Origin of the sequence: Pseudoxanthomonas sacheonensis (genome assembly GCF_010093305.1) — a bacterium.
In the GTDB taxonomy this organism is placed as follows: Bacteria; Pseudomonadota; Gammaproteobacteria; order Xanthomonadales; family Xanthomonadaceae; genus Pseudoxanthomonas_A; species Pseudoxanthomonas_A sacheonensis.
The window spans coordinates 1-56,871 of the sequence record NZ_PDWS01000013.1 but is presented as its reverse complement, the minus strand read 5'-3'; the positions used below and the strand labels follow the sequence as shown (position 1 = coordinate 56,871).

Sequence of the window (56,871 nt, the reverse complement as noted above, 5' to 3'; positions counted from 1 at the left end):
CCTTCGCCCGACTATCCGTTGTGGTCGGCCGCCACCATCCTCAACGACGGCCGCCCGGTGTATTACCGCTGCGACCCGGAGAACGACTTCCTGCCCGACCCGGTGGAGATCGAGACGCTGGTGTCCTCGCGCACCCGCGCCATCGTGCTGATCAACCCCAACAATCCCACCGGCGCGACTTATCCGCGCGAGCTGCTGGAACGCATCGTCGCCGTGGCGGCCAAGCACAAGCTGCTGTTGCTGGTCGATGAGATCTACGATCAGGTGCTGTACGACGGGGCCAAGTTCCAAGCGGTCGCGCCGCTGGCCGGCGACGTGCCCTGCCTGACGTTCAGCGGCCTGAGCAAGGTGCACCGCGCCTGCGGCTGGCGCGTGGGCTGGGCGGTGCTGTCGGGCGACGGCGAAGCGGTCGGCAACTTCCATCACGCCATGGACCTGCTGGGCGCGCTGCGTCTGTGCGCCAACGTGCCGGGGCAATACGCGGTGGAAGCGGCGGTCAGCGGCCCCGATACGATTTCCGCGCTGTGCGCACCGGGCGGACGCCTGTACGAAACGCGCCGCGCCGTGATCGAAGCCTGCGCGGCCAGCGAGCATCTGGAACTGGTCGCGCCCGCCGGCGCGCTGTACGCGTTTCCGGCCGTGGTCGGCGCCGCGGCCAAGGGTTTCGACGACCATGATTTCGCCCTGGAGCTGATGGAAACCGAAGGCGTGCTGGTGGTGCCGGGTTCCAGCTTCAACGTGCCCTACCGCAACCATTTCCGCGTGACCCTGTTGCCGGAAGCCGAGACGATGCGCGAAGTGTTCGCGCGCATCGACCGGGTGCTGGCGCGGCGTGCGGAAGCGGTCAACAAGGTGGTGCCGATTACGGCGAGCAAGGTGAAGTCGCGGCCTGCAGCGGCGTGATTCCTCCGTCGTCATCCCAGCGAAAGCTGGGATCCATTTTGATTTTGCCGTTGCTTGTCCGCATGGCCGCCAAAAACAAAGTCAAAATGGATCCCAGCCTTCGCTGGGATGACGATGACAATGGCTGAGTTTTTCCGCGCCAAGACCGAAGCCGCCGCCACCGAGCTGCGCTACCTCGCGCTCGGCGATTCCTACACCATCGGCGAAGGCGTGCCGGAATCCGGCCGCTGGCCCGTGCAACTGGCGCACGCGTTGCGCGCCGACGGCCTGCCGATGGCCGACCCGCGCATCATCGCGCAGACCGGCTGGACCACCGACGAACTGGATGCGGCGATCGATGCGGTGCACCCGTTGGCCGAATACGACCTGGTCAGCCTGCTGATAGGCGTCAACAACCAGTACCGTGGGCGCACCGTGGACGAGTACCGCGCGCAATTCACCGGCTTGCTGGAGCGTGCGACAGGTTTTGCGCAATGGCGGCGCGAGCGGGTGCTGGTACTCTCGATTCCCGATTGGGGAATCACCCCGTTCGCGGTCGGCAATGCCCGGGGCGCAACGCTCATCGGCGCGGAGATAGACGCCTTCAACTTTGCCGCGCGCGAGGTGTGCCGAGAACGCGGCATCGCCTTCGTCGACATCACCGCCGCAAGCCGCGAGCGTGGCGCCGAAGCGGCAATGCTGGCCGACGACGGCCTTCATCCTTCGTCGACGATGTACGCGCAATGGACGCGTCTGGCCCTGCCCGTCGCCCGCCAATTGCTGGCCACGCCTTGAACGCTTCCACGCGGCCCTTCGATCGCGCCGCCGCCACGCGAATCGCGCGCGCCTTCCTGCCGCGGCATCCGCTGGGAAATCGCTGGGATTACTACTACACGCGCGCCAAGCTCAGCAGCGACCCGCTGTACCCGGGTGTGCTGCAGGCGCTGCAGGGCAGCGATGCGCCGGTGCTGGATCTGGGCTGCGGTCTGGGACTGCTGGCGCATGCGCTGCGTCTTGACGGCCAGTCCATGGCCTATCGCGGCGTGGACAACGATGCGGCCAAGATCGCCCGTGCCGCCAGGGTCGCGCAGAGGAATGGATTGCGGGAGGTGGCCTTCGACGTGGTCGATCTTGCGCTGGGCCCGCCCGCGCACGCGGGCAGCGTCGCGATCCTGGACGTGCTGCAATACCTCAGCGCCGACGAACAGGCCACGCTGATCGCCGATGCCATCGCCATGCTCACGCCCGGCGCACGCCTGGTGATCCGCACCGCACTGGGCGACGACAGCCATCGCGGCCGCACCAGCCGCTTGACCGACCGCTTGGCCAATCTGATCGGTTGGATGCAGTTCCGGCCGAAGTGCTATCCGGATGCCGATAAGCTGCGCGCGCAACTGGATGCGGCCGGATTGTCGACCACCTTCTCTCCGTTGTACGGCAACACGCCCTTCAACAACTGGCTGATCGTGGCCGTAGGTCGGGGCTACGCCCCCGACGGATTGCCGGTGTCGGGGACGTAGCCCCGACCTACAAATTCTCGGGCAGGATTGCGGTGTAGCCGCGTTCGCGCATCGCCTCCAGCACGCCTTCGATGATCGCCAGGTTGTGGCCGTGCGCGGCGCCTTCATGCAGCAATACGATCGCGCCCGGCTGTAGATCGCCGACGATGCGCGCGACGATCTTGTCGGGTTGGCCCATGACGCCGTCGAATCCTCGCGCGCTCCACGCCACACGCGCCAACCCATTCTTCTTCAACGGCGCCGACACGAACGGATTGGCCATGCCGACCACCGCACGGAACCAGCGCGGCGCCTGTCCGGTGATGTCGTGCAAGGTCGCTTGGGCCTGGTCTATCTCCGCGGCCATGCGGCGCGGTCCCAGCGCCCAGAACCATGCCTGCGGGTGGGAGCGACTGTGGTTACCGATGCCGTGGCCGCGCCGCACGATCTCGCGCGCAAGTTCAGGCCGTGCCGCGGCGCGGTCGGCCACCAGGAAAAAGGTGGCCTTGGCGCCATGGCCATCCAACAGGTCCAGCAAGGCTGGCGTCTCGTGCGACGGCCCGTCGTCCACCGTCAGCCAGACCACCTTTTTCTCCGTCGGCAGGCGGCTCAGGACGGGACCGAAAAGCCGCGATTGCGGACGCATGGTTCCCCACAGGAACAGCATATGGGTCGCGAACAGGCAAGCCAGGCCAAACACCCATCCCCATCGCCACCAGACCAGGGCCGCCCCGAGGTGCAGAGCCAGCGCCAGCCATATCCACGCATGCGGCCGGCGCGGGACGCAGTGCAGTGCGCTATTCAGTGTTTCGGACGTGGTCATGCCGCAATCATGCCATGCAGCGTAAAATCGACGATCCCGAAAGCCGGTATTTTCCCGATGTCCCTCGATCCCGCCCTGCGTTCCCGCATCGAATCCCTGCTGCAGTCCAACCGTGTGGTGCTGTTCATGAAAGGCCAGCCGAACATGCCGCAATGCGGGTTCTCCGCCAAGGCGGTGGGCGCGCTGTCCACGCTGGGCGTCGACTACGCGCACGTCAACGTGCTGGCCGACCAGGACATCCGCGAAGGCATCAAGGCTTACGGCGACTGGCCGACCATCCCGCAGCTGTACATCGACGGCGAGCTGATCGGCGGCAGCGACATCATCGAGCAGATGAGCAACTCGGGCGAACTGGCCTCGCTGCTCGGCGTGGCCGCGCCCGACCGTACGCCGCCGAAGATCACCATCACCCCGGCGGCGGCCGAGATGCTGTCCAACGCGGCCGCCGATGCCGGCCCCGGCGGCGCCCTGGCGCTTTCGATCAATGCGCAGTTCCAGCCAAACTTCCAGCTGGCGCAGTTCGACGCCAACGCCATCGCCGCCGAATCCAACGGCGTGCGCATCCAGTTCGACCTGGCCAGCGCGCGCCGCGCCGAGGGCATCACCATCGACTGGGTGGACGATATCCGCGGCAAAGGCCTGGCCATCGATAATCCGAACGCGCCCAAGCCGGTGCAGACCCTCTCGCCGGCCGAAGCCGATGTGCGCGTGGCTGCCGGCGAAGTACTGCTGGTGGATGTGCGTCCTGCCGAAGAGCGCGCGATCGCGGCGGTGAAGCTGCCGTTCAAGACCTTCGATGGCAACGGCCGCGCCGAACTCGAAGCGCTGCCGAAAGACACCGCCATCGCCTTCCTGTGCCGTAGCGGCGGGCGCAGCCAGCAGGCCGCGGAAGAATTCCGCGCGCTGGGTTTCTCCAACGTCTACAACGTGGCCGGCGGCACCAACGCGTGGGCGGATGAGATGGATTCTGGGCTTTCCAAGTACTGATCGACTTAAGCCCCTCTCCCATCGGGAGAGGGGTTGGGGTGAGGGTACGTAGTATCCGAATCTCTGCGCTCGCGCCGTACCCTCATCCGTCGCTTCGCGCCACCTTCTCCCTGAGGGAGAAGGGAACAACGCCTCAGCCGCTGAACCCACCGCTGGCCAGATACTCGATTTCTTCCGGCGTCGATTCCCGCCCCAGCGCCTTGTTCCGATGCGGAAACCGCCCGAACCGCGCGATCAAGTCGCGGTGCAGCTCCGCGTATTTCATCAGCTCATCGTCGCCAAGCTTGCCGAATAGCCCCATCGCGTAATCCTGGTCGGCCATCGTTTCGGAATGCTCGAACGGCAGGTAGAAGAACATCCGCAAAGCGGAATCCACCTGCAAGTCGAAGCCGACGTCGACGGCGCGCCGCGCATAGCTTCGCGCCAAGCCATCGGTCGCATAGGAATGCGCGCAACCGCGGAAGCAATTGCGCGGAAACTGGTCCAGCAGGATCAGCAACGCCAGCGCGCCTTCGGCGGATGCAAGCCATGACTCATACTCGCCACGCGCCGCGGCCAGGTGCGCACCGTGGAAGCGCCGCTTGAACTCCGCGTCGAACGCGTCGTCGCGCTGGAACCATTTCTCGTAGCCTGCGTTGCGCCAGAACGCGACGATCTCGCTCGCCTGGGTCATGCCGATGCTCCTTGGGCAGGCTTCATTCGTCGAAACGCAGATGCCGCACCGACTTCCCATGCCTGCGGATCAGCTTCAACGCCTCGATGCCGATGGTGATGTGGCGGTCGACGAAATCCGCGCTGACCCGCGCGTCGGAGGCCTCGGTCTTCACGCCTTCGGGAATCATCGGCTGATCGCTCACCAGCAGCAGCGCACCGCACGGAATGCGGTTGGCGAATCCGGCGGCGAAGATGGTGGCCGTTTCCATGTCGATGGCCATGCAGCGCACCTTGCGCAGGTATTCCTTGAACTCGACGTCGTGTTCCCACACCCGGCGGTTGGTGGTGTAGACGGTGCCGGTCCAATAGTCGTGGCCCAGGTCGCGGATCATGGTGGAGACCGCGCGCTGCAGGGCGAAGGCGGGCAGCGCCGGTACTTCCGGCAACAGGTAGTCGTTGCTGGTGCCTTCGCCGCGGATCGCCGCGATCGGCAGCACCAGATCCCCGAGCTGGTTCTTGCGCTTCAACCCACCGCACTTGCCCAGGAACAGCACCGCCTTGGGCATGATCGCCGACAGCAGATCCATCATCGTGGCCGCGTTGGGGCTGCCCATGCCGAAGTTGATCATGGTGATGCCGTCGAAGGTGGCGCTGGCCATCGGCCGGTCCAAGCCGACCACGGGCGCACCGGTCAGCTGCGAGAACGCGTGCAGATAGCCGCCGAAATTGGTCAGCAGGATATGTTCGCCGAACTGGTCCAGGGGCACGCCTGTGTAGCGCGGCAGCCAGTTGTCGACGATCTCGTTCTTGTCTTTCATCGCATGCTCTCTTCTCTTCGGTCGCGCCAATTGTGGCATGGGCCTGCGCCATAGCACTTGGCAAGCATGGGCCGCGCCGGTTAGGTTCCGGTTGCCGGCTTTCCATTCGCCGGCCTTCAACCAGAATCCCCGGGAACCCACCATGCGCTTCGCCCTACTGGCCGTGATCGGCCTTGTTTCCGCATGCGGAAATGCCGCTGCCGCCACTGTCGCCGCCAAATCCCGCTTCACCCAGGATCCCTACCCCAGCACTTACCGCAGCATCGCCTCCGGCCCGGTGCTGATCCAGCACGCCACCGTGCTGACCGGCACCGGCGAACGCCTGGACGATGCCGATGTGCTGCTGGCCGACGGCAAAGTGGTTTCGGTGGGACGCGGACTGACCGCGCCTGCGGATGCGACGCTGGTGGACGGCAACGGCCGCTGGGTCACCCCGGGCATCATCGATGTGCACTCCCATCTGGGTGTTTACCCCAGCCCTGGCATGAGCGCGCACAGCGATGGCAACGAAGCCACCGCGCCGGTCACCGCCAACGTCTGGGCCGAACACTCCGTCTGGCCGCAGGACCCCGGTTTCCAGACCGCGCTGGCCGGCGGCGTCACTTCGCTGCAGATCCTGCCCGGTTCGGCCAATCTGGTCGGCGGACGCGGCGTGACCCTGAAGAACGTGCCCGCCACGACCTACCAGGCGATGAAATTCCCCGACGCGCCCTGGGGCCTGAAAATGGCATGCGGCGAGAACCCCAAGCGCGTCTATGGGCAGAAGGGCGGGCCATCCACGCGCATGGGCAATATCGCCGGCTATCGCGCCGCCTTCATCGACGCCAGCGAATATCTGAAGAAGAACCAGAAAAAGAACGAGACGCCCAAGAAGAAGCGCTGGTGGCAGCGCGCCAGCGGCAACAAGGGCGACACCGACAGCGCCGGCGACAGCGGCGGCAAGCGCGATCTGAAGCTGGACACGCTGGCCGGCGCCATCGAAGGCGATATCCGCGTGCATATCCACTGCTATCGCGCCGACGAGATGGCCACCATGCTGGACCTGGCCAAGGAATTCGGTTTCAAGGTCGCCGCGTTCCATCATGGCGTGGAGGCCTACAAGATCGCCGACCGCCTGGCCGCCGAAGGCGTCTGCGGGGCGCTGTGGGCCGATTGGTGGGGCTTCAAGATGGAAGCCTTCGACGGCATCCAGGAGAACATCGCCCTGGTCGACCGGCCGGCCAACGGTTGCGCCATCGTGCATTCGGATTCGGACGAAGGCATCCAGCGATTGAATCAGGAAGCGGCCAAGGTGATGGCCAACGCGCATCGCGTGGGCATCGACATTCCACCCGAGCGCGCGATCCGCTGGATCACCCGGAACCCGGCCAAGTCCATGGGCATCCTGGACAAGACCGGCACTTTGGAGCCCGGCAAGATGGCCGACGTGGTGGTGTGGAACCAGAACCCCTTCAGCGTGTACGCGCATGCCGAGCAGGTCTACATCGACGGCGCGCGCATCTACGACCGCAACGATCCGGCGCGGCAGCCGGAATCGGATTTCATGCTTGGGCAGAGCGTGCCCTGGACTCGATCCGGGGATGCGGCGATGGGGGGTGGGAAATGATCGCTTTGAAGGATGAATCCTCCACATCGTCATCCCAGCGAACGCTGGGATCCATTTTGACTTTGCGCGCAGAGTCGGACGCAGTGGCAATGGCGACAGCAACGGCAAGATCAAGATGGATGACCAGCCATTCGGCTGTTGAAAAGCGTCTTCCAGCGTTCGCTGGGATGACGACTCGGTTGTTGTCGGTTTCATTCCTTGCCCTGTTTTGCGCAAGTACTGCCTCCGCCCAGGACGTCCTGATCCGCCACGCCACCGTGCACACCGCCAGCGCGCAAGGCACGCTGCAGAACGCCGACGTGCTGGTGCAGGGCGGCGTGATTCGCGCGGTCGGTTCCAACCTGCAGGCGCCGGCTTCGGTCAGCGTGGTCGAAGCCGATGGCAAGCCGTTGACGCCCGCCTTCTTCGGCGGCATCACCGAAATCGGCATCGAGGAAGTGTCGGGCGAGGCCGAGACCGTGGACAGCGCGGTGACCCTGGCCACCGATCAGCCGATGCGGCCCGAGTTCGATGTGACCCTGGCCTACAACCCCGAGTCGGTACTGATTCCCGTCGCGCGCGTGGAAGGTCTGGGCTTCACCCTGTTGGGCGCCAACACGGGCGGCTCCTTCATCGCCGGACAGGGCGGAGTGATGCGCCTGGATGGCGGCGCCGATCCGATCGGGCCGCGCGTGCTGTTCGTGAAACTGGGCAGCGACGTGCTGGGCAAGAGCGGCAGCTCGCGCGCGGCGCAGTGGATGCTGCTGGACCAGATGGTCGGAGAAGCGCGCGGACGCATTCCCGCCGATTCGCCGCATGCCTTGTTGACGCCGGCCGGCCGTGCGGTGCTTGCGCGCTACCTGGCAGGCAATGGGCGCATCGTGGTCAACGTGAACCGCGCCGCCGATATCCGTCAATTGCTGCGTTGGGCGCAACGCGAGAAGCTGCGCATCGCCATCGCCAGCGGCATCGAAGCCTGGAAGCTGGCGCCGGAAATCGCACGTGCGGGCGTACCGGTCTTCGTCGATGCGCTGGCCGACCTGCCGGGCGATTTCGACCAGATCGGAGCGACCCTGCAGAACGCCGCACGCCTGCAGGCGGCCGGAGTGCAAGTGAGCTTCGCGCAGTTCGGCGACGCCTCGCACAACGCACGCAAGATCCGCCAGTACGCGGGCAATGCGGTGGCCAACGGTTTGCCCTGGGAGGCGGGACTGGCAGGCCTGACCCGGGTGCCGGCGCAGGTGCTGGGCGTGGACGACAAGCTGGGCACGATCGCGCCGGGCAAGCTGGCCGATCTGGTGCTGTGGACCGGCGATCCGTTGGACGTGGCCAATGTCGCCAGCCAGTTGTGGCTGGGCGGGCGCGCCATTCCCATGCGTTCGCGCCAGACCGATTTGCGCGACCGTTACCTGCGTGCTGCCGGAGCGTTGCCGCGCGCGTATTCGCCTTGATCTTCAAACTCGACTCTCGATCAGCGACCTGCCCAGTCTGATCCTTGCTCAACACCGCTGTTGCCTCCCCCTTTGAAGTGCTTTTCAACAGCCGAATGGCTGGTCAAAAGGGGGATCGAGGGGGATTTGCTCTTGGCGCCAAAGCAAGATCAAGAGCAAATCCCCCGTAGCCCCCTTTTCCAAAGGGGGCAAAGCATGAAGCAATGCTTTTCCGGCGCCATCACATGCCGACAGGTAACGGGCAAAAGTTCAGACTGCCGCAGCTTCCAGCGTAGCCACACGGTTGCGCCCACCATGCTTGGCGATGTACATCGCCTTGTCGGCCCGTTTGATCAGGGTGGCCACGGTATCGGTGGCGTTGCATTGGGTGACCCCGATGCTCACCGTGACTGCGGCCGGCACGCCTTCCACTTGCTCGCACTGGGCCTGGATCTTGAGGCGCAGGTGTTCGGCCATGGCGATGGCGCGTGCGCTGTCGGCGCCCGGCAGGCCCAGCACGAATTCTTCTCCGCCCAAGCGTCCCAGGTGGTCTCCGTACTGCAGTTCTTCGCTGACCAGACGCACCACCGCGCGCAGGCAGGCATCGCCCAGTGCATGGCCGAAACAATCGTTGACCTGCTTGAAGTTATCCAGGTCCAGGAACAGTAGCGATAGCGGCATGCCTTCGCGACGGGTATTGAGCACCGCCCAATCCAGGCGATGCTCGATACCGCCGCGGTTGAGCACGCCGGTCAGCCAATCGCGTTCGGCGTGCTGCTGGGCGGTATCGCGCTCGCGGCGGAAGGTGAGCATGCGGTCGGCCAGTCCGAGCGCCAGCACCACGGCGGTGAAGGCCAGCACCAGCGGCAGGCCGTATTGCAGCCAGGGTTCGACCGGAATGCCCATGCTGAGCTGGATCGCACGCGCAGTGCTGAAAAAAACCAACGGAACCCACGCGATCAGGATGAAGCCCGCATGTCGCCCTCCCTTGCGCCAGGCCCTGTACAGAGCGGTGATCGCCAGCGCGTTGGTGAGCAGGAACAGGGCGTTGCCCACATTCGGAAACCATTCCTTGCGCGCGGGCCACGGCGCTACCAGCAACAGCAGCACCAGCACAGGAATGTAGATGCCCGCCCAGCGCATGGCCAGGCTCAGGCGCGGCACCCGCGAACGCAGGCCGGCATAGTCCTGCAGCATCCACACCGCGGCCATGGTCGACAGCGTGGCGATGAACCAGATGCCCGGCGCGCCGAACACCGCCAACGCGCGCAAGCCCGGCAACGCGTAGGCCTCTCCATACGAGCACAGCAGGAACAGCATCTGCAGCGCCATGGTCGCGGCGTAGAGCAGGTACACCCGCTCCCGCAGCATCGCCCAGAACAGCAGCACGGTCAGCGATACGCCCACCAGCACGCCCACCGACAGAAGCAGGATGCGCACCTGGGTCAGGTCGTGGGCGATGTGCCGGTTGCGCGGAACCACGGCCACCTGCAAGGGATAGCGCGCGCCTTCCACCGCAATATCCACCGGGCCGTCGCTGAGCAGCGGAAACACCAGCGCGTGCCGCGAGTACTGCGGATCCAGATCGCGATCGAACAGGGTCTGGGTGACCGGTGCGGCCAGGCCTGGACCCCGCGCGCTGACCCGCGCGCTGTAAGGGTGGTAGACGAGCAACAGCGGCTGATCGATTCCGGCCGCCGGCTGCAATCGCCATCGGCCGTTGCCGATGATCGAGGGCTGATCGGGGTCGGCGATGAAATCGCGCTCGGCGAAAATGCCCGCGTGCTGTTCGGCGGCGGAACCGGCGGCGGGCGCGAGGGAATCGATGCGCACGATGCCATCCGCCTGGGCATGGGCGAAGGAAAACATCGCCAGGCACCACGTCCCCACCAGCAGCCAGCGCTTGCTCATCTCGTCCCTTGCTTGCCTGGCGCCAGTGTCGACCTCAAGGACAGCCCTTAACAAGCGTCACTCACACATAAATGTGATATGCATCACATTTTATTCGGGACCAACGTGCCCCCGGCACTCAACACGAAAGGATTGCGGGCACCCAAGAACCACGAAAAATCAGCCCCGCCTGGACCGCCAGAACGCAATAATGTGCATAACAGCACACTTTTTCAGCGCAACGGGTTGCAGATTTGCGCTACGTTGCCGGGCTTATTTGCGATGCATGCCGGGAGGGGCTTCATGCGCATAGGAATAGTGGTGGATTCCGCCTGCGATTTGCCGCAGGATTTCATTCAAAAGAACGACATCGTCCTGCTGCCCATCACCGTGCGCATCGGCGATGCGGTGCTGGAAGACCACCGTGACGAGGAAGCCACCTTGAGCTTCCTGCACGCGCATGTGGCCGAGCGCGGCCACGAAGCCGAAACGACTCCGTTCACGGTCAACCAGATCCGCGACCTGTTCCTGAACCGGCTGGTGATCGACTACGACCACGTCTATTGCATGACCATCACCAAGACGCGCAGCCCGATCCACGAGAACGCGATGCAGGCCAGCTTCGCCATCCTCAACGACTACAAGCCGGTGCGTCAGGCCGCGGGCCACAACTCGCCGTTCGCGCTGCGGGTGATCGATACCCAGACCCTGTTCGCCGCCCAGGGCGTCACCGCGGTGGAAGCGGTGCGCATGCGCGCGGCCGGCGCCAACGTGCAGCACATGCGCACCAAGCTGGAATACCTGGCCGCCAACAGCCACGGCTACATGATCCCGCGCGATCTCTACTATCTGCGCGCGCGTGCGCGGACCAAGGGCGACCGCAGCGTGGGCCTGCTCAGCGTGGCGCTTGGCAGCGCGCTGGACATCAAGCCGGTGCTGCACGGCCATGCCGGCAAGACCGAGCCGGTGGCCAAGATCAAAGGGTTCGAGAATGCGGTGGAGCAGATGTTCAAGTTCGCAGGCAATCGCGTGATTTCCGGTCTGTTGACGCCGACCGTGTGCCTGAGCTACGGCGGCGAACTGGCCGAAATGCGCGCGCTGCCCGGCTATACGCGCTTGCGCGATATCTGCGCCAACAACAACGTGGAAGTGTTCGAAAGCGTGATGAGCCTGACCGGCATGGTCAACGTGGGCAAGGGCGCGGTGGTGGTCGGCTTCGCCGCCGAGCCGCATACCTTCAACGTCTCCTAACGCACGGATAACGCGGCGTCGCTAGGCTGTGTTCCTCTTCAATGGAGTGACCGCATGGCGACCCGCTACTACATCAGTCTCAAGGATCCGAAGAAGGCGCGCGGCAACGATTCGGACTTCAGCTTCAACGCCAATGGAGCCGATGCGTTCGCCTCGCAACTGCAGGAAGCGTTGCGCAGCGACGGCCTGTTCGAGCGCTGGCGCGACGCGCAACCCGATCCCGATGGCGTGGACGCCTCGCTGGGCGCGACCGATCCCGGGGCGACGGTCAAGGGCGAGCAGCACGACCTGCAGATCGATCTGATCGTGGTCACCTCGATTCCCGGCAGCGTGTTCAAACACCGCCTGCGCCTGCTTGCCGGGAGCGCCTGGGAACTGCGCGACGTTTCTGCCGCCTGATCGGATGCCGGCGCCATGACTGTCGAGCCGGTGTTGTTGTCCTGGAGCGGCGGCAAGGATGCGGCCTGGACTTTGCATCGCCTGCGTCAGTCCGGCGTTCCGGTGGCGGGGCTGATAACCACGGTCACCGCGGGCTACGAACGCGTCTCCATGCAGGGAATCCGCAGGGAGGTATTGCATGCGCAGGCCATGGCCGCCGGACTGCCGCTGATCGAGGCGATGATTCCGCCGGCGTGCGACAACGCGGTGTACGAAGCGGCGTTCGCCTCCGCGCTGCGATCGGCGCGCGAGCGCTGGCCGCGGACGCTGTCCATCGCCTTCGGCGATCTGTTCCTGCAGGACATCCGCGACTACCGCGTGGCGATGTGCGCATCGCTGGGCTGGCGGGTGCTGACGCCCTTGTTCGGCAGCGATACCGCATCGCTGGCGCGGGAGATGCAGGCGGGCGGGTTGAAGGCGGCGATCTGTTGCGTGGATACCCGGCAACTATCCGCCGGCTTCTCCGGATGCGATTTCGACGCGGCGTTGCTGGACGCGTTGCCGGCGGACGTGGACCCCTGCGGCGAGAACGGCGAATTCCATACCTGCGTGCATGCCGGGCCGATGTTCGAGCGCCCGATCTCCATCGCGCGTGGCGAAACCCTCCTGCGCGACCAGCGATTCGCCTATACCGATTTCGAGCTGCAAACAGGCCCGGCGGCATAGACCGGCGTAGGAGCGACGTAAGTCGCGAAACCAAGAAAATCGAAGCGAACGATTCGCGACTCACGTCGCTCCTACGGTTTTCAGGCTTTCAGGGCGGCGGCGTGGTGGGCGATGTGCTCGCCAATGAAGCTTTCGATGAAGTAGTAGCTGTGATCGTAGCCGGGTTGCAGGCGGAGCGTCAGCGGATGGCCGACCGCCTGGCAGGCTGCCTCCAGCAGTTCCGGTTTGAGCTGGTTGGCCAGGAATTCATCGGCCCCGCCTTGGTCGACGAGCAGCGGCAGCCTTTCCGATGCGCCGGCCACGAGTGCCGTGGCGTCCCACGCTTTCCAGGCTTCGCGGTCTTCTCCCAGATACGCGGCCAATGCCTTCTCGCCCCACGGCGCCTGCGACGGCGCCACGATCGGCGAGAACGCCGACACGCTGCGGTAGCGGCCGGGATTCTTCAGCGCCGCGATCAGCGCGCCGTGCCCGCCCATCGAATGACCGCTGACGGCGCGCGCGCCGGTAACCGGGAAATTCGCCTCGACCAGCACCGGCAATTCCGACACCACGTAGTCGTACATCCGGTAATGCTTCGACCAAGGCGCCTGAGTGGCGTTGACGTAGAAGCCGGCGCCCTTGCCCAGGTCGTAACCGTCGGCATCGGCCACCTCCTCGCCGCGCGGGCTGGTGTCCGGCGCGACCAGGACCACGCCTTGCTCGGCGGCGTAACGTTGCGCGCCGGCCTTGGTGATGAAGTTCTGTTCGGTGCAGGTCAGGCCGGAGAGCCAGTACAGCACCGGCAACTTCTGCGTCGCGGCCTGCGGCGGCAGGTAGATCGCGAAATTCATTTCGCAATCCAGCGCTTCGGATCGATGCCGGTAGACGTCCTGCCAGCCGCCGAAGCAGGCGCGGTGTTCGATGCGTTCAAGTGTCATGCGTGTTCCTGAGGTTCCTTCCCGACGTCGGGAAGGAACCGGATGGCCGCTTCTGCGAGGTCACGCGGCCAGCACGCCGCGCAATTTTGCTACTTGGGTGGAGATCGCGTCCATGAGCGCCGGCGACAGGCAGTCGTACGGCTCCAGACCCAGTTCGCGCAAGCGCGCACGCACCGCTGCCATCTGCGCCGGGGGAGTCCCGGTTTCGATGATCGACGACACGAACGCGGCGAAACCCGGCGCCGACCAGCCGCTTTGCGGCGACAGTTCGGTGTGGATGAAATCCAGGCCGTGGAACGCATGCTCCTTGTTCTCGATACGGCCGAACATGTGCACGCCGCAGTCGCTGCAGGCATGGCGCTGGATGGTGGCCTTGTCGTCGACGATCTTCAGCTTGTGCGCATTGGCGGTGACGGACAGCTTGTCCCGCGGCACCACCGCGACCACCGAGAACATGGCGCCCGGCGGCTTCCAGCATTTGCTGCAGCCGCAGGCGTGGTTGTGGGCGGTTTGCGCGTCGACCTTGACGGTGACCTGGTCCTGGGCGCAATGGCAGGCCAGCGTGCCGCCTGCGAAATTTTCGTCGCCCGCCTTGATGCCGTTGTCTACCGATGGATGAATCTTGACTGTGCTCATGGTGACCCTCCGGTGCGGAAACCACCGATTCAGCGGATGCGCGGAACGCCCGCGCGACGCCCCTGTAGCAACACGTCAGTAGTGGATCACCGTACGGATCGACTTGCCTTCGTGCATCAGGTCGAAGGCTTCGTTGATCCCATCCAGCGGCAGAGTGTGGGTGACGAAGGGCGCCAGCTGGATATCGCCGCGCATCGCGTCCTCCACCATCCCCGGCAACTGGGTGCGGCCCTTCACGCCGCCGAATGCCGTGCCCATCCACTTGCGTCCGGTAACCAGCTGGAACGGCCGGGTGGAGATTTCCTGCCCGGCGCCGGCCACGCCGATGATCACCGACTGGCCCCAGCCGCGGTGCGCACATTCCAGCGCCGCACGCATCACGTTGACGTTGCCGATGCACTCGAACGAATGGTCCACGCCCCAGCCGGTCATTTCCACGATCACCTGCTGGATCGGCTTGTCGTGGTCCTTCGGATTGACGCAGTCGGTGGCGCCCATCTCCTGCGCCATCGCGAACTTGCCGGGATTGGTGTCGATGGCGATGATGCGGCCGGCCTTGGCCTGGCGCGCGCCCTGGATCACCGCCAGGCCGATGCCGCCCAGGCCGAACACGGCCACCGAATCGCCCGGCTGCACCTTGGCGGTGTTGTGCACGGCCCCTATCCCGGTAGTCACGCCGCAACCCAGCAGGCAGACCTGTTCGTGGTTGGCCTGCGGATTGATCTTGGCCAGCGAGACTTCGGCCACGACCGTGTATTCGCTGAAGGTCGAGCAGCCCATGTAGTGGTAGATCGGCTGGCCGTTGTAGGAGAAGCGCGTGGTGCCGTCGGGCATCACGCCCTTGCCCTGGGTCGCGCGCACCGCTACGCACAGATTGGTCTTGCCGGATTTGCAGAACTCGCACTCGCGGCATTCGGCCGTGTACAACGGAATCACGTGATCGCCCGGGACGACGCTGGTGACGCCTTCGCCAACTTCGACCACCACGCCCGCGCCTTCATGGCCCAGCACCGCCGGGAACAGGCCTTCCGGATCGTCGCCGCTCAGAGTGAACGCATCGGTATGGCAGACGCCGGTATGGGTGATTTTGACCAGCACTTCGCCCTTCTGCGGCGGAGCGACGTCGATCTCGACGATCTGCAAGGGTTCGCCTGCGGCGAAGGCGACGGCGGCACGTGATTTCATCTGCAACTCCTGCGAAGTCTTGCCGGTATCCGCGGGGCGGACGGCAGCGGTTATTTTACCTGCTTGCCGTGCTTGACCACGATGTCCACGCGCTGCAGCAGGGCGACCTGCTTCAGCACGTCGCCCTTGACCGCGATGATGTCGGCGTACTTACCTTCGGTGACGCTGCCGTAGTCCTTGTCGGCCTTCATGGCCACTGCGGGCCAGTAGGTGGCGGCGCGGATGGCGTCGATGGCCGGCACACCCAACTGGTTGACCCACACGTCCAGCTCGTTCCAGGTGCTGCCGCTGTGGAACTTCATCGGAATGCCCGAATCGGTGCCCACCAGCAGCATGGCTCCATTCTCGCGCAGCTGCTGGAACTTGCGCTTGAGCGTGGGCCAGCGCTGCGGGGTCTGCTGGAAGTAGCCGATGCGTTCGGGATGCTCCAGCGACTTGCGGATATCGGCCACGATTTCGGGGGTCAGCCCTTCGTGCCAGGCGTCGCCGTCGATGAACTCGTGGTTCTTGACCGTATACGGGAAGTTGTAGAGGCCCTCGATAGTCGGCGTCCAGAACAGCGGGCCGGCCGACATGTTGGCGGTGCGCTCGCGCAGGGCCTTGATCACGTCCTCCGGATATTCCGGCGCAGCGGCCAGGCCGGTGTGCTCGAAACAATCCACGCCCGCCTTCAGGCCACGGCGGATCTCTTCGGGGCGGTGCGCGTGCGCGACCACCGGCAGGCCGTGCTTGTGCGCCTCATCGACGATGGCGGCGATTTCCGCCTCGCTCATCTGGTCCTGGTCGATCAGCTTGATCGTATCGACGCCCGCCACGGCCAGCCTGCGCACCTTGGCGCGCGCATCGGCGGGAGAATCCACGCCCCAGCGGAACTGCTCGGTGCCCGGATAGGGTTTCTTCTGGATGAAGGGACCCGATACGAAAAGCGTCGGCCCTGGAAGCTTGCCCTGGTTGATCGCATCGCGCACCGCGATGCTTTCCTCCAGCGGTCCGCCCAGATCGCGCGCGCCGGTCACGCCGGCCATCAGCAACTGCTTGGCCGAGGCCGGCATGATCACGCTGCCGAATTGCGGCGGATAGGTCTTGTCCCAATACGCGTAGTCGGAATGCCCGTTGAGCATCAGGTGCACATGCATGTCCCACAAACCGGGCAGCACGGTCATGCCTTCGGTCGAGATCACCTTGGCGTCGGCCGGAACCGGCAGGCTGCCCACCGTGCCGACGGCGACGATGCGCTCGTCCTCGATCAGGATCACGCTGTCGCGGATCGGATCGCTGAGCGTGCCGTCTACCAGGGTGCCGCCGACCAGCGCAGTGCGTTCGACCGCCGGCGCCGCCGGGACGAAGACGAGCAGAAGCGACAGGCAAAACCCGGTGAATCGCATCATCGTTGGACTCCCATGGAAGGAATCCAGATTACAGCAGCAGGATCAGTATGCGAACTCTCGGAACACGTGGTCGATATCGCCGTTCCACGCGCCATGGAAGAGGGCCAGTTTGCGCTCGGCCGGGGTTTCGTTGGCTTCGGCGAATTCGACCAGCGGATCGAGGAAGCCCGATTCGTCGCTGCCCTTGCTGTTGAGCACGGCGCGGCGCTGCAAACCGTGTACTGCGATCTTCAATGCCTCCATGGCCAAGTCGCGCACGCTGCCGCCGCGGAACGGCAGCTTGAGCGCGTGCTTCGGCACGCCATCGCGCAGCGCATTGCGCTCTTCCAGGCTGAAATCCTTGACCAGGTCCCAGGCCGCATCCAGTGCGGTCTGGTCGTAGAGCAGTCCCACCCAGAACGCAGGCAGCGCGCACAGCCTTCCCCACGGACCGCCATCGGCACCGCGCATCTCCAGGAACTTCTTCATGCGCACTTCCGGGAACGCGGTGGTCATGTGGTCGGACCAATCGGTCATGGTGGGCAGCGCGCCCGGCAATGCGGGCAGTTTGCCGGCCATGAAGTCGCGGAAGCTCTGACCCGAGCAGTCGATGTATTCGCCGTTGCGGTAGCTGAAGTACATGGGTACGTCGAGCAGGTAGTCGACGTAGCGTTCGTAGCCGAAACCGTCTTCGAATACGAAGTCGAGCATGCCGGTGCGGTCCGGATCGGTATCGGTCCAGATGTGCGAACGGTAGCTCTGGTAGCCGTTGGGCTTGCCTTCGGTGAACGGCGAGTCGGCGAACAAGGCGGTGGCGATGGGCTGCAAGGCGAGCGAGACGCGGAATTTCTTCACCATGTCCGCTTCGCTGGAGAAATCCAGGTTGACCTGCACGGTGCAGGTGCGCTTCATCATGTCCAGGCCCAGCTTGCCGACCTTGGGCATGTAGTTGCGCATGATCTGGTAGCGGCCCTTGGGCATCCACGGCATCTCGTCGCGCGTCCACTTGGGCTGGAAACCCATGCCCAGGAAACCCAGTTGCAGTTCATCGGCGACCGTCTTCACTTCCTTCAGGTGCGTGCCGACTTCGCTGCAGGTCTGGTGGATGTTCTCCAGCATGCCGCCGGACAATTCCAACTGGCCGGCCGGTTCCAGCGTGACCGAAGCGCCGTCGCGCGACAGGGCGATGACACGGCCATGCTCTTCGATGGGCTGCCAGCCGAAACGGGTCAGGCCTTTCAACAGCGCTTCGATTCCGCGCTCGCCTTCGAAGGTCGGCGGACGCAGGTCGTCGAGCCGGAAACCGAATTTCTCGTGCTCGGTGCCGATGCGCCAGTCGGCCTTCGGTTTTTCGCCGGACGCGATGTAGGCGGCCAATTGGTCGCGGTCGGTGATGGGCGTATCCGCAACATGGCTGGGACTGGACAAGGGCGGATACTCTGCGTCGGAGACTAGGCAATGTTGGGTCGCTGCCCTGACATCGCAAGGCCCGCACTATATCCTGAGCCGATGCGCCCGATCGTTGCCGTCCTGCTGCTTCTGTGTTCCGCCGATGCCTTGGCGCAGGCCGCTCCACCGCCGCTTCAACCGGAGCGCGCTCAACTGGAGCGCGGCAACGGCCCGGAACCCAGCACGCTGGATGCGCACCGTTGCCAGGAAGTGTCGTGCGGCAACGTGCTGCGCGACCTCTACGAAGGGCTGGTAACCGAGGATTCCGCGGGCAGATTGATTCCCGGTATCGCCGAGCGCTGGGAGGTATCGGCCGATGGCCGCACCTGGACCTTCCATTTGCGCGAAGGCCTGCGCTGGTCGAACGGCGAACCGCTGGATGCGCCGCAGGTGGTGGCCAGCTTCCGTCGCGCCTTCGCACCGGAAACGGCCGCGCCGTTCGCCGAACTGTTCGACGCCCTGAGCAACGCGCAGGCCGTGCAGGCGGGCAAGCTTGCTCCCGAAGCCTTGGGCGTCGCGGCGCCGGATGCGCGCCGGGTCGTATTCACCCTCAATCGCAGTGCGGCCCTGCCTGCGCTGCTGACGCTGCCCATCGCGTTTCCCGTCTACCTGCCGGCGGTGGAGCGATTCGGCGCGCAGCACACGCGCCCGGGACGATTGATCGGCAACGGCGCTTATCGGTTGCTGGCGTGGACGCCGCAGGCCAATCTCACTCTGGAACGCAACCCCCGATTCCACGACGCGGCCAACGTATCGATCCAGCGCGTGCGCTTCCAAGTGACCGAAGATGCGGCCGCCGAGCTGCAGCGCTTCGCCGCCGGCGACCTGCACTTCACCGAGACGGTGCCGCCGCAACCGTTGGAGGTGTTGCGGAAACGATTCGGGGACCAGTTGCGCATCTCTCCTTATCTGGGCGCTTTCTGGTTGGGGATGAATCTGGGCAAGCCGCCTTTCAGGAACGACCCCTCACTTCGCGAGGCGTTGTCGCTGGCGGTGGACCGCGACAAGCTCACCCGTTACGTCACCGGCTTGGGCGAGCAACCGGCTTATGGTCTGGTGCCGGGTGGAATCCCCGGCTACACCGGCGCCCGTACGGCCTGGGCCGACGCCACCCAGGCGCAACGGGAAGCGCGCGCCAAGTCGCTGTATCTCGCCGCCGGCTATTCGGCCGAGCGGCCGCTGGTGCTGGAATTGCGCTACAACACCTCCACGCCCCACCGGCGCATGGCCCTGGCCGTGGCGTCGATGTGGCGCGACGTATTGGGAGTGCAGGTGCGGCTGCGCAACGAGGAATGGAAAGTGTTCGTGCAGAACCGCAAGCAACGCGCGATCACCCAGGTGTTCCGCGGCGGCTGGGTCGGCGACGTGGTGGACGCGCGCAATTTTCTGGCCGCGTTCGTCAGCGACGGTCCGCTCAACTGGACCGGCTACGACGATGCGGGTTTCCGCCAACGGTTGGCCAAAGCCGATGCTGCCAAGACCGAAGCCGCGCGCAACGCATGGCTGCATGCGGCGGAACAGAAGCTCTTGAACGATCAGGCGGCGATACCGCTGTACTTCTACACCTCCAAGCACCTGGTCAGACCGGAAGTGCTGGGATTCGAAGCCAATCCGCTCGACCGCCATGCCTCGCGCTGGTTACGCTGGCGCGATTGAAAAGAGGAAGCCCGTATGCGCGCCAGACATCGTGAAGTGCACCGCTCCAACCGCGTCGGCTGGCTGCGTGCGGCGGTATTGGGCGCCAACGACGGCATCGTTTCCGTCGCCGGCCTGGTGGTGGGCGTGGCGGCAAGCGGCGCCAGCCATGCCGTGATCCTGACCAGCGGAGTAGCAGGCCTGGTGGCGGGCGCCATGTCCATGGCGGCGGGCGAATATGTTTCCGTGCAATCGCAGGCCGACACCGAAAAAGCGGACCTGACGCGGGAAAAGCACGAGCTGGCCGATGATCCGCACACCGAACTCGCCGAACTGGCGCATATCTATGTGCGCCGCGGCCTGACTCCCGCGCTTGCGCATCAGGTCGCCGAACAGCTGACCGCGCACGACGCTCTGGGCGCGCATGCGCGCGATGAGCTGGGCATCACCGAAACCTTGCGCGCCCGCCCCGTGCAGGCGGCCATGGCTTCGGCAGCCGCTTTCACCGTGGGCGCACTGGTGCCGCTGGCTGCGGTGTTGCTGGTGCCGACAGAGAATGTCGGCATGGCGACCATCGCGGTCACGCTGGCCAGCCTTTTCGTCTCCGGCGCTTTGGCCGCCTACGCTGGCGGCGCGCCTTTGCTGCGGGGTGCGTGGCGGGTGGGTTTCTGGGGAGCGATGGCGATGGCGGCTTCGCACTTGATCGGCAACTTGTTCGATGTGCGTGTGTAGTGCGATACCGAACGGGCCAAGAATGCATGGCGTATACGCGGCGCCGCACCTCAAGTATCGTCATCCCGGCGAACGCCGGGACCCAACTTTCAGTCGATGCCATTTGCTCGCGGTGGGATCGTTTCAGCGTTGAGTTGGGTCCCGGCATTCGCCGGGATGACGGGATTATTTTGTGAAGCGCCTGCTTTCCCGCCTGCTGGAAGCATTGATAACGTTATGGCTGCTGGCGACGCTCTGCTTCGTGCTGCTGCGCGCCGCGCCCGGCGGCCCGTTCGATACCGAAAAATCCGCACCGCCCGAAGTGCAGGCCGCGCTCGCCGCGCAATACCGGCTGGACCAGCCTCTCATCGCGCAGTACGGCGCATGGCTGGGCGATGTGATGCGCGGCGACCTGGGTCCTTCGTTCCAGTATCCGGACTACACCGTCAACCAGTTGATCGCCCAGGCGCTGCCGGTGTCGGCGCTCAATGGCGGACTCGCGCTGCTGCTGGCGTTGCTGCTGGGAATTCCCCTTGGAGTATTCGCCGCGTTGCGGGCGGGCAAGTGGATCGACCGCAGCCTGATGCTGCTTGCCGGATTGGGTCTGGCGATCCCGAAGTTCGTCGCCGCGCCGCTGCTGGTATTGCTGTTCGCGGTGACTCTGCACTGGCTGCCGGCCGGCGGCTGGGGCCAGTGGAACAACCTGGTGCTGCCGGTGATCGCGCTGGCCCTGCCCAACATCGCCTATTGCGCGCGGCTGACCCGCGTTTCGATGCTGGAAACCCTTTCCGCGGATTACCTGCGTGCCGCACGCGCACGTGGATTTTCGGAGACGCGCCTGTTGTTCTCGCACGCGTTGAAGCCCGCATTGCTGCCGGTGGTGGCGTGGCTGTCGCCTGCATTGATCAACGTGGTGACCGGCTCTGCGGTGGTCGAACAGGTGTTCGGAATTCCCGGCATGGGCCGCTACTTCGTGCAGGGCGCCTTGAACCGCGACTACACCCTGGTGCTGGGCGTGGTGCTGGTGGTGGGCGCGCTGATCGTGGCGATCAACGCCCTGGTGGACGCGCTGCGCGGATGGATGGACCCGCGCCTTGACCAGTAGGTCGGGGCTACGCCCCCGACGCTCGCCGGGCGTGCATCATGAGCGTCGGGGGCGTAGCCCCGACCTACTCCGAGTCCACGTCGGCCAGATCCAGCACCCACTTCGGCACGACGGACTCGCCCGCGTAGAACTCCTTCGGTTTCTTCTCGGCCATCGCCCAGCGGTGCAGCCAACTGGGGCCGTAGCGGCCGTTGTAACCATCGGGACGCGCATAAGCAGGATCACGCATCGCTTCATCCACGGAGATGAAGCGGTAACCGCGACGGCGCGCGGCCGCGATCAGCTCCACGAAGCTGTCGGCATTGAGCTCGTTGGCATGCATCAGCCATATCTGCGGCAGCGCGTAGCCCAGCAGCTGTTGCGATTGCGCTTCGTAGTAATCCAGCTTGTTGAGCATGTAGGGTACGTAGCCCAGCCGCAGACGCAGCAGCAACGCTTCGCGTTCGGGCGTGTCGGCTTGCGCGTTCATCACGTTGGCGTAGGCGAAGGCCCAGACCCATTCGCCGTTGTCCACGGTGACCGGCGCGATGCGGTAACCGTGCCGGGCCAGGAATTCCACCACCCCGGCCCTGTCGGCCGCCGTGCGGCCCGCGCGCAGGTAGGGATGGCGGAACCAGCGCGGCGCCATTCCCCGTTCGGCCAGCAGTGGGCGCAGTTGCCGCTCGCCGTCGAGGATGTCTTTCTCATAAGCCGGTATGCCGACCACGTGCAGATCGACATGCGCGTAGGTGTGGTTGCCCAGCTCGTAACCGGCGTCCAGCCAGTCGCGCAGCATCGCCACGCGACGGGGATCGACTTTGCCGTCGATTTCCAGCTTGTTTTCGTTGACGAAGCCGATGCCGGGCACGCCCGCCTGCTTCAATGCCGCGATCAAACGCTCATGACGCGCCTGCAGATCAGGCGGGGTGATGCCCTCCAGTCGTGCCCACGGCAGATCGTCGATGGTGACGGCGATGCGGCGGTCGGTACTCCCGGCCGCGTGCGCCGTGAACGTGGGCAGCCATGCGCAGAGCCAAAACAAAAAGACCAGTAGCCGCATGCGCAAAGTCCTTAGGGGGGAAGCGGGCCGAAGAGGATAGCCGCGAATCGGAATCCTAGACTTGCGGGAACCCCAGCCACCCGTTCACCACCGCGCGCGCCTCGTCCACGCCTTGCTTGGATTCGCCGGAGAAGGTCTGCACGCTGACGGTTTCGCCGAACAGAGAGAACAGTTCCTTCTTTACCGCCTGCAGCGCGTTGGCCTGCTGGCCGCGGCCCAGCTTGTCGGCCTTGGTGAGCAGCGCATGGGCCGGGATACCGCGCTCCACCGCATAGCTGAGCATGTGCCGGTCGTATTCCTTCAGCGGGTGGCGGATGTCCATCACCACCACCAGGCCCTTGAGGGCATTGCGGGTGCGGAAGTAGCGGTCCAGGAACGCCTGCCAATGGTCCTTCAGCTCATGCGGCACCTTGGCGTAACCGTAGCCGGGCAGGTCGACCAGGTATTTGTCCTGCTCGATTTCGAAGAACACCAGCTGCTGGGTGCGACCGGGGGTCTTGGAGACCCGCGCCAGCGCCTTGTGCCGGGTCAGCGCGTTGAGCGCGGTGGACTTGCCGGCGTTGGAGCGGCCGGCGAAGGCGACTTCATGGCCGATGTCGGCGGGAAGCTGGCTGGGAATGTGCGCCGCCAGCAGGTATTTGGCTTTTTCTAGGGGGTTGGACATGCCACTAGGATGGCATGGCGACGGCCGCACCGGCGTCGCCACGACTGGGGAAAAGCCCGCAAAAAGCCGGCGACGCCCGCTTTCATTGACCCGCAAGGCCTGCCCCGACGATAATTCCCCTGTTTCGCGGCCGCCGCACGACGCCGCTTTTTTCGATATTCCCGGAGCTTTAGCATGCGCCACGCTCGCGTTTTTGGACTTGCCGGACTGGCCATTGCGGCCGTGGGTGCGGTGGCATTCGCCCAGACCACCGTGGCTCCGCTGCCGGACAACGCGCCCGTGGTGACCGCGCCGCTGGAGATCGATCTCAGCAAGACCACCTGGGGCGATGCCAAGGCCGGCCAGACCAAGGCCTCGGCCTGTGCCGCCTGCCATGGCGCCGACGGCAACGGCAGCGATCCGCAATACCCACGCATTGCCGGCCAGAGCGAACGCTATATCGCCCACCAGATCGCCCTGATCGCCAGCGGCCAGCGCACCGGCACGGCGGTGGCCATGGTCCCGTTCGTGAAAGACCTGACCCCGCAGGACATGCGCGACATCGGCGCTTACTTCGCCACTCAGAAAGCCGGCGCAGGCCTGGCCGACGACACCGTGATCGCCGACGGCGCCTACAAGGGCATGAAGTTCTACGAAGTGGGCCAGCAGCTGTATCGCGGCGGCGACGTTGCCCGCGGCATTCCCGCGTGCATGGCCTGCCACGGCCCCAGCGGCGCCGGCAACCCCGGCCCGGCCTACCCGCACCTGGGCGGCCAGCGCCAGGACTACGCGGCGCGGCGCCTGCAGGAATACCGCACCGGCACCACCACCGAAAAGGACCCGGCGCTGTTCAACATCATGGCCCAGGTCGCCAACAAGCTGACCGACCAGGAAATCCAGGCGCTGGGCACCTACCTGCAGGGTCTGCACAACCGCGCCGACGATGCCGCCGCTTCGGCCGGCAAGGCAGCGCCCGCACCGGCAGCGCCCGCGCCCGCCGCTCCGCCCGCACCTGCCGCCGAGCCCGCACCGCAGCAGTCGTGAACCTTTCGCGCCCTGCGCGGTCCGTGGATCACAGCTCTTGTTCATTGCGCCGGCCCGATCATGGCCGGCGTTTCTTTTTGTGCCACGAGGTCGCCCGATGAAACTGCGCTTTGTCTTGCTGCTGCTGGCGTTGCTGCCGCTGTCCGCCTTCGCCGCCGACCCGGTCGCCGGCGTGGACTACGTGGAGATCGCGGACGGCAAGCCCTACGCGCCGCTCAATGGCAAGGTGGAAGTGGTCGAGGTCTTCGGCTACACCTGCATCCATTGCGCGCACTTCCAGCCCGTGGTCGGCGCCTGGCACAAGAAGCAGCCTTCCTGGGTGCGCTTCACCCCGGTGCCCGCCGCGTTCGGCGGCTACTGGACGCCTTACGCCCGCGCCTACTACGCGGCGGCCAAGCTGCGGGTGCTGGCCAAGACCCACGATGCGATGTTCAAGGCGCTGCACGAACAAGGCAGCCTGCCGATCCAGAACGCCTCTTCCAACGAGATCGCCAGCTGGTACGCCAGCAACTACGGCGTCGACCCGCAGGCCTTCGTCGCCGCGATGGAAAGCCCGGCGACGGATCTGCTGCTGGAGCGTTCCAAGGCCTTCGCCCTGGCCACCGGCATCGAAGGCACCCCCACGCTGGTCGTCAACGGCAAGTACCGGGTGACCGCGAACTCCTTCGAGGACACCCTGCGCACCGCCGATTTCCTGATTGCGCGGGAGCGCGCCCGGAAATAATCGCCGTGCTCTGATAAACAGTGCTTCTGTAAAAGATGCAGGCACTCAAGAAACGACCGCCCCTTCTCACCCCTCCTAGGATCCAAGCATGAGAATCCATCACGCTCTGATGTTGTCGCTGCTGCTACCAGTGATGGCGGCCTGCTCGAAGACCGAAACCCCGGCAGAGGCCGCAGCCCCGGCGCCCGCCGATGCAGCGCCCACGATCGCCGCTGCGACCGGTGCCGCGCCGCCCGCCGAAACCGCTGCCCCCGAACCCGACGCACCCAACAACAATCCGGTGGTGGCTCCGCAAGGCGCTGAGCCGGTGGCTGGCACCGATTACCTGGACATCGACGGCGGCCAGCCTTGGCAGCCGGTCGATGGCAAGATCGAAGTGGTCGAGATGTTCAACTACATCTGCCCGGCCTGCTATGCCTTCGATCCCACCCTGCGCAGCTGGAAGGCCAAGCAGCCGGCCGACGTGAATCTGGTCTACGTGCCGGCGCAATTCCGGCCGGACTTCGTTCCCTACGCCAAGGCCTTCTTCGCCGCCGAATCGCTGGGCATCGAAGAAAAGAGCCACCAGGCCGTGTACGAAGCGATCCACCTGAAGCACAGCATTCCGGCCGAAGGCGACAAGCCCGACGAGGCCAAGGTAGCCGCGTTCTACACCCAGTACGGCGTGAGCGCCGAGCAGTTCCTCAACACCATGAAAAGCTTCGCGGTGGCCGGCCGGATCAACAAGGCCAACCAGTTCATGATGCGTAGCAAGGTGGAAGGCACGCCCACCCTGATCGTCAATGGCAAGTACCTGATCAAGGGCCGCAGCTGGGAAGACATGCTGCGCATCGCCGATCATCTGATCGCCAGGGAACGCGCCGCGCAATCGGGTGCGGCGAAGTAATCCGACCGGTCGCCCCCATGACCGCAGCGGACACGCGCCGGCTCAAGCTGCTCAGCGCCAACATCCAGGCGGGTTCCAGCACCCGCCGCTACAGCGACTATGTGACCCGCAGCTGGTCGCACGCGCTGCCGGCAGGCAACAAGCGCGTGAGCCTGGATTCGATAGCCAAGATGGCCGGCGAGCACGACATCGTCGGCCTGCAGGAAGCCGATCCCGGCAGCCTGCGCTCCGGGTTCACCAACCAGACCCACTACCTGGCCGAACAGGGCGGTTTCGATTACTGGAGCCACCAGCCCAACCGCAACGTCGGCCGCGTGGCCTCCAGCGCCAACGGCCTGCTGAGCAAACTGGAACCGGTGGAAGTCAGCGACCATGCCCTGCCCGGCCGCATCGGCGGGCGCGGCGTGCTGATGGCGCGCTTCGGCGACGGCGACGAAGGCCTGGTGGTGGCGGTGGCGCATCTGTCGCTGGGCGCAACCTCGCGCCGCGCGCAACTGGCGTTCATCGCCGAGCTGCTGGCCGACCACCCGCATGCGGTGCTGATGGGCGACTTCAATTGCGTGCCGGACCGGCCGGAAATGGATCTGCTGTACACCCGCACGCACCTGCGTCCGCCGGCCTTCTGCGTGCCCACTTTCCCCAGCTGGCGTCCGCAACGGGCCATCGACCACATCCTGGTCAGCGAGCGCCTGGAGTTCGCCGATGCGCGCGCCATTCCCGCCGCTTTTTCCGACCACCTGGCCCTGGCGATGAGCATCGACGTGCCGCAGGCAGCGCTGCGCTGAGCCGCGCCGGATTGATCGAACCCAGCTCCAGGTTCATACCAGCAAAGTGACTGCAACCGTTACCAGGAACAAGGCGAATACCCGCTTCAAAGCCAACCCGCTGATCCGATGCGCCAGGCGCATGCCGTAAGGCGCCGACAGCACCGACGCCACTGCGACCCCGATGGCGGCCGGCAGATAGACATAGCCCACCGAATATTCGGGCAGCGCACCCGCTGGGGCATGCAGCGCATAGCCCACGGCGCTGGCCAGCCCTATCGCCACTCCGCAGGCGCTGGAAGTGCCGACCGCGCGTACCGGCGCGATCCCGCGCCACACCAGCAAAGGCACGGTCATGCTGCCGCCGCCGATGCCCACCACCGCCGATACCGCGCCGATACCGGCGCCCGCCGCGATCATGGGCAAGCCCGTCGGCGGCGGCGTCATGACGCCATCGGCCCCGACCCGGGTCTTGCCGAACAGCAACTGCGCCGCGGCCAGCAAGCAATAACCCGCCACCACCCAGCGCAACACCTGGTCGTCCAGCTTCACCGCGATGCCGCTGCCCAGCCATCCGCCCAGCAACAAGCCCGGCACCATCCATTTCACCGTGGGCCACAGCACGCTGCCGCGGCCGTGATGCGCATATGCGGACGAAGCGGCGGTCAACACGATGCTGGCCAGCGAACTGGCCAGGGCCGCATGCATCGCCGCTTCTTTGGGGATGCCGTACAAGGGCAGCAACCAGGCCAATGCCCCGACCAGCACCAATCCGCCGCCGACGCCAAGCAATCCCGCCAACACGCCGGCGACCGCGCCGAGCAAGGGGAACATCCAGATTCCTTCGAACACGTTCTCTCCAAACTGATGCGATGCGGCTAATGCGATGCGCAATTCACGCGCCCGTGCGGCGGATCATGCGATTCATCCACCATCCTTTAGTATTTCGGCCATGACAAGATCGAGCCTCGCTATCGTACTCGCTGCCGCCGCCGGCCTCTTGCCGCCCTGCCTCGCGCAGGCGCAAAACCTGGACGCGCAACGTCCGCAGATCCAGGCGGCGCTGCAAGCGGCGGAAAGCGGCCGCTTCGACGTTTCGCAGTATCCCCCGGGCCTCACCGCGCATCCGCTGTACGGTTGGGTGGAATTCGCAGATCTCAAACGCGACATCGACACCTTGCCCACCGCCCGGGCGCAATCGTTCCTCAAACGCTACGAAGGCCAGGCCGTGGCCGACGCTTTCCGCGGCGTGTGGCTGCCGGCCCTTTCCCGGCGGCAGGACTGGCCCACGTTGCGTGCGGCGTGGAAACCGACTTCCAATGTCGGCCTGCAATGCGCCGAACTCAACGCGCGCCAGGCCCTGGGCAAGTCCGATGCGCAATGGACGCTGGATGCGCAGAAAATCTGGACCAGCACCGGCAAGTCGCTGCCGGACAGCTGCGATCCCGTGTTCGCCCTGCTGGGCGCCAGCGGCGGACTGACGCCGGCCCTGCGCTGGGAGCGTATCGACAAGGCCGCCGCCGAACAGCAAACGGCGGTCATGCGCAGCGCAGCGCGCGGATTGCCCCCGGCCGATGCCGCGCTGGCCAACGACTACGCCGCGTTCCTGGACGGCGTGCATGCGCGCGCGCTCGGCTGGCCGAAAACCGAACGCAGCCGCAAGATGGCCATGTACGGCCTGATGCGTCTGGCCAAATCTTCGCCAGCCAGTGCGGAAATGCAGTTGCCGCAGTACGCCGCGGCGCTGGGCATGAGCGAAAGCGAACGCGGCAAGGTTCTGTACGAAGCGGCGCTGTGGACGGTGGCGTCGTACGAACCGGATTCCGCGCGCCGCCTCAATGCCGTGCCCGAAGCGGCCTACGACGAAAAGTTGCACGAATGGCGCGTGCGCGAAGCCATGGCCCGCGGCGACTGGCGCGCGGCGCTGGCCGCGATACGCAAGATGCCCAAAACGCAGCGCGAGGATTCGCGCTGGCGCTATTTCGAAGCACGGCTGGCGGAAAAGACCGGCGACAACGCAGAGGCCCAGCGCCTGTTCCGCGAAGCGGCCAAGTCGCCCACCTTCCACGGCTTCCTGGCGGCCGACCGTGTCGATCAGGGCTACGCGCTGTGCGCCTGGATCCCCAACGACAGCGCGCAGGCCCGCGCCGCGATCGCCAAGGATCCGGCGATCGTCCGTGCGATGGAGTTGTGGAAACTGGAACGCCCCGGCTGGGCCACCAGCGAATGGAACAGCGCCCTGGCCCGCTTCGACGACACCCAGCGCCGCCTGGCGGTGGAAGTGGCGCGCGACAACGGCTGGTTCGACCGCGCGGTGTTTTCGCTGGGCAAGAATCCGGAGGAACAACGCCTCTACGAACTGCGCTTCCCGCTGCACCATGGCGAGACCATCAAGCGCGAGGCGGCCAGAAACGCCATCGACCCGGCCTGGGTCGCGGCCGAAATACGCGCCGAAAGCATCTTCAACCCCAAGGCGCGCTCGGGCGCCAACGCCATGGGCCTGATGCAGGTCCTGCCCAGCACCGGGGCGGCCACCGCCAGAAGCCTGGGCGTGCCCTGGGGCGGCGCCAACAGCCTCTACGATTCGGACACCAACATCATGCTGGGCACCGCTTATCTGCGGCAGATGGAAAACAAATACGGCACGCCGTACGTGGCCATCGCCGCCTACAACGCCGGCCCGGCGCCCACCGCGCGCTGGCAGTCGCAACGTCCCAACTACGACCCGGATTTCTGGATCGAAACCATCAGCTACAAGGAAACCCGCGAGTACGTGGCGCGCGTGCTGGCCTTCAGCGTGATCTACGATTGGCGCTTGAACGGCAAGGCCTTGCCGGTGACAGACCGCATGCTCGGCCGCGTGGATGCGAAGCGCAAATCCTTCAGCTGCCCGACGGCGCAGTTGCCGAAGAGCTGAGCTTTGGATTTCCTTCTCCCACCGGGAGAAGGTGCCCGAAGAGCCTGCCCCGTACTTGATACGGGGGCGGATGAGGGAATGGACCGTCCGCTTGTTGTGAAAGTTGGATGGCAAGTCACTCCCACTCCCTCATCCGTCGCTACGCGCCACCTTCTCCCGGTGGGAGAAGGAAAAACTAAGGCATCATCCCCCCATGAAAACCTACCTCGTCGGCGGCGCCATACGCGACAAGTTGCTGGGCCTTGAGCCCGGCGACCGCGATCATGTCGTGGTCGGCACTACGCCCGAGCAAATGCTGGCACAGGGCTTCAAGCCGGTCGGGCGCGATTTCCCCGTGTTCCTGCACCCGCGCACGGGCGAGGAATACGCGCTGGCCCGTACCGAACGCAAGAGCGGGCGCGGCTATCGCGGCTTCGTGGTGGACAGCGATCCGTCGGTGACGCTGGAAGAGGATCTGGCCCGGCGCGACTTCACCGTCAACGCTATCGCGCAGGACGAACAAGGCAATCTGTTCGATCCGCTGGGCGGAGCGCGCGATGTGCAAGCGCGCATACTGCGGCATGCGGGGCCGGCCTTCGTCGAGGATCCGCTGCGCGTGCTGCGCGCCGCGCGTTTCATGGCGCGCTTCGCGGGGCTCGGTTTCACGGTCGCACCGGAAACGATGGCGTTGATGCGGGAAATGGCCGAAGGCGGAGAGCTGGGCGAACTGGTGCCCGAACGGGTCTGGCAGGAGCTGGCGCGTGCGCTGCGTTCGGCCACGCCCTCGGCCTTCCTTCGTACCTTGCGCGATTGCGGTGCGCTGGCCCAAGTGCTGCCTGAAGTGGATGCGTTGTACGGCGTGCCGCAGCGCGCCGAGTTCCATCCGGAAGTAGACACCGGCCTGCACCAGGAAATGGTCAACGACATGGCCGCGCGGCTGGCCCCCGGCGATGACACGATCGGCTTCGCCGCGCTGACCCACGACCTGGGCAAGGCGCTGACGCCGCAAAATATGCTGCCAAAGCATATCGGCCACGAGCAAGCCGGTATCGCGCCGTTGAAGGCGCTGTGCGAACGCCTCAAGGTACCGGCCGCGCATCGCGAGCTGGCGGTCATGGCCTGCCGCGAGCATCTCAACGTGCACCGGCTGAATGAACTGCGCGACGCCACGGTGCTGGAGCTGCTGACGCGTTGCGACGCGTTCCGCAAACCGGAGCGCATCGCTCAACTCGCCCTGGTCTGCGAAACCGACAAGCGCGGCCGCTTGGGCAGCGAAGACGCCGACTATCCGCAGGGACGCGAACTGCAGCGCCTGCATGCCGCCGCGCTGGCGGTGAACGCCCGCGACCTGACCGAAACCCCGCTCACCGGCCCCGAAGTCGGACTGGCGCTGAAGAAGGCGCGGCTGCTCGCCATCCAGAAGGCACGGCGCCCGGAAAGCTGAGTCGGCTCCGTCGCACCGGCTCAGCAAGGCAGTGGCCGGTAAAAATGTGACGCAGTTCGCCCTCCGTGACCAATCCCTTGCCCCCTCTGACCCGGCAACCCAACAGGAGAGGGATTCCGTCTCTGGCACGATAATTGCTTTTACTCCAGTGCAGCTACTCCATAAGCACCTGGGCACTGGATATGTACAACCTCGATTCGACCTCGCCGATCGACCCGGCGGACGGCTCTCTTCCCGAATTGACCGGCGAACTCTCGCTCACGCCTGCATTGGCCGCGCGCGGTGGTCTGTACGTGCCGTTGCGGCTCAAATTCGCCCTGGTCCTGACGCTTGCCGCAGCCTGGATGGGTTTCAGCGTGTGGCTGTCGCAGTCCTGGCTGGGCGAGTTGTCGCACGTCACCGGGTTCGCGGTGGCGCTGGTGGTGATCGCTTTCATCGCCTATGTGCCCGGCTTCATGAATGCCTTCCTGATCGGCTCGATCCTCAGCGATCGCCGTCCTTCGAGGCGCGAATTCGCCGCGTATCCGGACCTGTGCGTGCTGGTGGCCTGCTACAACGAAGGCGAGAACATCGAAGACACCTTGCTCAGCCTCTCGCGGCAGGATTACGCCGGCCAGGTCGAGGTGGTGGTGATCGACGACGGTTCCACCGACGACAGCCTGGCCATCGCGCAGGCGGCGGCCGCCCGGCTTTCGCGCCCGGGCATGCGGATCCGGGTGCTGGCGCAGCCGCGCAACCGCGGCAAGTCGGCGGCGTTGAACCGCGGGTTCGCCGAAACCAAGCAGAAGCTCGTGCTGACCGTCGATGGCGACTCCTACCTGCGCACCGACGCGCTGCGCAAGATCGTGCAGCGCTACCTTTCCGACCCCCCCGGCACGGTGGCCGTCGCCGGTGCGGTGCTGGTGCGCAATTCGCGCGACAACTGGCTGACCCGCGCGCAGGAATGGGATTATTTCCACGGCATCGCCGCGGTGAAGCGCATGCAAAGCATGTACCACGGCACGCTGGTGGCGCAGGGCGCGTTCTCTCTGTACGAGCGGCAGGCGCTGGAACAAGTGGGCGGCTGGCCCGAGTGCGTGGGCGAAGACATCGTGGTGTCGTGGGCGCTGCTGGCCACCGGCGCGCGCATCGGCTATTGCGAGGACGCCTGCCTGTTCACCAAGGTTCCCGCCAAGGTCGGGCAATTCTCGCGCCAGCGCCAGCGCTGGTCGCGCGGATTGATGGAAGCCTTCGCACGGCATGGCCGGCTGCTGTTCGCGCCGCGCATGAGCACGCTTTTCATCTGGTGGAACCTGCTGTTCCTGCCGCTGGACCTGGTCTACACGCTGGCGTTCCTGCCCGGCCTGGTGCTGGCGCTGTTCGGCTACTACTGGATCGCAGGATTGATGACGTTGCTGGTGCTGCCTCTGGCCATGCTGTGGAACATCGTCATCTTCGGCGTGCAGACCCGGATGTTCAAACGACAGGATCTGCGGGTGCGGCGCAATCTCAGCGGTTTCCTGTTCTATTCGATCGGCTACACCATGCTGCTGCAACCGGTGTGCGTGCTGGGCTACGCGGCCGAACTGCTGCGCCTGCGCAAGACCTGGGGCACGAAATGAAGCGCGGTCCGCTGGCTTTCGCGCTGTTGATGGCGCTGTCGGGCATGGCGGCCGCCGACGAACAGCCGTCGCCGAAACAGGCGCTCCGGCCGGAGCTGTGGCTGTCCTCGGACGCCGACGGCAACCAGACGCAGAAATACGGACTCGGCTGGGATCTGCGCCGCTACAGCGACGATCGCTGGTTGGGGATGAAAGTGGAACGCGCGCGCTTCGCCGGCGATGGCTGGTCGCAGAGCGAAGAGCGTCTGTATGTCCGCGCCGCGGGCGGTAGCGATCTGTGGCGGTGGAAAGTGGACGCGGGCACCAATGGCGATGCGCTGCTGGGCAGCGCTTCGCTGCATAGCCAGGACACCCGCCGCAAGGAGTTCTTCCTGGAACGCGAAATCCTGGAGACCCGCGAGGGTGCCGAACGCGGCCTGGTGCAGACCTTTGCTGGCGCAGCGGTGGACGTACCGATGGGCGAGCGCTGGACGGCCACTGGGTTGGTCGGCCTGCAGGACTTCGGTTCCGGCAACAATCTGCGCACGCACCTGCGCGGCAACCTGATCTTCGCGGCCTTGCCCGAACAGGGCATCAGCGTGCAATTGCGCAGCCGCTACTTCCGCAACAGCGAAGCGCGCGAAGGGGACTACTACTCCCCGGAATGGTACGGAGAGGTTCTGGGCGTGGTCGCGCTTCGCCGCCACTACGGCGGCTACCAATGGCGTGCGGCCGCGGGCTTCGGCCGCCAGCGCAGCGACAGCGAAGGCTGGAGCAATGCGCGCATGCTGGAGGTCGGCGTGGACACCCCGCACTGGAAGAGAGCCTGGCTGCGCGCCAACGCGGGATACAAGGACACGCCGGTGCTCAACGAGACCGGCTCCGACCGCTACGCCTACCGCTATGTGAGCGTGGAAGCCGTGATCGACCTTTGATCGCGGTGGGTACCGATGCGCGGCTGTCAGATCGGCGTCAACTTCAGCAAGCGTACGTTCGAACCGTCCTCCAGCAGCCAGATCGCGCCATCGGGGCCCTGCTCCACTTCGCGGATGCGCTGGCCCATCGGATAGCGCGACACTTCCCTGCCGGTGTTGCCGTCGAACTGGATGCGGATCAGCGCCGTCGACGCCAACCCGCCGATGAAGCCGTTGCCGCGGAAATAGGGAAACAGATTGCCGTCGTAGATGATGAAGCCGGCCGGCGCGATCACCGGCGTCCACCATGCTTCCGGCGCGTTGAATTCCGGCCGGGTGGAATGGTCGGGAATGTCGCTACCGTCGTAGTTGCTGCCGTTGGAAACGACGGGCCATCCGTAGTTGGAGCCGCGCTCGATCAGGTTGAGTTCGTCGCCGCCCTGCGGGCCCATTTCGTGTTCCCACAGCTGGCCCTGTGCGTTGAAAACCAATCCGTAGACGTTGCGATGGCCCAACGACCATACCTGGGCGGCAACGCCGCCCTGACTGGCGAACGGATTGTCGGCGGGAATCGAACCGTCGGCGTTGAGGCGGATGATTTTGCCCAGGTTGGATTGCAGATCCTGCGCCGGCGTACCCTTCTGGCGTTCGCCCGAACTGATCCACAGTTTGCCGTCGCGGTCGAAGGCGATGCGATGGCTGTAGTGCGCGTCGCCGCTGACCTTGATCTGCCGCCACAGCACCTGCAGGTTGGACAGGCTGCCGTTGTTGCCGCTGGCGTCCAGGTTCAAGGTAGCGCGCGCTACCGCTGCGCCGCGTACGCCGCCGGAACCTTCTTCCGCATAACTGAGATAGACCCAGCGATTGCTGGCGAACTGCGGATGCAGCACCACATCGCCCAAGCCGCCCTGCCCGCCATAGGCCACGGCCGGCACGCCGATGATTTCGCCGATCTGTCTGGTGGCGACATCGATCAGCCGCAACTTGCCCGGCTTCTCGGTGACCAGCAGGCGCCCATCGGGCAGGAAGGTCATCGCCCAGGGCTGGTCGAACCGCGCCACCTCGGTGCTCTTGAAAGCGGGATTGGGAATCTGCCGGGCAGGCAGATTGCCGCCCATAGAAGGGGGTTGCCCCGGCGCGGCCTGGGCGACGGCGCTGGCCTGGACGCCGGCCGGCCGATTCACCGGCATGACGCGTGGGGAAGCCATAAGCCGGGGCGCAGCGCGTTCGGGCGCTTCCTGCGCGGAACGTTTGCTGTCGTCCTCAGCGCCTGGCAGATCGCACGCGGTCAGCAACAGCAAGCAGCAGGCAAGCAGGCACGGAGACGGGCGCATGGCGGCACTCACACCGGGGGATGCCCGCCTTTCTACTCCAATGCGGCGCAGAAAGCTGTGATCGGAAGCAGAAGGATGCGGGAAGCGGTCAGAGCTTGAGGTACCAGCGGCGGCGGTCCATCCAATACACCACGCCCCACCACAATCCCACGAACGCCAAGGCGAAGGCCAGCGACGGCAAGTAGGGCCCGAAACGCGGGCTCATCCATTGGCTGAAGCCGACACGGTAGATCGGTTTCCACCAATCCAGGCCCGCCAACGCATAGACCATAGCCGCCGATCCGACATAGGCGGCGATGGCATTGGCTCCGAAACGGCGGCCCAGCGCAGGCCACTTCCCGACATCGATCAGCGCATGGCACAGGACCAGCGCCAGCATGGCCCAGCCCGCCGTCCACAGCACATAAGAGGACGTCCACAGATTCTTGTTGAACGGGAACCAGTACGACCAGGCGAATCCGGCCGCCAGTGCGATCACCGCGGCCAACAGCAGTCGCTTCGCATCGCCGCCACGCAGCCATTGGCCTGCGCGTACGCCCAGCAGCGTGGTGGCGATGGCGGGCAGCGTACTCAACAGGCCTTCCGGATCATGGCCACGGCCGCTGGCCGCATCGAACTGATAGACCATCGGTCCCAGCAGCGCGGTATCGATGCGGCTGGCCAGATTGTCCAGAGGTGCGAACGAACCGCCCGCCGCCAGCAAGGCCCAATAGCCCAGCAACAGGGTCGCGATGATGGTCCACTGCGCTTTGGCGCGGGTCAGCGTCGCCAGGAGTCCCGCAGCCGCGAAGCACAGGCCGATGCGCTGCAGCACGCCCCACGGCCGGAACCACGGCTTGTCCAACAGCCAGAACGCCAGCAGGTGCAGCAGCAACCCCAGGCCGATGATCTTCGCTGCACGCAGCATCACCGCGCGCCGCAATGAAGCGATGCCGGCGCCCGTCTCCACACGCGGAACGATGCCCAACGCGATCGACACGCCGACGATGAAGAGGAAGAACGGAAACACCAGGTCGGTCGGCGTGCAGCCGTTCCACTCCGAATGCAGCAGCGGCGCGTACACGTGGCCCCAGTCGCCCGGGTTGTTGACCAGCAGCATCGCCGCCACGGTGATGCCGCGCAGCGCATCGACCGAATCGAAGCGCCGCGGTGCGGTCACCGGTTGCCGTCGATCCAGGTGGCGGCGACCTGCAGGTCCGCGTCCAACGCCACCAGATCGGCGTGGTAGCCTGGTGCGATGCGGCCGTAACGGTCGCCGATGCCCAGGAACTCCGCGGGATAGGCCGAGGCCATGCGCGCCGCTTCTGCCAGCGGCAAACCGAGAATGCGCACGCTGTTGCGTACCGCCGTGGCCATGTCCAATGCCGACCCCGCCAACGTGCCCGTCGCATTGCGGACCACGCCATCGCGGGCGGTGATCACTTCGCCATAGAGTTCGTAGCTGGGATCGTCCGCGCCCACCGGGGGCATGGCATCGGTGACCAGGAATACTTTGCCGCGCGCTTTGGCCTTCAACGCCACGCGCAGGCTGGCCGGGTGCACGTGGTGGCCGTCGACGATGACGCCGCACCAGGTGCCGGCATCTTCCATCGCCGCACCGACCGCGCCGGGCTCGCGGCCGGTCAGGGGCGACATGGCATTGAAGAGATGGGTGAAGCCGCGGATGCCCGCGTCTATGCCGGTACGGGTTTCCTCGTAGCTGGCGGCGGTATGGCCGGCGCAGACGATGGCGCCGCGCTGCACCAGCGCACGCACCGTATCGGCGCCCACCCGCTCCGGCGCAAGCGTGATCAGGGTGATGCCGTTGTCCAGCGCGGTGGCCAGTTCGATCTCCTGCGCGTCGGGCACGCGGAACTTGCTGGCGTCGTGGGTGCCCTTGCGCGCTGGCGCCAAGTAAGGGCCTTCCAGATGGATGCCCAGCACGCCGGGCACGCCTTGCGCGATCGCCAGGCGCGTGGCGGCCACGGCTTCCTGCATCCTGCCGGCATCGTCGCTGATCAGGGTGGGCAGGAAACCGGTGGTGCCGAACTGGCGGTGCGCCGCACCTATACGCCGCAGCGATTCGGCGTCCGGCGAATTGTTGAACAGCACTCCGCCGCCGCCGTTGACCTGGCAATCGATGAAACCGGGCAGCAGAGTCGCGCCCTGCAGGTCGTACGCATCGTCGGCGCGCTGCAAAGCCTCGTGTTCGGAAACCACGGCGGCGATACGCCCGGCCTGCACCAGCACCGCGAGACCCTCCTCGATCCCGCGATCGGTGAGGATGCGGCCGTTGGACAGGGCCAGGACGCTGTCGGTCGGATTGCCGTTCATACGGTCTCGGTGACTTTGTTCAGATGCGGCGGCACATCGGGATTGTGCCCGCGGCGCAACGCCAAGGCATTGATGGCGCGATAGAAACTCTGGATGGTCAGCAGCGGTGCGCAGGCCGGATGCGGCGCTTTCACCAATGGAAGATCTCCATGTGCCGACGATACCCAGACCTCCGCGCCGCGCCCCCGGAATTCCTTGGCCAGGGCCAGTGTGCCGGCCTCGGTTTCATCCGGCTGCGCGAAGCAGAGCACCGGGAACCCCGGCCCCACCAGCGCCATCGGCCCGTGCTTCACTTCCGCCGAACTGTAGGCTTCGGCGTGCAGGCCGCAGGTTTCCTTGAACTTGAGCGCGGCTTCCTGCGCGGCGGCGAGGCCGAGACCGCGGCCGAGGACGAACAGGTTGTGTGCATCGACCAGGCCTTCGGTGAGCGGCGACCAGTCGGCCTGCCACGCGGCGCGCAGGCTGTCGGGCAAGGATTTCAGCGCGTCGAGCAACGGCGCCTGGTTTTTCCAGTAGGCGGCCAGTTGCAGGATGGCCGACAGCGACGACAGATAGCTCTTGGTTGCCGCCACGCTGCGTTCGGGACCGGCATGCAGCGGAACCACGGTATGCGCCAGCTGCGCCAGCGGGGAATCCTCCACGTTCACCAAGGCGACCACGCGCGCGCCGGCTTCGCGCGCGGCCTCGGCGTTGCGCAGCAGGTCGGGGCTTTTGCCCGATTGCGAGATGACCAGATACAGCGCGCCTTCCAGCTTCTGCTTCGCCTCGTAGACCGAACCCACGGAAGGCGAAGCCGAAGCGGTGACGATGCCCAGCTGCGTCTCGAACAGGTATTTGGCGTAGGTGGCCGCATGATCGGAGCTGCCGCGCGCGCAGGTCGCCACGAACGGCGGCGGGTTGCGGCGCAGATCTTCGGCCAGTGCGGTGATGACCGCTTCGTTGCGCGCGTACTGCGCGGCGACTACCTCGGCGGTCTGCGCAGCCTCGGCGTACATCAGGGTGTCGTGGGGGGCGGGCAAACGGACGTTGTTGGTTGCTACGGTGTTCATGCGGATGGCTGACTTCAATCGTTGCGCGGGCGTACCGGCGCGGTGGAGCCGCGCACCACCAGTTGCGGCACGAAGCCCTGGTTGTGCAGCGGCGTGGGGTTTTCGTCGTAGGCGTCGTGGCGCAAGCCGGCGATCAGCAGGCGCGCGGCCTGCCGGGCGATGTCTTCGGTGGCTTGCTTGGCGGTGGTCAATGCGGGCCAGGACTGCTTGGAGAACGGGCTGTCCTCGAAGCCAGCGATGGAAAGATCGTAGGGCACGTTCATGCCCGCCGATTTGGCGGCGGCGAGCACGCCGGCGGCGATTTCGTCGTTGGAACCGAAGATCGCGGTCGGCGGTTCGCGCAAAGCGAGCAGACGCCGGGCGCCGCGGAAACCGTCGTCGAAGGTGTAGTCGCCAGGTACGACCAGATGCTTGTCCAGGGTGATGCCGTAATCCTTCAGCGCCTTCTCGTAGCCGTTGTAGCGTTCGATACTGGACCGGTGCGCCAGTCCGCCCCAGAGGAAGCCGATGCGCTGGTGGCCGAGCTGGATCAGGTGCTCGGTGATCTCATAGGCGGCATCGTGGTCGTCCACATACACGCAGGGATAGCCGTCGTTGGGGTCTTCGGTGGCGGCGATGATGCGCACCAGTTTCACTCCGCGCGCCGCCAGCGCCTGCACCAGTTCCATGCTTTCGGACATCGGTGCGGTCAGCACCAGGCCGGCCAGGCGCGAACGCTGCACCAGTTCCGACAGTTCTTCGGCCAGCAGCGGCGAAGTGGAATCGCAGGGATGGATCTGCAGGCCGAAACCGGTTTCCCGGCACGCGGCCAGCACGCCGTTCTGCACGCCGATGATGTGGTACGGGTTGGGGTTGTCGTAGATCAGGCCGACCACGAACGGCGTCCCGCTGCGCAGGTTGCGTGCGGACTGGTCGGGTTCGTAATCCAGTTCGGCGATGGCGTGCAGCACGCGCGCGCGCGTGCCCTGCATGACCGAGGGTTCGTTGTTGATGACGCGCGACACGGTCTTCAGCGATACCTTGGCGCGTTCGGCGACATCCTTGATGGTGGGCCTTCGGGTGTGCGGTTGATTCATATGAAGACTCGCTTGGCGAAGCCAATGCCGGGCAGTAAGGGTCGCACTATTTCATGCCGACACGGTGTCCGCGTCGGGCAAAGAACAGAACATAGGCATAGCACACCACCATCAGCACGGCGAACACCACTTGGAAGTCGAACAGCTCCTTGAAATGCGCAAAAAGCTGAGGGACCACCGCACCGCCTGCGATGCCCATGATCAGCAGCGCCGATCCTTTCTCTGTGAATCTCCCCAGACCCTTGATCGCCAAAGGAAATATGGCTGGCCACATGATGGCGTTGGCGAAGCCAAGCGCTGCAACGAAAGCTACCGAGAGGTAGCCATCCGTGAACATGGCGGCGATCGAGAAAGCGATCCCGAGTATCGCCGAAATGGAAAGATAACGCTCTTGGGAAACGTATTTGGGGATCAACAGCAGGCCGACGACGTAGCCGATCAGCATGCAAGCGAGAGTTCCGATCGTGAAGTACTTGGCATAATCGAGCGAGAGACCGAGGTTCTTACCGTATATGCCAATAGCGTCTCCGGCCATTACTTCAGCGCCCACGTAAACGAATATGCATAGCGCCCCAAGCCAAACGTGCGGGAACGAAAAAATGCTGTTGCGCTGCTCGTCGATCGATTCCGGAGACGAGTTGACATCTTCGGCCTTAAGCTCGGGCAGTGAGGAATACAGGATCGCGATCGCCAGCACGGCTAGCACGCCAGCCATCGCCATGTAGGGCCCGTGGATACGGCCGGCAAATTCGGTCAGGAGTTCCGTTTTTTCCACCGGCAGCGCACTTTCAACTTGCACGGAAATATTTTCCATGCCGTGCAGCACTGCTCGCGCTAGTCCGTATGTCGCTATCGCGCCTGCCACCTTGTTACATATGCCCATGATCGCTATCCGACGTGCGGCGCCTTCGATCGGGCCTAGGATGCTGATGTAAGGGTTTATGGCGGTCTGCAGCAGCGCTAAGCCACCTCCGAGAATGAAGATTCCGCTGACTGCTCCGGCGTAGGAGCGACCGGTGGTGAACTGACCAAAGATAGCCGCGCCGATTGCCATCACCAGCAGGCTCAACGCGATTCCTTTCTTCATGCCTGTCTTCTTCAAGATCACCGACGAGGGCAAGGCCAGGCAGAAATACGAAATGTAGAACGCGCTCGGGATGAGAAAGGCGTAGGCATCGCTTACATCGAAAGCGACCTTTGCGAAAAGGATCAGCGGTCCATTGATCCAGGTGAAGAAGCCGATGATGAAGAACAACAAGCCGATGATGGCGATGGAACCGACATACCGGTTGGCGGCGACGGTGGCATTGGCAGGTACTGCAGTCATGACGATGGACTCCCCAACTGGCGGTGGCCGCACCACCGCCGGCGAACGGCTCTACCGAGGCGGCTTTGCGGCTTTGACTGGGAACAACGTTGTCATACTTTTCTTCCGGAGGCCACTTCGGACGCCCGCGCAGCACTGAAATGCGGTCGATACCGGCTCCTGGATTCTCTTGCACCGCAGCAAGCTGACCGTATGGAGACAGCGGTATCCGCATGAATATGAACAGTAATATCCGAAAATGGGTCGAATTGGTCAAAAATATTACTGGCATCGATACTAATGCAACCATCCTGGTCAGGCCTGCCAGTTTTTCATGACCACCTGTTGACAACGTTGTCAGACCAATCTCACACTCCGGCGCAATGGCCCTGCGGATTACTGCGCCGCGGCTCGCGAAGACATGGGGAGATGTGTGGTCGCAAACGCCAATCCACTGCCGGTCAGCTCCTTGGACGCCCTGCATGAGCGGTTCATCGCCGCCGATGTGGGCGGCACCCACGTACGCATCGCCCTGGTGCAGGGCAGCGACGATCCCGCCCATCCCGTCGCCGTGCTCCAGTACCGCAAATACGTCTGCGCCCAATACCCCGGGCTGGCGGAAATCATCCAGGATTTCATCGGCACGCTGGGCGGCGAGACCATCGGCCGCGGAGTGATCGCCAGCGCCGGATATCCGCTGGAAGACGGCACCGTGATCACCGCCAACCTGCCCTGGCGCCTGTCGCCGCAGGAAATACGCGAACGCCTGGGCTTCCGCGAATTCCGCCTGGTCAACGATTTCGAAGCCGTCGCCCATGCCGCGGCCTATGTGGACGCCAGCGAAGTGCTGCGCCTCGCCGGGCCCGAGACCGCACCGGCCGGTCCTACGCTGGTGCTGGGCCCCGGCACCGGTCTGGGCGCGGCGGTGTGGATTCCCACCGGCAAGCGCGCCGTGGTGCTGGCGACCGAAGCCGGCCATGCCGCACTGACCCCCGGCAACGCCATCGAGATGGCGCTGCTGGCCGAAATGCTGAAGCAGCGCACGCATGTGCCGGTCGAATACGCTTTGTCCGGCCCGGGCCTGATGAATCTGCACAACGCCTTGTGCACCTTGCGCGGATCCAGCAACCGGTACCGGACGCCCGGCGAGATCACCGCCGCCGCGATCTCCGGCGGCGACGCCCTGGCGCGCGAAAGCCTGGAGATTTTCTGCGGCCTGCTGGGCAGCGCGGTCGGCGACATGGCCCTGCTGTACGGCGCGCAGGGCGGCGTCTACCTGGCCGGCGGCATCCTGCCGCAGATCCGCGAATTCCTTTTGAACAGCAGCTTCGTCGAACGGTTCCTCAACAAAGGACCGATGCGCGCGGCGCTGGAACGCATACCCGTGCGGTTGGTCGAGCACGGACAACTCGGCGTCATCGGCGCCGCGAACTGGTACCTCGGCCAATGTGAGGGTGGGTAGGAGAAAAGTCGTCGGAGCGACCACGGGCCACCTGCCTGGGGCAGGCGCGGTTCAGCAGTACAGAAGCTATAGGCACGGCAGCGGTCTTCGTTGTCACAACTCAATCAGCGATGGGGAAGCATCATGAACTGTAAAAAATCAATCCTTTCGGCTGCGATCGTGGCGAGCCTCAGCTTCGCTGCGCAGTTGCACGCGCAGGAAACGACCAGCACCACGTCCACCCAGGAAGCGACGGACCTCGATACGGTCGTCGTCGTGGGTATCCGTGGCAGCATCGAGAAGTCGCTCGATGCCAAGCGCGGCGAGAACTCACGCGTCGAAGTCATCACCTCCGAAGACATCGGCAAGATGCCCGACAAGAATGTCGCCGACTCCCTGGCCCGCGTGCCAGGCGTCAACATCAGCGCCGCCAGCGCCAACGAAGGCGCGTTCGACGAAAACGACCGCGTGTCGATGCGCGGTACCAGCCCCAGCCTCACCCAGACCCTGATCGATGGCCACAACATCGGCACCGGCGACTGGTTCGTGCTCAACCAGACCGGTACCGTCGGCCGCAGCGTCAGCTACTCGCTGCTGCCCGCCGAACTGGTGGACAAGGTAGTGGTGCGCAAATCCTCCGAAGCAAAACTGGTGGAAGGCGGCGCTGTCGGCAGCATCGACATCGTCACCCGCAACCCACTCAACTTCGAGGAAGGATTCAGCATCTTCGGTTCGGTGGGCGCGGTATACGCCGAACTTCCCGGCAAGACCGACCCGCAAATCTCCGTGCTTGGCAATTGGAAGAATACCGATGGTAGCTTCGGCCTATCCGTCCAGGCTTTCAGCGAGGAACGTCATCTGCGCCGCGACGGCCAGGAGCTGCTGGGTTACGACACCATCGGCGCAGGTACCGCGGCCGGCACCGCGCACCCGGACCTGGTGGGCGTGTACTTCCCGACCCTGATCGGCTCGGCCCTGTTCGAACAGGAGCGCAAGCGCACCGGCGGCATGGTCACGATGCAATTCAAGCCCAGCGATTCGGTGGAAATCGAGGCGAACTACTTCCGCTCGGACATGAAGGCGGACAACTACAACCGCAACTACATGCTATGGGGTTCGCGCATCATCAACGGCACCGCCGGCAACAATGGCCAGGTGCCGCTGGCCGGATACGTAGTCCGCAACAACACGCTGGTCGAGGCCGAGTTCGCGCCGACCCCAGGCGCCGACCCGAGCAATGCGTTCGGCATCTACGACCAGATTTCCCGTCCTGGCGCCAAATCCAGCACCGAGTTCTTCAGCGTCGACGGCAAGTGGAGCGTCAGCGACAGCCTTACCTTCTCCGGCCAGGCCGGCACTTCCGAAGGACATGGCGAAAGCCCGGTGCAGGACGTGGCGGAATGGGACGTCGGCCTCAACAGCGGTGCGGGCTGGGCCATGCACGGCGTGGGCGCCGCCGACTGGCATCTCGGCAATACGGTGACCGGCGTTCCGGGCGTGGCCAATGTCGACTATCGCCTCGACTGGATCTTCGGATTCCAGGACATCGACGTGGTGGACAAGGAAGACTGGGCCAAGATCGACGGCGAGTTCCTCTTCGACGGCAACGGCGTGTTGAGCTCGCTGGATTTCGGCGTGCGCAGCGCCAAGCACGAGCGCAACCTCGACCAGGTCACGGCGCAAGGTCCGGCTTGCTTGAACAACGGTGTGGTCGATCCTTCCTGCCCGATCGGTTCGTCGTCCCCCTTCGATCCGGCCAACTGGCCGAGCGGCTACCAGAGCTATCCCGGCGACTTCGGCGACGGTCTGGGCGGCAGCTTTCCGCGTGATATCTGGTACTTCTCGCCGGGACAACTTGCGGCGCTCAACGAATTCACCAATCGCGACAAGGAAGCGCGCTTCTACTTCCCGGGCGCCTACGGCCTGGAAGAGAAAAGCACCGCAGCCTATGCGCAGCTGAATTTCTCCGGCGAAAAGTGGAGCGGCAACGTCGGCCTGCGTTACGTGCGTACCGAGGAAGACGTCAAGAACTACGTCAACGCGGATCCGACCGATCCCGATGCGGTCACCACTTCGCTGTTCGGCGCGTTCAAGACCGTGCGCACCAAGAACACCTACAACGACTGGCTGCCGAGCGCGAACTTCAAGTACAACCTCAACGACGACATGGTGCTTCGTCTGGCCGCTTCGCGGACGCTGACGCGTCCGGACTTCTCGGCGCTGGCGGGCGCGGTTTCGCTTAGCCCGCCTGCGGCCGTGGGCGGCGTGGGCACCGGCTCGGGCGGCAACCCGAACCTGGAGCCGATCCTCTCCACCAACGTAGACGCCACCTTCGAGTGGTACTACAACGAGCGTTCGCTGTTCTCGGTCGGCGTGTTCTACATGAACATCGACAACTACGTGGCACTCGGCACTGACCGCCAGTCCTATTTCACCATCGATTCCAACAATCCCAATGGCGCGTTCATCGACTACGACCTGACCGTGCCGGTCAGCTCCGGCGCCAAGGTGAAGGGCTTCGAACTGGCTTGGGAAGCGCCTATCGGTGAAAACTTCGGTGCGTTCGCCAACTACACCTATGCCGATGGCGACACCGACGACGGTACGGCCATGCTGGGCACCTCGAAGAATACCTATAACGTGGGCGCCTACTTCGAGAACGACGCGTTCAACGCACGGGTGAACTACACCTATCGCTCGGAGTTCTACAGCGGCCTGGATCGTGCTTCGGCGTTCTATCAGGACGAGATCGACAACGTCTCGGCTTCGCTGGGTTACAAGATCAACGAGAATCTGTCCCTAACCCTGGACCTGATGAACCTCAACAACCCGAAGACCAAGTACTACGCCGAGAACCGCGACCGTCCGCGTTCTATCTATGAGAACGGCCGCCAGTACTACCTGAACATGCGTTTCAAGTTCTAAGCGACGGCGCAATACCGATTGATGTGTTTCCCTCACGGGCCTGGACTTGTCCGGGCCCGATTTTTTTGAGGGATGATAAATGCCACCGATCGATCCGACACCAGAGCAGTCGTGGGAGCGGCGTCCCGCCGCGAGCTTTTGCTCCTGCCTTATTCGATAGGGAAAGCAAAAGCAAGAGCTCGCGGCGGGACGCCGCTCCCACGCTGTCGGTTAGGATCGACAATCTTGCGAGGATGAAGCGATGACGATTTCGGATTGCCTGCGGCCTGTTGCATTGGGAGCGTTGATGTTGTTGGCCGTGTGCCCATCCGGCGCAATGGCCGCATCCAACACGGCGGCATCGGAGCCGGCATTGATACCCGCGCCCGCATCGATGCTGTGGAATGAAGGCAGTTTCGTGGTGGATCCGGCCACGCAGGTCGTGGCGCTGGGCCCGCAGGCGCATGCCGCCGCGGAACAGTTCGCCGGCTTTCTCGCCAAGAGCCATGGCTTGAAGCTGAAAGTAGCCGACACGAAAGGTGCCAACAAAGGCGCGATCCAATTCCGCATCGACCCCAAAGCGGCGGGCGAATCGCCGGAAAGCTATACGCTGGAGATAGACCCGCAACGCGCCATCGTATCGGCGCGCGATCCGCGCGGCCTCTTCTACGGTGCGGTAACGCTATGGCAGCTGCTACCGCCCGGCGATGCCGAATCTCTGTCCTTACCGGCCCTGCGCATCGACGACACCCCGCGTTTCGCCTGGCGCGGGCTGATGCTCGACTCGGCGCGCCACTTCCAGAGCGTCGATCAAATCAAGCAGATGCTCGATGCGATGGCGCTGCACAAGCTCAATACCTTCCACTGGCACCTGACCGACGACCAGGGCTGGCGAATCGAGATCAAGCGCTATCCCAAGCTGACCGAGGTCGGCGGCTGCCGCATTCCCGCAGGAGACGGCGGCGTGGATGCCTCGGGCAAGCCGAAACCCTACTGCGGCTACTACACGCAGGAACAGATTCGCGACGTGGTGCGTTACGCGGCCGCGCTGCACATCACCATCGTTCCCGAGATCGACGTGCCCGGCCACGCCACCGCTGCCATCGCCGCCTATCCGCAACTGGGCGTGCTGGATACGCCGCCGGTGGTTTCCAACGAATGGGGCGTCAACACCAATCTGTTCAACGTGGAAGAGAGCACCTTCGTTTTCCTGGAAAACGTGCTGGGCGAAGTGGTCGATCTGTTCCCCGGCGCCTATGTGCATGTGGGCGGCGACGAGGCGGTGAAGGACCAGTGGAAAGCGTCGGCGCGCGTGCAGGAGCGGATCCGCGCACTGGGCGTCAAGGACGAAGCCGGCATGCAGAGCTACCTGATCAAGCGATTGGAGAAGTACCTGGTCGCCAAGCACCGGCGCCTGATCGGCTGGGACGAAATCCTGGAAGGCGGCCTGCCCGAAGAAGCCACGGTGATGTCGTGGCGCGGTATCGAAGGCGGCATCGCCGCCGCCAACCAGGGCCACGACGTGGTCATGGCGCCTTCCTCGGAGCTGTACCTGGACTACCTGCAGACCGATTCGCCGAACGAGCCGCCCGGGCGTCCGGCGACCATACCGCTGAAACAGGTCTATGCGTTCGAACCGGTACCTGCCGCACTGGCCGCGGACAAGCGTTCGCACATCCTTGGCCTGCAGGCCAACGTATGGACCGAACACATGCGCACCTTCGCGCGCGTGCAGCATGCGGTTTTCCCGCGCATCGCCGCGCTGTCGGAAACGGCATGGTCGCCGGCACAGAAAAAAGATTGGGAGGGTTTCGTCGCCCGCCTGCCCGCGCAACTGCAGCGTTACCAGGCGATGGGAATCGGCTACGCGCAGACGCCGTTCGAGGTGCGCAGCGCGCTGGTGGAGGACCGCAAGCGCAACCGCGTGGAAGTCAGCCTGTCGAATTCGCTTGGCTATCCGGATATGCGTTACACCACAGACGGCAGCGAACTTTCCGCCGGCTCGGCAGCCTACAAAGGCCCCTTCTCACTGGCGCTGCCCGCCGAGCTGCGCGCATCGGTATTCGTCGACGGGAAGCCGCTAACCAAAGCCGCCGACCGCAAGCTGAGCGCTGCTTCGCTATTGACCCGCAGCGACGAAGAGCTGGCGATGTGCACCGGCGCGCTGATGCTCCGGCTCGAAGACGATGGCCCCACCGAAGGCGAGCGCGCCATTTTCAATGCGGATATCTTCAATCCCTGCTGGGAATGGAAAGCCGCCGATCTGGACGGCATCGCTTCGATCGAAGTACGCGCCGGCCGCCTGCCGTACTACTTCCAGCTTGCGCACGACGAGCCCTCGCGCAAGTTCAAACCGGCTAAGAGTGCGAACGGCGAGCTCGAGATCCGCGCGGGTTGCGACGGAGAGTTGCTGGCGACGGTACCGCTGCCGGCCGCACCCGACGCCGATGGTTTCGTGACTTTGAAGGCGCCGCTGAAGACAGCCGCCGGCCCGCAGAACCTGTGCATCTTCTTCACCGGCGATACCCGTCCGGCAATGTGGGTGCTGGACCGGGTCACGCTCAATAATGGCGTGCCCTAGCAACATCGGTCAGCCGGAAGGTCCTACGCCAAGGGCTGTAGCGTTATCGGGCCACTCATGCCGCTGCGCTTCTGAGCATGCATAGCGCGATACAGCCGCTCCAGATCGCGAGCGAAGGCTTGCGGCTGGAACAATGCGGACTCCGGCAGGTTGTCGTGCAACTGCTGCCGGAGCGAAGCGAGCCGCGCCGGATCGTTGCCCAGTGCGATGGCCAGTGCCACGTATTCGCCGCGGTCGCGCACGATGCACTGGGGAAGTCCGACGGTGGTCAGCAGACTCGCCGCCATACGGCCTGCGAAGGTCGCACCGGGAAATGCGACCATCGGCACGCCCGAGCGCAACGCATCGCTGCCGTTGGTACCTGAGTTGTACGGATAAGTATCCAGCGCGAGATCGGCGAGCGGCATCCTTGCCAGATGTTCCGCCCGCGGCTGTTGCGTGGCGAATACGATCCGTTCAGGCGCGATACCCCGACGCTCCGTTTCGATACGCAGATTTTCCGCCGCTTGCGGATAGCGAGGCGGCGACAGCCAGAGCACGCTGCCAGCCACGCCTCGCAGGATTTCGCACCAATCGTCCCAGAGCGAAGGGTGCCACTTGTACGCCTGGTTGAAGCTGCAGAATACGAATGCTTCCGCCGGAAGCCCTTGTCCCTGCCGCGAAGCCGCAGAAGCGGCAGGCCGCAGCCTGCCGCTGGGCTGGAAGCAATGCGGCATCAAGGCGAGCGACTCGCTGAACTGGGAAGCCGCATCCAATGGCGTAGCGATAGCGTCGCCGATCACGAAGTCGGCCAGGCGCGGTTCGCCCAACGTACCGATGTATCCCAGCCAGGAAACGACCACTGGCGCGGGCTTCATCGCATTGATACCGAGACGTGCGTTCTTGGTATAGCCGTTAAGATCCACCAGCACGTCGATGCCGTCGTTGAAAATGCGATGGGCAGCAGTGCGGTCGTCCAGGTGGCCCAGCTCCACGAAATGATCCGAGGCCGCGATCGCGTCCTTCCTCCACCCGTCGTCCGTCGCCGCTCCATGCGAATAGAGAAAGACTTCGACCGACCCGCGGTCGTGCGCAGCAATCGCCTCCAGGACCAGGTAGGAAACGGCGTGGTCCCGGAAATCCGAAGACAGGTATCCGATCCGCATCCGCCGGCCATCGATTTCGGCGGCATGCGCGGCCAAGGGAGGATGCGCCAGGATCGCTCCCCATTGGGAGGCCGCGAATTTTTTTGCCGCGTCCTTCTGCGACCCCGCATCGGCTTCGGGCAAAGCCAGCAGCAGCATCGGCGCGAAATCGCTGCGGGGTGCGGCATTGAACGCGGACAGCAAGGTCTCGGGCGTGGGTTCGACGCCCGGCTGCCAGTCCGCCAGGTAACGGCGCAGGAACAGTGCATCGCCGATGCTTTTCAGGTCCAGCGGATCCAGTCGCGCAGCGCGCCGGTAAGAAACCAGCGCCTGCGTCGGATTGCCTAGCGCTTCCTCCAAACCACCCAGTTTCTGCCAGGCAATCGCCAGCGTGGCATCGCGTTGCACGGCCTGGCGATAAGCCTCGCGGGCCAGATCCTGCTGTCCGAGCTTCTGGTGGGCGAAACCCAGGTTGACCAGCGCGCCGGGAGAACCGTCCACCGAGACTGCACGGCGAAAGCATTGAATGGCGGAGTTGGAATCACCCCCCATGTTGTGCACCACGCCGGCCAAGTTCCAGGCGTCGGCATGGTCCGGGGCGATTTTCAGGAGTGCGGCAAGATACGCAAGTGCGTCGTGCAAGCGTCTCTGTCGAAACGCTTCATGGGCCTGGGCATAAAGGCGGGAAGGGTCTGTGCCGTGCATGGAGATCAGTATGGAAAGCCCATCATCGTTTCAACGTTGCAGCAAGGCGGCTAGTCGCTCTTCCATGCGCAACAACAGATCGCGCCACGGCGTCAGCACCGTGGCCGTGCCCAGCAATACGCCCAACGTATTGGCTAGCGCGTCGGCCGGATCCGAAGAACGATAGGCGGTGTAGCCTTGCGCGAACTCGATGCCGATTCCCAGTCCTATCAAGCCCATGGCAACCAGCGACAACGCGCGGCGGCTGCCGAACAACTGCACCGCCGCGGCGGCGAGCAGGAAATAACCCAACAGGTGTTCCACCTTGTCGCTGTTGTCCGGCAATGGCGGCAACGAATCCAGCGGCACCAGGCAGACCACCACCAGCGCCACGATGGCCGCGATCCACAGGCCCAGCCACAACCGTGGCCGGCGCAGCGGCTTCAGCGCCGCGCTCACAGCCGCCACGACAGGTCGCCGGTCAGGAACGCGGCGCCGAATTCCACCTCGCGCGAGAAGCCCATGACCTGGAACCTTTCGCCCATTTCGCTAGGCAAGGTGAGCTGCTTGGCTTCATTGCGCAAGCGCTGCAGCTGCGCTTCGGAGGCGCGCGCTTCGGCTTCCTGCAGCAACTGCGGCAGACCGTTGCCCAACAGGAAACTGGCCTGCGTGCAGTAGCCGGCCAGATCGAAACCGGCGTGCGTGCCCGCTTCGGCCAGCGCGGTGAAATCGACCGATGCGGTGAGGTCCTGCAAGCCGGGCCATGCGTATACGTCGTTGTGCGTCTGGTGGCGGTAGAAAGCGCGCAGCGTGCCCTGGTGGCGTTGCGGCTGGTAGAACTCGCGCCGTGGATAGCCGTAGTCGACGAACAGCATCGCGCCCGCCTGCAGTCCGCCCATGACCGCTTGTACCCAGTAAGGAAGCTGGGGCAGCAGTTCGGAACGGTAGCCGTCGGGAAAAGACGCGCCCACGGTGCGTTCCAGATGGCGCACCGCCGCCGCCAGCAGCGCATCGGCGGGCCGGTCGCTGCGCACGAATCGCCCGTCTTCCCGCAGCGCCACGCCTTCCTCGAACACTTCGCCATCGCGCAGGGTGAAGCGCGGGGTCGGCAAGGCGTCGATCACCTCGTTGGCGAACAGCACGCCGTTCCAGGATTGTTCCGGCGGGCCGTCCAGCCATTCCACCAGCTCGAACACCGGCGGGATCAGGCCGCGCCCCAGGCGTTCGCGCTGGCGCTGGCGCAGGTCCGCGCTCGGTTCCAGGATCGCATAGCGCGCAGGCAGAGCATCCATCGCCAACAGGCGCTTGAGCATGACTTCGGCGAATGCGCCGCTGCCGCCGCCGATTTCCAGGAACTCCGCTTCCGGTCCCAGTTGCTGCAGTACCGGGGCCACGGCGGTGGCCATGCAGCCGGCGAACAGCGGGCCAAGCTCGGGGGCGGTGACGAAATCCCCGGCGGCGCCGAACTTGGTGCTGCCCGCGCTGTAGTAACCCAGTCCGGGCGCATACAGGCACAGCTCCATGAAACGCGAAAACGGGATGCTACCGCCGGATCCGGCGATTTCGCCGCGGATCATCGCCGCCAGCCCCTCGCTGTGATGGGCGGCATCGGAGTCGGGCGTGGGAAGGTCTGGCATGGGGAGGATCATGAGAAGCGTCCGTTACATCTTACGCGGCCGGCCACTGCGCTAGCCAAGCGCCGATGGCGCGCATAGAATCGTTGGTGCACAGCACAACGGCAGCACAAACGGCCACATGACCTATTGCGTCGGCATAGAAACGGACGAAGGCCTGGTCTTCGCGGCGGATACGCGCACCAGCGCCTCGTTCGACGACGTACGCGTGTACCGCAAGATGCACGTGTTCGAATACCCGGGCGATCGCGTGTTCGTGATCATGTCGGCGGGCAACCTGGCGACCACGCAACTGACCATTTCCCGGCTGATGCACGACGCCGAAGACCCCAACGCCAAACGCAGCCTGCGCAGTTTCACCCACTTGTACGAAGTGGCCGAATACGTCGGCGACGTGCTGGTGGCCAGCCAGGCCAAGATGAGGGACGAAGCGCAGCAGAGCGGCGTCAGCGTGCAGTCCACCCTGATCCTGGGCGGCCAGATCGCCGGCGAACGCCCCGGCCTGTACATGATCTATCCGCTGGGCAACTGCATCGCCACTTCGCCGGAAACGCCGTACCTGCAGATCGGCGAATCGAAATACGGCAAGCCCATCCTGGACCGCATCCTGCGTCCGCAGACCACTCTGGAAGACGCCGCGCGCTGCGCGCTGGTGTCGCTGGATTCCACCATCCGCTCCAACCTGTCGGTGGGCCTGCCCATCGATATCGCCCTGATCCGCGCCGGCGACCTGAAGATCACCCAGAAGATGCGCATGGAGGGCGATACGCCGCTGTATGCGGAAATCCACGAAACCTGGTCGCGCAAACTGGAAGCCGCGGTGCACAGCCTGCCGCGTTTCCCGTGGGAACCGGCGCGCGAACCCGAAGAGCAGACTTCTTCGTTGCCGCCGCTGCCGCCGCGCCGCGTGGCGCCGCGTCCCGATCCGGGCGACGCGTCCGGACAGCAGCAGTAGGGTCGCATTTTTGTAGGAGCGGGCCCTGCCCGCGACGCTTTCTCTCGACGAACACATAAAGAGCGGTCGCGGGCAGGGCCCGCTCCTACAGCGCTTCAGCCGCGGAAATAACCTTCCGCCAGCGCCGCATGGAAGGTGCCCAGGTGCACCTGGATCTCGTCCATGAACTCCGCCGGATTCTTCGCCGCCAACGACACCGGATCCGCATTGCGTATCAATCCGACCACCCTGTTCAAACCGCGGTCGACGCCCGGCCGCGCCGGCATGGCCGGCAGCACGCTGTGCGCGCGAGCCAGGCAAAACTGCACGCTGCGCGGAAATTCGCTGTTCTGCAGCAGGAACCGCAGTGCGTGTTCGGCGGTGACGCGCTGGCGCACATGGCGCCGGTACATTTGATAGGCGGCCAGCGATCGCAGCACCGCCATCCACTGCATGTTCTGGAAAGCCTCGCGGTCGTCTTCGTTGCGCGGCGTCACCAGTCCCGACGCACCGGCATCGATGATGCGCGTGGTCATGTCGGCCTGTTCGATGGCCGTGCCCAGACGCAGGAACTGGAAGCCGATGTCGCGGCTCACGTTGGCGGTCAGCAAGCCGGAAACCTTGAGGCAGCCGTCGGCGATGCGGGCGATGAACTCCATGCGGTAGCGCCGGCTCATGCCGCGCTCGCCATTGGCTTCGATGTACAGGTACAGGTCGTTGATGGCTTCCCATACTTCCTGCGGCAGGGTGTCGCGGATGCCGCGCAGGATCTCGCGCGCGTTGTCGACCGAACTGCGCAGCGAAGACGCATTGCGTTCGTCCAGCAGCAGGAAGCGCACCACCTCGGCATCGCTGGCGTCGTCGCCGGTGCTGGGGAACAGTTCGGCGAAGGCATCGCCGGCTCCCACCGTATCCACCATGGGCCGCCAGGCGAAACGCACCGAGCGCGGCAGATCGAGCTGCAGCAGGCTGCCGACGCCGACCAGCCGCGCGGTGTTCTCCGCGCGGCGTACATATCGGCTGAACCAGTAGAGGTTGTCGGCTACGCGGGAGAGCATCAGCGCAGCTCGCAACAAGGAATAACGAAATCGCTTTCCTCGCAAAGACCAGGTAGGTCGGGGCTACGCCCCCGACGTACGTGGAAGCAAGGTTTCCCTGTGTCGGGGGCGTAGCCCCGACCTACGCCGCCTTTGCGGGAAGGATGAGTTGGAGCAAAGCGCTCAACCACTCGCATCAATCCGCCTCCTCGTCCAGATCCACTACCCATGTGTCCTTCGCGCCGCCGCCCTGCGAAGAATTCACCACCAGCGAACCCTTCTCCATCGCCACCCGGGTAAGCCCGCCGGTGGTGACGTAGATATCCTCACGGGACAGCACGAAAGGCCGCAGGTCCAGATGCCGCGGCGAGGGGCCGTCGTCGGTAACGATGGGCGCGCTGGACAGCGACAACGTGGGTTGGGCCATGTAGTTGCGCGGATCGGCCTCGATCAGCTTCTTGAACTTGTCGCGCTGGCGCTTGGTGGAACGCGGTCCGATCAGCATGCCGTAGCCGCCCGATTCGTTGGCCGGCTTCACCACCAGCTTGTCGATGTTCTCCACCACGTACCTGCGCTCCTTGGCGTTGTGGCAGAGGTAGCTGGGCACGTTGGGCAGGATAGGATCCTCGTCCAGGTAGTACTTGATCATCTTCGGCACATAGGCGAACACTACCTTGTCGTCGGCCACGCCCGCTCCCGGCGCGTTGGCCAGCGCCACCTTGCCCGCACGCCAGCTGCGCATCAGGCCCGGCGCGCCCAGCACCGATTCGGGATGGAACACTTCCGGATCGATGAACAGATCGTCCACGCGCCGGTAGATCACATCCACCCGCTGCGCGCCATACACCGTGCGCATGTAGGTGCAATCGTCGTCGGCCACGAACAGGTCGTTGCCTTCCACCAGTTCGATGCCCATCGCCTGGGCCAGATAGGCATGTTCGAAATACGCGCTGTTGAACACGCCCGGGGTGAGCAGGGCGATGGTCGGTGTGTCGCCCGGGCGCGGCGAAAGCGCGGCCAGCGTGTCGTAGAGCTGCGAAGGATATTCGTCCACCGGCAGGATGGAACTGGTCTCGAATAGCTCCGGAAACACGCGCTTGGCCACCATGCGGTTCTCCAGCATGTAGGACACGCCGCTGGGAATGCGCAAATTGTCTTCCAACGCGTACAAGGTGCCGTCGCCGTCGCGCACCAGATCCGAACCGCAAATGTGCGCCCACACGCCGAGCGGCGGCTTGATGCCCACGCACTGCGGACGGAAATTGACCGAGTCCTTCAGCAGCATCGCCGGGAACACCTTGTCCTTGACGATCTGCTGCTTGCCGTAGATGTCGCCGATGAACAGGTTCAGCGCGCGCATGCGCTGCTTCAGGCCGGCTTCGGTGCGCTGCCATTCGGTGCGCGGGATGACACGGGGAATCAGGTCGAACGGCAGCGTGCGGTCCACGTTGCGGCCGTCGGAATACACGGTGAAGGTGATGCCCATGACCCGGGCGATGACGTCGGCGGCAAGCTGGCGCTCGGCGAGTTCGCGGCCGGACAGGCCGCCCAGGTATTCGACCAGACGGCGCGCTGCCGGTCGCGGCTGGCCGTCAGCCTGGATCAGCTCGTCGAAAGTGGTAGTGCGGTACTTCGCCCAGTCCATTCGCTCCGTTCCGTTGTCCTGCGTCGGCGCGTGCGTCCTGACAGGTGATGCATTGCAACATGCCCGGAACCGCGATGGCCGTCAAGCATTCGCCCGACGCACGGGATTGGAGACACAATGGAGCTGGCCTTCGATACCAGGAATTCCATGTCTTCCCCGCCCTCCGTCGCCCTGATCACCGGCAGCGCCCGCCGTATCGGTGCGGCCATCGCCCGACGCCTGCATGCGCAGGGATACGACCTGGCGCTGCACTACCGCGGTTCGGCGGAGGAAATGCGGGCGCTGGCGGCCGAACTGGAAGCGGCGCGCGCCGGCAGCGTGCTCACCCTGCAAGCGGATCTGTCCGAATTCGACCGCCTGCCCGAACTGGTGGCCAGGACGGTCGGCCGCTTCGGAAGGCTCGATGCGCTGGTCAACAATGCTTCCACGTTCCAGCCGACCGCCGTGGGCGGCACCACGCCGCAACAATGGGACGCGCTGTTCGCCTCGAACGCGCGCGCACCGTTCTTCCTCGCCCAGGCTGCCGCGCCGCACCTGAAAGCATCGCGCGGCGCCATCGTCAATCTGGCCGATATCTATGCCGAGCGCCCGCTGGCCGGGCACACGGTCTACTGCATGGCCAAGGCCGCACTGTTGATGGCGACCCGATCGCTGGCGCTGGAACTGGCGCCGGAAGTGCGCGTCAACGCCGTCGCGCCCGGGGCGATCCTGTGGCCTGAGCAGGACCATAGCGACGCTGCGAAGCAGGCCATGCTCGGGCGCACGCCGTTGGCCCGCACCGGCACGCCGGAGGAAATCGCCGAAGCGGTGCGCTGGTTGCTGCAGGATGCGACCTATACGACCGGCCAAGTAGTTCGCGTGGATGGTGGCCGCACGCTGGCGGGATGACTGGTGGGAGCGGCGTCCCGCCGCGAGCTTTTGCTTTTGCTTTGTTGTTCCTGCAAGAGCTAAAGCTCGCGGCGGGGCGCCGCTCCCACGACTTCCAGGGACGTCTCGCGCTCCGGTGAATGGGCCCACAGCGCAGCCAATGTCCGGCCCGACTTCGGATCCACGAAATCAGGCGCGATGTCAGCCAGCGGCTTCAGCACGAAAGCGTGCCTCAACTCCGGGCGCGGAATACGCAAACTCCCCGCCCCTTCCATCACCAGATCGTCGTAGAACACGATGTCGATATCCAACGGACGGTCGCCGAAACGCGGGCCGCTGCGGTCGCGGCCATGCGCGTCTTCCAGGGCGTGCAGCCAGTCGTTGAGCGCATGCACGTCCAGGTCGGATTCGATGATCGCAGCTGCGTTGAGGAAGTCGGCGCCCGCGAAGCCGACTGCTGCGGTACGGTAGACCGGCGACAGGACCAGCGCGCCGAAGCGCGCCCGCAATGCGGACGCTGCGGATGCGAGGTTCTTTTCCGCCTCCATGTTGCTGCCGAGGCTGAGATAAGCTTTGCCCATGCTTATTGCGATCCCGAGCAAATAAACTTCGTCATCCCGAGCGCAGCGAGGGATCTGCTTTGCGTTTCTGGCGCCGCGCGCATGCAAGCAGATCCCTCGCTGCGCTCGGGATGACAAAGGGTTGGGAATTCATTCGCGCGAACGCTCGATAACCACGCCCACCGCCACCGCGCCGCGCACCGCGCCGGGCTTGCTGAGTTTCAACCGCAGCCAGGACACGCCGAATTCCGCCAGCACGATTTCCGCGCAGCGCTCGGCCAGCGTTTCCACCAGGCCGTAGTCCGACTGGGAGACGAATTCGATCAGCCGTTTGCTGACCGCCTTGTAGTTGAGCGTATCGGCGATGTCGTCGCTGGCCGCGGGCTTGCGGTTGTCGAAACCCATTTCCAGGTCGAAGCGAAGCGTCTGGCGGATGCGCCGTTCCCAATCGTAGATGCCGATGAGGGCGTCTATTTCGAGACCTTCTATGAAGACTTTATCCATTGGATGGGGAATGGGG

General features: G+C 65.0%; 50 protein-coding genes (1 of these 50 only partly in view). 25 read left to right on the top strand and 25 right to left on the bottom strand.

The annotated features are described in order from the left end of the window. From CSC73_RS12035 to CSC73_RS12025, 3 genes are all read left to right on the top strand, one after another. Positions 1-903 carry the 3' portion of a pyridoxal phosphate-dependent aminotransferase gene (locus CSC73_RS12035; protein WP_163840672.1) on the top strand. 387 nt of this gene lie to the left of the window's left edge, so the window shows 903 of its 1,290 coding nt (coding positions 388-1,290); its start codon lies off the left edge, out of view; it ends in the stop codon at positions 901-903. Between the two features lie 120 nt (positions 904-1,023). After that, a complete protein-coding gene (locus CSC73_RS12030; protein WP_163840671.1) occupies positions 1,024-1,677 on the top strand; it encodes an SGNH/GDSL hydrolase family protein in 654 nt (217 codons plus the stop codon). Then, entirely contained in the window at positions 1,674-2,402 is a 729-nt protein-coding gene (locus tag CSC73_RS12025) for a methyltransferase domain-containing protein (protein ID WP_246197507.1), read from the top strand. The genes CSC73_RS12030 and CSC73_RS12025 overlap by 4 nt, the downstream gene beginning before the upstream one ends. 7 nt (positions 2,403-2,409) lie before the next feature. On the opposite strand, the gene CSC73_RS12020 is transcribed toward CSC73_RS12025, so the two are convergent. Continuing rightward, complete coding sequence (locus tag CSC73_RS12020) at positions 2,410-3,204, bottom strand: polysaccharide deacetylase family protein (protein ID WP_163840669.1); 795 nt, start codon at positions 3,202-3,204, stop codon at positions 2,410-2,412. Between the two features lie 57 nt (positions 3,205-3,261). Here CSC73_RS12020 and grxD point away from each other — a divergent pair, with 57 nt between their 5' ends. After that, positions 3,262-4,191, top strand: a complete 930-nt coding sequence (grxD, locus tag CSC73_RS12015; protein ID WP_163840668.1) for a Grx4 family monothiol glutaredoxin — start codon at positions 3,262-3,264, stop codon at positions 4,189-4,191. Between the two features lie 133 nt (positions 4,192-4,324). Here the strand turns inward: grxD and CSC73_RS12010 are convergent, their stop codons facing one another. Beyond that, a complete protein-coding gene (locus CSC73_RS12010; RefSeq protein ID WP_163840667.1) occupies positions 4,325-4,864 on the bottom strand; it encodes a DUF924 family protein in 540 nt (179 codons plus the stop codon). A gap of 22 nt (positions 4,865-4,886) precedes the next feature. Continuing rightward, complete coding sequence (locus tag CSC73_RS12005) at positions 4,887-5,663, bottom strand: AMP nucleosidase (protein WP_163840666.1); 777 nt, start codon at positions 5,661-5,663, stop codon at positions 4,887-4,889. 142 nt (positions 5,664-5,805) lie between these two features. Between CSC73_RS12005 and CSC73_RS12000 the strand changes: the two genes are divergently transcribed. Then, entirely contained in the window at positions 5,806-7,269 is a 1,464-nt protein-coding gene (locus tag CSC73_RS12000) for an amidohydrolase (RefSeq protein ID WP_163840665.1), read from the top strand. Between the two features lie 167 nt (positions 7,270-7,436). Then, positions 7,437-8,699, top strand: coding sequence for an amidohydrolase family protein (locus CSC73_RS11995; protein ID WP_163840664.1), 1,263 nt, complete (start codon positions 7,437-7,439; stop codon positions 8,697-8,699). Positions 8,700-8,948: 249 nt separating this feature from the next. Here the strand turns inward: CSC73_RS11995 and CSC73_RS11990 are convergent, their stop codons facing one another. After that, on the bottom strand, positions 8,949-10,589 hold the full coding sequence (locus CSC73_RS11990; RefSeq protein WP_163840663.1) for a sensor domain-containing diguanylate cyclase: 1,641 nt from the start codon (positions 10,587-10,589) through the stop codon (positions 8,949-8,951). Positions 10,590-10,871: 282 nt separating this feature from the next. Here CSC73_RS11990 and CSC73_RS11985 point away from each other — a divergent pair, with 282 nt between their 5' ends. The 3 genes from CSC73_RS11985 to CSC73_RS11975 are packed head-to-tail and all read left to right on the top strand — an operon-like array spanning position 10,872 to position 12,923. After that, positions 10,872-11,819, top strand: a complete 948-nt coding sequence (locus tag CSC73_RS11985; protein WP_163840662.1) for a DegV family protein — start codon at positions 10,872-10,874, stop codon at positions 11,817-11,819. Between the two features lie 54 nt (positions 11,820-11,873). Beyond that, the gene (locus tag CSC73_RS11980; RefSeq protein WP_163840661.1) at positions 11,874-12,218 is read left to right on the top strand and encodes a hypothetical protein; all 345 of its coding nucleotides are present in this window, start codon (positions 11,874-11,876) and stop codon (positions 12,216-12,218) included. A 15-nt stretch (positions 12,219-12,233) separates the two neighbouring features. Next, on the top strand, positions 12,234-12,923 hold the full coding sequence (locus CSC73_RS11975) for a Dph6-related ATP pyrophosphatase (RefSeq protein ID WP_163840660.1): 690 nt from the start codon (positions 12,234-12,236) through the stop codon (positions 12,921-12,923). Positions 12,924-13,003: 80 nt separating this feature from the next. Here CSC73_RS11975 and fghA read toward each other — a convergent pair whose 3' ends face one another. The 5 genes from fghA to CSC73_RS11950 form a co-directional block, all read right to left on the bottom strand. After that, the gene (gene fghA / locus CSC73_RS11970; RefSeq protein ID WP_163840659.1) at positions 13,004-13,840 is read right to left on the bottom strand and encodes an S-formylglutathione hydrolase; all 837 of its coding nucleotides are present in this window, start codon (positions 13,838-13,840) and stop codon (positions 13,004-13,006) included. Between the two features lie 60 nt (positions 13,841-13,900). Further along, positions 13,901-14,476: an S-(hydroxymethyl)glutathione synthase gene (gfa, locus tag CSC73_RS11965; protein WP_163840658.1), complete on the bottom strand. Its 576-nt coding sequence runs from the start codon at positions 14,474-14,476 to the stop codon at positions 13,901-13,903. Positions 14,477-14,551: 75 nt separating this feature from the next. Further along, positions 14,552-15,661, bottom strand: a complete 1,110-nt coding sequence (locus CSC73_RS11960; RefSeq protein ID WP_163840657.1) for an S-(hydroxymethyl)glutathione dehydrogenase/class III alcohol dehydrogenase — start codon at positions 15,659-15,661, stop codon at positions 14,552-14,554. A gap of 50 nt (positions 15,662-15,711) precedes the next feature. Continuing rightward, positions 15,712-17,049 carry an amidohydrolase family protein gene (locus CSC73_RS11955; protein WP_163840656.1) on the bottom strand — a complete coding sequence of 446 codons (1,338 nt, stop codon included), beginning with the start codon at positions 17,047-17,049 and terminating at the stop codon, positions 15,712-15,714. A gap of 42 nt (positions 17,050-17,091) precedes the next feature. Further along, the gene (locus CSC73_RS11950; protein ID WP_163840655.1) at positions 17,092-18,456 is read right to left on the bottom strand and encodes a glutamate--cysteine ligase; all 1,365 of its coding nucleotides are present in this window, start codon (positions 18,454-18,456) and stop codon (positions 17,092-17,094) included. A gap of 81 nt (positions 18,457-18,537) precedes the next feature. Between CSC73_RS11950 and CSC73_RS11945 the strand changes: the two genes are divergently transcribed. The 3 genes from CSC73_RS11945 to CSC73_RS11935 all read left to right on the top strand — a co-directional run bounded on the left by CSC73_RS11945 (position 18,538) and on the right by CSC73_RS11935 (position 21,928). Then, positions 18,538-20,133, top strand: coding sequence for a peptide ABC transporter substrate-binding protein (locus CSC73_RS11945; RefSeq protein ID WP_163840654.1), 1,596 nt, complete (start codon positions 18,538-18,540; stop codon positions 20,131-20,133). A gap of 15 nt (positions 20,134-20,148) precedes the next feature. Continuing rightward, entirely contained in the window at positions 20,149-20,844 is a 696-nt protein-coding gene (locus CSC73_RS11940; RefSeq protein ID WP_163840653.1) for a VIT1/CCC1 transporter family protein, read from the top strand. 172 nt (positions 20,845-21,016) lie between these two features. After that, positions 21,017-21,928 (top strand): ABC transporter permease subunit, encoded by a 912-nt coding sequence (locus CSC73_RS11935; protein WP_163840652.1) that lies wholly within the window; start codon positions 21,017-21,019, stop codon positions 21,926-21,928. A gap of 64 nt (positions 21,929-21,992) precedes the next feature. On the opposite strand, the gene CSC73_RS11930 is transcribed toward CSC73_RS11935, so the two are convergent. Together CSC73_RS11930 and yihA are read right to left on the bottom strand one after the other, a co-directional pair. Continuing rightward, a complete protein-coding gene (locus tag CSC73_RS11930) occupies positions 21,993-22,967 on the bottom strand; it encodes a polysaccharide deacetylase family protein (RefSeq protein ID WP_163840651.1) in 975 nt (324 codons plus the stop codon). 55 nt (positions 22,968-23,022) lie between these two features. Continuing rightward, on the bottom strand, positions 23,023-23,631 hold the full coding sequence (gene yihA, locus CSC73_RS11925) for a ribosome biogenesis GTP-binding protein YihA/YsxC (protein WP_163840650.1): 609 nt from the start codon (positions 23,629-23,631) through the stop codon (positions 23,023-23,025). A gap of 174 nt (positions 23,632-23,805) precedes the next feature. On the opposite strand from yihA, the gene CSC73_RS11920 reads away from it, so the two are divergent. The 4 genes from CSC73_RS11920 (at position 23,806) to CSC73_RS11905 (ending at position 27,049) form a co-directional block, all read left to right on the top strand. Continuing rightward, the gene (locus CSC73_RS11920) at positions 23,806-24,654 is read left to right on the top strand and encodes a c-type cytochrome (RefSeq protein WP_163840649.1); all 849 of its coding nucleotides are present in this window, start codon (positions 23,806-23,808) and stop codon (positions 24,652-24,654) included. Positions 24,655-24,751: 97 nt separating this feature from the next. Next, a complete protein-coding gene (locus CSC73_RS11915; RefSeq protein ID WP_163840648.1) occupies positions 24,752-25,378 on the top strand; it encodes a thiol:disulfide interchange protein DsbA/DsbL in 627 nt (208 codons plus the stop codon). A gap of 88 nt (positions 25,379-25,466) precedes the next feature. Further along, a complete protein-coding gene (locus tag CSC73_RS11910; RefSeq protein ID WP_163840647.1) occupies positions 25,467-26,264 on the top strand; it encodes a thiol:disulfide interchange protein DsbA/DsbL in 798 nt (265 codons plus the stop codon). A 17-nt stretch (positions 26,265-26,281) separates the two neighbouring features. Beyond that, a complete protein-coding gene (locus tag CSC73_RS11905; protein WP_163840646.1) occupies positions 26,282-27,049 on the top strand; it encodes an endonuclease/exonuclease/phosphatase family protein in 768 nt (255 codons plus the stop codon). 33 nt (positions 27,050-27,082) lie between these two features. Here CSC73_RS11905 and CSC73_RS11900 read toward each other — a convergent pair whose 3' ends face one another. Then, complete coding sequence (locus CSC73_RS11900; protein ID WP_246197506.1) at positions 27,083-27,880, bottom strand: sulfite exporter TauE/SafE family protein; 798 nt, start codon at positions 27,878-27,880, stop codon at positions 27,083-27,085. Positions 27,881-27,980: 100 nt separating this feature from the next. Here CSC73_RS11900 and CSC73_RS11895 point away from each other — a divergent pair, with 100 nt between their 5' ends. The 4 genes from CSC73_RS11895 (at position 27,981) to CSC73_RS11880 (ending at position 33,883) form a co-directional block, all read left to right on the top strand. Continuing rightward, entirely contained in the window at positions 27,981-29,945 is a 1,965-nt protein-coding gene (locus CSC73_RS11895) for a transglycosylase SLT domain-containing protein (protein WP_163840645.1), read from the top strand. Between the two features lie 193 nt (positions 29,946-30,138). Then, entirely contained in the window at positions 30,139-31,368 is a 1,230-nt protein-coding gene (locus CSC73_RS11890; protein ID WP_163840644.1) for a multifunctional CCA addition/repair protein, read from the top strand. 182 nt (positions 31,369-31,550) lie between these two features. After that, on the top strand, positions 31,551-32,969 hold the full coding sequence (locus CSC73_RS11885) for a glycosyltransferase family 2 protein (RefSeq protein WP_211840874.1): 1,419 nt from the start codon (positions 31,551-31,553) through the stop codon (positions 32,967-32,969). Then, complete coding sequence (locus CSC73_RS11880; protein ID WP_163840643.1) at positions 32,966-33,883, top strand: hypothetical protein; 918 nt, start codon at positions 32,966-32,968, stop codon at positions 33,881-33,883. Before CSC73_RS11885 ends, CSC73_RS11880 begins: the two co-directional genes overlap by 4 nt. A gap of 26 nt (positions 33,884-33,909) precedes the next feature. Here CSC73_RS11880 and CSC73_RS11875 read toward each other — a convergent pair whose 3' ends face one another. The 6 genes from CSC73_RS11875 to CSC73_RS11850 all read right to left on the bottom strand — a co-directional run bounded on the left by CSC73_RS11875 (position 33,910) and on the right by CSC73_RS11850 (position 40,961). Continuing rightward, positions 33,910-35,070, bottom strand: coding sequence for a PQQ-dependent sugar dehydrogenase (locus CSC73_RS11875; RefSeq protein WP_163840723.1), 1,161 nt, complete (start codon positions 35,068-35,070; stop codon positions 33,910-33,912). 214 nt (positions 35,071-35,284) lie between these two features. Continuing rightward, positions 35,285-36,355 carry an acyltransferase family protein gene (locus CSC73_RS11870; RefSeq protein ID WP_281352895.1) on the bottom strand — a complete coding sequence of 357 codons (1,071 nt, stop codon included), beginning with the start codon at positions 36,353-36,355 and terminating at the stop codon, positions 35,285-35,287. After that, complete coding sequence (gene nagA, locus CSC73_RS11865; RefSeq protein ID WP_163840642.1) at positions 36,352-37,509, bottom strand: N-acetylglucosamine-6-phosphate deacetylase; 1,158 nt, start codon at positions 37,507-37,509, stop codon at positions 36,352-36,354. The genes CSC73_RS11870 and nagA overlap by 4 nt, the downstream gene beginning before the upstream one ends. Next, on the bottom strand, positions 37,506-38,558 hold the full coding sequence (locus CSC73_RS11860) for an SIS domain-containing protein (RefSeq protein ID WP_163840641.1): 1,053 nt from the start codon (positions 38,556-38,558) through the stop codon (positions 37,506-37,508). Before CSC73_RS11860 ends, nagA begins: the two co-directional genes overlap by 4 nt. A 14-nt stretch (positions 38,559-38,572) precedes the next feature. Beyond that, entirely contained in the window at positions 38,573-39,634 is a 1,062-nt protein-coding gene (locus CSC73_RS11855) for a LacI family DNA-binding transcriptional regulator (protein ID WP_163840640.1), read from the bottom strand. Positions 39,635-39,680: 46 nt separating this feature from the next. Further along, positions 39,681-40,961 (bottom strand): sugar MFS transporter, encoded by a 1,281-nt coding sequence (locus tag CSC73_RS11850; protein ID WP_163840639.1) that lies wholly within the window; start codon positions 40,959-40,961, stop codon positions 39,681-39,683. A 400-nt stretch (positions 40,962-41,361) separates the two neighbouring features. Here CSC73_RS11850 and CSC73_RS11845 point away from each other — a divergent pair, with 400 nt between their 5' ends. The 3 genes from CSC73_RS11845 (at position 41,362) to CSC73_RS11835 (ending at position 47,866) form a co-directional block, all read left to right on the top strand. Then, positions 41,362-42,402: a glucokinase family protein gene (locus tag CSC73_RS11845; RefSeq protein ID WP_163840638.1), complete on the top strand. Its 1,041-nt coding sequence runs from the start codon at positions 41,362-41,364 to the stop codon at positions 42,400-42,402. Positions 42,403-42,525: 123 nt separating this feature from the next. Beyond that, a complete protein-coding gene (locus tag CSC73_RS11840; protein WP_163840637.1) occupies positions 42,526-45,306 on the top strand; it encodes a TonB-dependent receptor in 2,781 nt (926 codons plus the stop codon). Between the two features lie 241 nt (positions 45,307-45,547). Then, positions 45,548-47,866, top strand: a complete 2,319-nt coding sequence (locus CSC73_RS11835) for a family 20 glycosylhydrolase (protein WP_163840636.1) — start codon at positions 45,548-45,550, stop codon at positions 47,864-47,866. Between the two features lie 23 nt (positions 47,867-47,889). Here CSC73_RS11835 and CSC73_RS11830 read toward each other — a convergent pair whose 3' ends face one another. The 3 genes from CSC73_RS11830 to CSC73_RS11820 are packed head-to-tail and all read right to left on the bottom strand — an operon-like array spanning position 47,890 to position 51,311. Next, positions 47,890-49,695 (bottom strand): O-linked N-acetylglucosamine transferase, SPINDLY family protein, encoded by a 1,806-nt coding sequence (locus tag CSC73_RS11830; protein WP_281352894.1) that lies wholly within the window; start codon positions 49,693-49,695, stop codon positions 47,890-47,892. 30 nt (positions 49,696-49,725) lie between these two features. Next, positions 49,726-50,142: a VanZ family protein gene (locus CSC73_RS11825; protein WP_163840634.1), complete on the bottom strand. Its 417-nt coding sequence runs from the start codon at positions 50,140-50,142 to the stop codon at positions 49,726-49,728. Next, positions 50,130-51,311: a class I SAM-dependent methyltransferase gene (locus tag CSC73_RS11820; RefSeq protein WP_163840633.1), complete on the bottom strand. Its 1,182-nt coding sequence runs from the start codon at positions 51,309-51,311 to the stop codon at positions 50,130-50,132. Before CSC73_RS11820 ends, CSC73_RS11825 begins: the two co-directional genes overlap by 13 nt. Positions 51,312-51,429: 118 nt before the next feature. Here CSC73_RS11820 and CSC73_RS11815 point away from each other — a divergent pair, with 118 nt between their 5' ends. Beyond that, complete coding sequence (locus CSC73_RS11815; RefSeq protein WP_163840632.1) at positions 51,430-52,263, top strand: proteasome-type protease; 834 nt, start codon at positions 51,430-51,432, stop codon at positions 52,261-52,263. A gap of 95 nt (positions 52,264-52,358) precedes the next feature. Here CSC73_RS11815 and CSC73_RS11810 read toward each other — a convergent pair whose 3' ends face one another. Further along, a complete protein-coding gene (locus CSC73_RS11810) occupies positions 52,359-53,300 on the bottom strand; it encodes an alpha-E domain-containing protein (RefSeq protein WP_163840631.1) in 942 nt (313 codons plus the stop codon). 175 nt (positions 53,301-53,475) lie between these two features. After that, positions 53,476-54,924, bottom strand: a complete 1,449-nt coding sequence (locus CSC73_RS11805; RefSeq protein WP_163840630.1) for a circularly permuted type 2 ATP-grasp protein — start codon at positions 54,922-54,924, stop codon at positions 53,476-53,478. Positions 54,925-55,071: 147 nt separating this feature from the next. Here CSC73_RS11805 and CSC73_RS11800 point away from each other — a divergent pair, with 147 nt between their 5' ends. Further along, positions 55,072-55,812, top strand: coding sequence for a pteridine reductase (locus tag CSC73_RS11800; RefSeq protein ID WP_163840629.1), 741 nt, complete (start codon positions 55,072-55,074; stop codon positions 55,810-55,812). A 59-nt stretch (positions 55,813-55,871) separates the two neighbouring features. Here CSC73_RS11800 and folK read toward each other — a convergent pair whose 3' ends face one another. Together folK and folB are read right to left on the bottom strand one after the other, a co-directional pair. Beyond that, complete coding sequence (gene folK / locus CSC73_RS11795; protein WP_163840628.1) at positions 55,872-56,372, bottom strand: 2-amino-4-hydroxy-6-hydroxymethyldihydropteridine diphosphokinase; 501 nt, start codon at positions 56,370-56,372, stop codon at positions 55,872-55,874. A gap of 129 nt (positions 56,373-56,501) precedes the next feature. Next, positions 56,502-56,855: a dihydroneopterin aldolase gene (gene folB, locus CSC73_RS11790; RefSeq protein ID WP_093289821.1), complete on the bottom strand. Its 354-nt coding sequence runs from the start codon at positions 56,853-56,855 to the stop codon at positions 56,502-56,504. Between the last annotated feature and the right edge of the window lie 16 nt (positions 56,856-56,871).

Bases quoted from the DNA above. Each gene is read 5' to 3' on its own strand.
- CSC73_RS11875 (WP_163840723.1), bottom strand. From the start codon at position 35,070: ATGGCTTCCCCACGCGTCATGCCGGTGAATCGGCCGGCCGGCGTCCAG.
- CSC73_RS11810 (WP_163840631.1), bottom strand. From the start codon at position 53,300: ATGCTCTCCCGCGTAGCCGACAACCTCTACTGGTTCAGCCGATATGTA.
- CSC73_RS11845 (WP_163840638.1), top strand. From the start codon at position 41,362: ATGGGGAGATGTGTGGTCGCAAACGCCAATCCACTGCCGGTCAGCTCC.
- CSC73_RS11955 (WP_163840656.1), bottom strand. From the start codon at position 17,049: ATGATGCGATTCACCGGGTTTTGCCTGTCGCTTCTGCTCGTCTTCGTC.
- CSC73_RS11890 (WP_163840644.1), top strand. From the start codon at position 30,139: ATGAAAACCTACCTCGTCGGCGGCGCCATACGCGACAAGTTGCTGGGC.
- CSC73_RS12030 (WP_163840671.1), top strand. From the start codon at position 1,024: ATGGCTGAGTTTTTCCGCGCCAAGACCGAAGCCGCCGCCACCGAGCTG.
- CSC73_RS11835 (WP_163840636.1), top strand. From the start codon at position 45,548: ATGACGATTTCGGATTGCCTGCGGCCTGTTGCATTGGGAGCGTTGATG.
- CSC73_RS11880 (WP_163840643.1), top strand. From the start codon at position 32,966: ATGAAGCGCGGTCCGCTGGCTTTCGCGCTGTTGATGGCGCTGTCGGGC.
- folB (WP_093289821.1), bottom strand. From the start codon at position 56,855: ATGGATAAAGTCTTCATAGAAGGTCTCGAAATAGACGCCCTCATCGGC.
- CSC73_RS11815 (WP_163840632.1), top strand. From the start codon at position 51,430: ATGACCTATTGCGTCGGCATAGAAACGGACGAAGGCCTGGTCTTCGCG.
- CSC73_RS11940 (WP_163840653.1), top strand. From the start codon at position 20,149: ATGCGCGCCAGACATCGTGAAGTGCACCGCTCCAACCGCGTCGGCTGG.
- fghA (WP_163840659.1), bottom strand. From the start codon at position 13,840: ATGACACTTGAACGCATCGAACACCGCGCCTGCTTCGGCGGCTGGCAG.
- CSC73_RS11840 (WP_163840637.1), top strand. From the start codon at position 42,526: ATGAACTGTAAAAAATCAATCCTTTCGGCTGCGATCGTGGCGAGCCTC.
- CSC73_RS11920 (WP_163840649.1), top strand. From the start codon at position 23,806: ATGCGCCACGCTCGCGTTTTTGGACTTGCCGGACTGGCCATTGCGGCC.
- gfa (WP_163840658.1), bottom strand. From the start codon at position 14,476: ATGAGCACAGTCAAGATTCATCCATCGGTAGACAACGGCATCAAGGCG.
- CSC73_RS11885 (WP_211840874.1), top strand. From the start codon at position 31,551: ATGTACAACCTCGATTCGACCTCGCCGATCGACCCGGCGGACGGCTCT.
- CSC73_RS11915 (WP_163840648.1), top strand. From the start codon at position 24,752: ATGAAACTGCGCTTTGTCTTGCTGCTGCTGGCGTTGCTGCCGCTGTCC.
- CSC73_RS11830 (WP_281352894.1), bottom strand. From the start codon at position 49,695: ATGCACGGCACAGACCCTTCCCGCCTTTATGCCCAGGCCCATGAAGCG.
- CSC73_RS11895 (WP_163840645.1), top strand. From the start codon at position 27,981: ATGACAAGATCGAGCCTCGCTATCGTACTCGCTGCCGCCGCCGGCCTC.
- CSC73_RS11930 (WP_163840651.1), bottom strand. From the start codon at position 22,967: ATGCGGCTACTGGTCTTTTTGTTTTGGCTCTGCGCATGGCTGCCCACG.
- CSC73_RS11905 (WP_163840646.1), top strand. From the start codon at position 26,282: ATGACCGCAGCGGACACGCGCCGGCTCAAGCTGCTCAGCGCCAACATC.
- nagA (WP_163840642.1), bottom strand. From the start codon at position 37,509: ATGAACGGCAATCCGACCGACAGCGTCCTGGCCCTGTCCAACGGCCGC.
- CSC73_RS11990 (WP_163840663.1), bottom strand. From the start codon at position 10,589: ATGAGCAAGCGCTGGCTGCTGGTGGGGACGTGGTGCCTGGCGATGTTT.
- grxD (WP_163840668.1), top strand. From the start codon at position 3,262: ATGTCCCTCGATCCCGCCCTGCGTTCCCGCATCGAATCCCTGCTGCAG.
- CSC73_RS11910 (WP_163840647.1), top strand. From the start codon at position 25,467: ATGAGAATCCATCACGCTCTGATGTTGTCGCTGCTGCTACCAGTGATG.
- CSC73_RS11855 (WP_163840640.1), bottom strand. From the start codon at position 39,634: ATGAATCAACCGCACACCCGAAGGCCCACCATCAAGGATGTCGCCGAA.
- CSC73_RS11820 (WP_163840633.1), bottom strand. From the start codon at position 51,311: ATGCCAGACCTTCCCACGCCCGACTCCGATGCCGCCCATCACAGCGAG.
- CSC73_RS12010 (WP_163840667.1), bottom strand. From the start codon at position 4,864: ATGACCCAGGCGAGCGAGATCGTCGCGTTCTGGCGCAACGCAGGCTAC.
- yihA (WP_163840650.1), bottom strand. From the start codon at position 23,631: ATGTCCAACCCCCTAGAAAAAGCCAAATACCTGCTGGCGGCGCACATT.
- CSC73_RS12005 (WP_163840666.1), bottom strand. From the start codon at position 5,663: ATGAAAGACAAGAACGAGATCGTCGACAACTGGCTGCCGCGCTACACA.
- CSC73_RS11985 (WP_163840662.1), top strand. From the start codon at position 10,872: ATGCGCATAGGAATAGTGGTGGATTCCGCCTGCGATTTGCCGCAGGAT.
- CSC73_RS12020 (WP_163840669.1), bottom strand. From the start codon at position 3,204: ATGACCACGTCCGAAACACTGAATAGCGCACTGCACTGCGTCCCGCGC.
- CSC73_RS11945 (WP_163840654.1), top strand. From the start codon at position 18,538: ATGCGCCCGATCGTTGCCGTCCTGCTGCTTCTGTGTTCCGCCGATGCC.
- CSC73_RS11805 (WP_163840630.1), bottom strand. From the start codon at position 54,924: ATGGACTGGGCGAAGTACCGCACTACCACTTTCGACGAGCTGATCCAG.
- CSC73_RS11850 (WP_163840639.1), bottom strand. From the start codon at position 40,961: ATGACTGCAGTACCTGCCAATGCCACCGTCGCCGCCAACCGGTATGTC.
- CSC73_RS11975 (WP_163840660.1), top strand. From the start codon at position 12,234: ATGACTGTCGAGCCGGTGTTGTTGTCCTGGAGCGGCGGCAAGGATGCG.
- CSC73_RS11960 (WP_163840657.1), bottom strand. From the start codon at position 15,661: ATGAAATCACGTGCCGCCGTCGCCTTCGCCGCAGGCGAACCCTTGCAG.
- CSC73_RS11860 (WP_163840641.1), bottom strand. From the start codon at position 38,558: ATGAACACCGTAGCAACCAACAACGTCCGTTTGCCCGCCCCCCACGAC.
- CSC73_RS11800 (WP_163840629.1), top strand. From the start codon at position 55,072: ATGTCTTCCCCGCCCTCCGTCGCCCTGATCACCGGCAGCGCCCGCCGT.
- folK (WP_163840628.1), bottom strand. From the start codon at position 56,372: ATGGGCAAAGCTTATCTCAGCCTCGGCAGCAACATGGAGGCGGAAAAG.
- CSC73_RS11995 (WP_163840664.1), top strand. From the start codon at position 7,437: ATGACGACTCGGTTGTTGTCGGTTTCATTCCTTGCCCTGTTTTGCGCA.
- CSC73_RS12000 (WP_163840665.1), top strand. From the start codon at position 5,806: ATGCGCTTCGCCCTACTGGCCGTGATCGGCCTTGTTTCCGCATGCGGA.
- CSC73_RS11980 (WP_163840661.1), top strand. From the start codon at position 11,874: ATGGCGACCCGCTACTACATCAGTCTCAAGGATCCGAAGAAGGCGCGC.